Origin of the sequence: Rhizocola hellebori, from assembly GCF_016862955.1 — a bacterium.
Classification (GTDB): Bacteria; Actinomycetota; Actinomycetes; order Mycobacteriales; family Micromonosporaceae; genus Rhizocola; species Rhizocola hellebori.
The window spans coordinates 1-57,671 of sequence record NZ_BONY01000029.1 but is presented as its reverse complement, the minus strand read 5'-3'; the positions used below and the strand labels follow the sequence as shown (position 1 = coordinate 57,671).

At 62.8% G+C, this 57,671-nt stretch carries 51 protein-coding genes, 1 tRNA gene and 2 pseudogenes (1 of these 54 running past the window's edge); 29 read left to right on the top strand and 25 right to left on the bottom strand.

Features of this window, described 5'->3' with window-relative positions:
• From Rhe02_RS23530 to Rhe02_RS23520, 3 genes are all read left to right on the top strand, one after another.
• On the top strand, window positions 1-985 hold the 3' portion of the coding sequence (locus Rhe02_RS23530) for a FadD3 family acyl-CoA ligase (RefSeq protein WP_203910495.1). 617 nt of this gene lie to the left of the window's left edge; the window shows 985 of its 1,602 coding nt (coding positions 618-1,602); its start codon lies off the left edge, out of view; the stop codon is at window positions 983-985.
• Window positions 986-1,708 carry an SDR family NAD(P)-dependent oxidoreductase gene (locus Rhe02_RS23525; RefSeq protein WP_203910494.1) on the top strand — a complete coding sequence of 241 codons (723 nt, stop codon included), beginning with the start codon at window positions 986-988 and terminating at the stop codon, window positions 1,706-1,708.
• A 71-nt stretch (window positions 1,709-1,779) separates the two neighbouring features.
• The gene (locus tag Rhe02_RS23520) at window positions 1,780-2,256 is read left to right on the top strand and encodes a PASTA domain-containing protein (protein WP_203910493.1); all 477 of its coding nucleotides are present in this window, start codon (window positions 1,780-1,782) and stop codon (window positions 2,254-2,256) included.
• A 1-nt stretch (window position 2,257) separates the two neighbouring features.
• Here Rhe02_RS23520 and Rhe02_RS23515 read toward each other — a convergent pair whose 3' ends face one another.
• Both Rhe02_RS23515 and Rhe02_RS23510 read right to left on the bottom strand, forming a co-directional pair.
• The gene (locus tag Rhe02_RS23515; RefSeq protein WP_203910492.1) at window positions 2,258-2,641 is read right to left on the bottom strand and encodes a hypothetical protein; all 384 of its coding nucleotides are present in this window, start codon (window positions 2,639-2,641) and stop codon (window positions 2,258-2,260) included.
• A gap of 337 nt (window positions 2,642-2,978) precedes the next feature.
• On the bottom strand, window positions 2,979-5,399 hold the full coding sequence (locus Rhe02_RS23510) for an endo-1,4-beta-xylanase (RefSeq protein ID WP_203910491.1): 2,421 nt from the start codon (window positions 5,397-5,399) through the stop codon (window positions 2,979-2,981).
• Window positions 5,400-5,856: 457 nt separating this feature from the next.
• On the opposite strand from Rhe02_RS23510, the gene Rhe02_RS23505 reads away from it, so the two are divergent.
• On the top strand, window positions 5,857-6,468 hold the full coding sequence (locus Rhe02_RS23505) for a hypothetical protein (RefSeq protein WP_203910490.1): 612 nt from the start codon (window positions 5,857-5,859) through the stop codon (window positions 6,466-6,468).
• Window positions 6,469-6,490: 22 nt separating this feature from the next.
• Here Rhe02_RS23505 and Rhe02_RS23500 read toward each other — a convergent pair whose 3' ends face one another.
• The 6 genes from Rhe02_RS23500 to Rhe02_RS23475 form a co-directional block, all read right to left on the bottom strand.
• Entirely contained in the window at window positions 6,491-8,044 is a 1,554-nt protein-coding gene (locus tag Rhe02_RS23500; protein WP_203910489.1) for a glycosyltransferase 87 family protein, read from the bottom strand.
• Window positions 8,045-8,360: 316 nt separating this feature from the next.
• Window positions 8,361-9,581, bottom strand: a complete 1,221-nt coding sequence (locus Rhe02_RS23495) for a type II toxin-antitoxin system HipA family toxin (protein WP_203910488.1) — start codon at window positions 9,579-9,581, stop codon at window positions 8,361-8,363.
• Between the two features lie 295 nt (window positions 9,582-9,876).
• Complete coding sequence (locus Rhe02_RS23490; protein ID WP_203910487.1) at window positions 9,877-10,638, bottom strand: ABC transporter permease; 762 nt, start codon at window positions 10,636-10,638, stop codon at window positions 9,877-9,879.
• Window positions 10,635-11,393 carry an ABC transporter ATP-binding protein gene (locus Rhe02_RS23485; RefSeq protein ID WP_203910486.1) on the bottom strand — a complete coding sequence of 253 codons (759 nt, stop codon included), beginning with the start codon at window positions 11,391-11,393 and terminating at the stop codon, window positions 10,635-10,637. Before Rhe02_RS23485 ends, Rhe02_RS23490 begins: the two co-directional genes overlap by 4 nt.
• A gap of 15 nt (window positions 11,394-11,408) precedes the next feature.
• Window positions 11,409-12,050, bottom strand: a complete 642-nt coding sequence (locus Rhe02_RS23480) for a pentapeptide repeat-containing protein (protein WP_203910485.1) — start codon at window positions 12,048-12,050, stop codon at window positions 11,409-11,411.
• The gene (locus Rhe02_RS23475) at window positions 12,047-12,628 is read right to left on the bottom strand and encodes a hemerythrin domain-containing protein (protein WP_203910484.1); all 582 of its coding nucleotides are present in this window, start codon (window positions 12,626-12,628) and stop codon (window positions 12,047-12,049) included. Before Rhe02_RS23475 ends, Rhe02_RS23480 begins: the two co-directional genes overlap by 4 nt.
• A gap of 191 nt (window positions 12,629-12,819) precedes the next feature.
• Between Rhe02_RS23475 and Rhe02_RS23470 the strand changes: the two genes are divergently transcribed.
• Window positions 12,820-13,725, top strand: a complete 906-nt coding sequence (locus Rhe02_RS23470) for a LysR family transcriptional regulator (protein ID WP_203910483.1) — start codon at window positions 12,820-12,822, stop codon at window positions 13,723-13,725.
• A gap of 20 nt (window positions 13,726-13,745) precedes the next feature.
• On the opposite strand, the gene Rhe02_RS23465 is transcribed toward Rhe02_RS23470, so the two are convergent.
• Window positions 13,746-14,384 (bottom strand): response regulator, encoded by a 639-nt coding sequence (locus tag Rhe02_RS23465; RefSeq protein WP_203910482.1) that lies wholly within the window; start codon window positions 14,382-14,384, stop codon window positions 13,746-13,748.
• Entirely contained in the window at window positions 14,372-15,607 is a 1,236-nt protein-coding gene (locus tag Rhe02_RS23460; protein WP_203910481.1) for a sensor histidine kinase, read from the bottom strand. Before Rhe02_RS23460 ends, Rhe02_RS23465 begins: the two co-directional genes overlap by 13 nt.
• Window positions 15,608-15,831: 224 nt before the next feature.
• On the opposite strand from Rhe02_RS23460, the gene Rhe02_RS23455 reads away from it, so the two are divergent.
• The 3 genes from Rhe02_RS23455 (at window position 15,832) to Rhe02_RS23445 (ending at window position 19,281) form a co-directional block, all read left to right on the top strand.
• Window positions 15,832-17,103, top strand: a complete 1,272-nt coding sequence (locus Rhe02_RS23455) for an alpha/beta hydrolase family protein (protein ID WP_203910480.1) — start codon at window positions 15,832-15,834, stop codon at window positions 17,101-17,103.
• A gap of 89 nt (window positions 17,104-17,192) precedes the next feature.
• Complete coding sequence (locus tag Rhe02_RS23450; protein WP_203910479.1) at window positions 17,193-17,801, top strand: type 1 glutamine amidotransferase family protein; 609 nt, start codon at window positions 17,193-17,195, stop codon at window positions 17,799-17,801.
• 241 nt (window positions 17,802-18,042) lie between these two features.
• Window positions 18,043-19,281, top strand: coding sequence for a S8 family peptidase (locus Rhe02_RS23445; protein ID WP_203910478.1), 1,239 nt, complete (start codon window positions 18,043-18,045; stop codon window positions 19,279-19,281).
• A 169-nt stretch (window positions 19,282-19,450) separates the two neighbouring features.
• On the opposite strand, the gene Rhe02_RS23440 is transcribed toward Rhe02_RS23445, so the two are convergent.
• The 10 genes and pseudogenes from Rhe02_RS23440 to Rhe02_RS23395 form a co-directional block, all read right to left on the bottom strand.
• Window positions 19,451-19,978 (bottom strand): NUDIX domain-containing protein, encoded by a 528-nt coding sequence (locus Rhe02_RS23440; protein ID WP_203910477.1) that lies wholly within the window; start codon window positions 19,976-19,978, stop codon window positions 19,451-19,453.
• A gap of 30 nt (window positions 19,979-20,008) precedes the next feature.
• On the bottom strand, window positions 20,009-21,193 hold the full coding sequence (locus Rhe02_RS23435) for a helix-turn-helix domain-containing protein (RefSeq protein WP_203910476.1): 1,185 nt from the start codon (window positions 21,191-21,193) through the stop codon (window positions 20,009-20,011).
• A gap of 1,607 nt (window positions 21,194-22,800) precedes the next feature.
• Window positions 22,801-23,169 carry a transposase gene (locus Rhe02_RS50985; RefSeq protein WP_373320685.1) on the bottom strand — a complete coding sequence of 123 codons (369 nt, stop codon included), beginning with the start codon at window positions 23,167-23,169 and terminating at the stop codon, window positions 22,801-22,803.
• A gap of 59 nt (window positions 23,170-23,228) precedes the next feature.
• Window positions 23,229-23,372 (bottom strand): annotated as a pseudogene (locus Rhe02_RS23425) (NUDIX domain-containing protein); the annotation flags it as partial.
• Window positions 23,373-23,631: 259 nt separating this feature from the next.
• A complete protein-coding gene (gene fxsT / locus Rhe02_RS23420; protein WP_203910473.1) occupies window positions 23,632-25,998 on the bottom strand; it encodes an FxSxx-COOH system tetratricopeptide repeat protein in 2,367 nt (788 codons plus the stop codon).
• 877 nt (window positions 25,999-26,875) lie between these two features.
• On the bottom strand, window positions 26,876-28,237 hold the full coding sequence (locus tag Rhe02_RS23415; RefSeq protein WP_203910472.1) for a HEPN domain-containing protein: 1,362 nt from the start codon (window positions 28,235-28,237) through the stop codon (window positions 26,876-26,878).
• A gap of 23 nt (window positions 28,238-28,260) precedes the next feature.
• Window positions 28,261-30,219, bottom strand: coding sequence for an AAA family ATPase (locus Rhe02_RS23410; protein WP_203910471.1), 1,959 nt, complete (start codon window positions 30,217-30,219; stop codon window positions 28,261-28,263).
• 295 nt (window positions 30,220-30,514) lie between these two features.
• A complete protein-coding gene (locus Rhe02_RS23405; protein ID WP_203910470.1) occupies window positions 30,515-32,554 on the bottom strand; it encodes an FG-GAP-like repeat-containing protein in 2,040 nt (679 codons plus the stop codon).
• Window positions 32,555-33,446: 892 nt separating this feature from the next.
• Window positions 33,447-33,653, bottom strand: coding sequence for a hypothetical protein (locus Rhe02_RS23400; protein WP_203910469.1), 207 nt, complete (start codon window positions 33,651-33,653; stop codon window positions 33,447-33,449).
• An 86-nt stretch (window positions 33,654-33,739) separates the two neighbouring features.
• Window positions 33,740-33,964, bottom strand: coding sequence for a hypothetical protein (locus tag Rhe02_RS23395; protein ID WP_203910468.1), 225 nt, complete (start codon window positions 33,962-33,964; stop codon window positions 33,740-33,742).
• Window positions 33,965-34,262: 298 nt separating this feature from the next.
• Between Rhe02_RS23395 and Rhe02_RS23390 the strand changes: the two genes are divergently transcribed.
• From Rhe02_RS23390 to Rhe02_RS23380, 3 genes are all read left to right on the top strand, one after another.
• On the top strand, window positions 34,263-35,411 hold the full coding sequence (locus Rhe02_RS23390; RefSeq protein ID WP_203910467.1) for a helix-turn-helix domain-containing protein: 1,149 nt from the start codon (window positions 34,263-34,265) through the stop codon (window positions 35,409-35,411).
• Window positions 35,408-36,328 (top strand): S-4TM family putative pore-forming effector, encoded by a 921-nt coding sequence (locus Rhe02_RS23385; RefSeq protein ID WP_203910466.1) that lies wholly within the window; start codon window positions 35,408-35,410, stop codon window positions 36,326-36,328. Before Rhe02_RS23390 ends, Rhe02_RS23385 begins: the two co-directional genes overlap by 4 nt.
• Before the next feature lie 110 nt (window positions 36,329-36,438).
• On the top strand, window positions 36,439-37,308 hold the full coding sequence (locus Rhe02_RS23380) for an SMODS domain-containing nucleotidyltransferase (RefSeq protein ID WP_203910465.1): 870 nt from the start codon (window positions 36,439-36,441) through the stop codon (window positions 37,306-37,308).
• Window positions 37,309-37,602: 294 nt separating this feature from the next.
• Here Rhe02_RS23380 and Rhe02_RS23375 read toward each other — a convergent pair whose 3' ends face one another.
• A complete protein-coding gene (locus tag Rhe02_RS23375; RefSeq protein ID WP_203910464.1) occupies window positions 37,603-39,420 on the bottom strand; it encodes a P-loop NTPase family protein in 1,818 nt (605 codons plus the stop codon).
• 138 nt (window positions 39,421-39,558) lie between these two features.
• Between Rhe02_RS23375 and Rhe02_RS23370 the strand changes: the two genes are divergently transcribed.
• From Rhe02_RS23370 to Rhe02_RS50975, 12 genes and pseudogenes are all read left to right on the top strand, one after another.
• The gene (locus Rhe02_RS23370) at window positions 39,559-39,909 is read left to right on the top strand and encodes a hypothetical protein (RefSeq protein ID WP_203910463.1); all 351 of its coding nucleotides are present in this window, start codon (window positions 39,559-39,561) and stop codon (window positions 39,907-39,909) included.
• Window positions 39,910-40,176: 267 nt separating this feature from the next.
• Window positions 40,177-40,542 (top strand): hypothetical protein, encoded by a 366-nt coding sequence (locus tag Rhe02_RS23365; RefSeq protein WP_203910462.1) that lies wholly within the window; start codon window positions 40,177-40,179, stop codon window positions 40,540-40,542.
• Between the two features lie 2 nt (window positions 40,543-40,544).
• On the top strand, window positions 40,545-40,805 hold the full coding sequence (locus Rhe02_RS23360; RefSeq protein ID WP_203910461.1) for a hypothetical protein: 261 nt from the start codon (window positions 40,545-40,547) through the stop codon (window positions 40,803-40,805).
• Window positions 40,802-41,083: a hypothetical protein gene (locus Rhe02_RS23355; RefSeq protein ID WP_203910460.1), complete on the top strand. Its 282-nt coding sequence runs from the start codon at window positions 40,802-40,804 to the stop codon at window positions 41,081-41,083. Before Rhe02_RS23360 ends, Rhe02_RS23355 begins: the two co-directional genes overlap by 4 nt.
• Window positions 41,084-41,146: 63 nt before the next feature.
• Window positions 41,147-41,323, top strand: a complete 177-nt coding sequence (locus Rhe02_RS23350; protein ID WP_203910459.1) for a hypothetical protein — start codon at window positions 41,147-41,149, stop codon at window positions 41,321-41,323.
• Window positions 41,324-41,369: 46 nt separating this feature from the next.
• Window positions 41,370-42,017: a DUF2637 domain-containing protein gene (locus Rhe02_RS50980; protein ID WP_203910458.1), complete on the top strand. Its 648-nt coding sequence runs from the start codon at window positions 41,370-41,372 to the stop codon at window positions 42,015-42,017.
• Window positions 42,018-42,284: 267 nt separating this feature from the next.
• The gene (locus Rhe02_RS23340) at window positions 42,285-42,440 is read left to right on the top strand and encodes a hypothetical protein (protein ID WP_203910457.1); all 156 of its coding nucleotides are present in this window, start codon (window positions 42,285-42,287) and stop codon (window positions 42,438-42,440) included.
• Window positions 42,433-44,694, top strand: coding sequence for a type IV secretory system conjugative DNA transfer family protein (locus tag Rhe02_RS23335; protein ID WP_203910456.1), 2,262 nt, complete (start codon window positions 42,433-42,435; stop codon window positions 44,692-44,694). Before Rhe02_RS23340 ends, Rhe02_RS23335 begins: the two co-directional genes overlap by 8 nt.
• Window positions 44,695-44,818: 124 nt before the next feature.
• Window positions 44,819-45,610: a replication-relaxation family protein gene (locus Rhe02_RS23330; protein WP_203910455.1), complete on the top strand. Its 792-nt coding sequence runs from the start codon at window positions 44,819-44,821 to the stop codon at window positions 45,608-45,610.
• Window positions 45,607-46,578 carry a DNA-methyltransferase gene (locus Rhe02_RS23325; protein WP_203910454.1) on the top strand — a complete coding sequence of 324 codons (972 nt, stop codon included), beginning with the start codon at window positions 45,607-45,609 and terminating at the stop codon, window positions 46,576-46,578. Before Rhe02_RS23330 ends, Rhe02_RS23325 begins: the two co-directional genes overlap by 4 nt.
• A gap of 90 nt (window positions 46,579-46,668) precedes the next feature.
• Window positions 46,669-47,001 (top strand): YlcI/YnfO family protein, encoded by a 333-nt coding sequence (locus Rhe02_RS23320; RefSeq protein ID WP_203910453.1) that lies wholly within the window; start codon window positions 46,669-46,671, stop codon window positions 46,999-47,001.
• A gap of 211 nt (window positions 47,002-47,212) precedes the next feature.
• A pseudogene (locus tag Rhe02_RS50975) lies at window positions 47,213-48,265 on the top strand (recombinase family protein); the annotation flags it as partial.
• A gap of 553 nt (window positions 48,266-48,818) precedes the next feature.
• On the opposite strand, the gene Rhe02_RS23305 reads toward Rhe02_RS50975, so the two are convergent.
• Window positions 48,819-48,893: transfer RNA gene (locus Rhe02_RS23305), tRNA-Arg, on the bottom strand.
• Between the two features lie 144 nt (window positions 48,894-49,037).
• Here Rhe02_RS23305 and Rhe02_RS23300 point away from each other — a divergent pair.
• Entirely contained in the window at window positions 49,038-49,700 is a 663-nt protein-coding gene (locus Rhe02_RS23300; RefSeq protein WP_203910452.1) for an LPXTG cell wall anchor domain-containing protein, read from the top strand.
• A 54-nt stretch (window positions 49,701-49,754) separates the two neighbouring features.
• On the opposite strand, the gene Rhe02_RS23295 is transcribed toward Rhe02_RS23300, so the two are convergent.
• Window positions 49,755-50,366: a DUF305 domain-containing protein gene (locus tag Rhe02_RS23295; RefSeq protein ID WP_203910451.1), complete on the bottom strand. Its 612-nt coding sequence runs from the start codon at window positions 50,364-50,366 to the stop codon at window positions 49,755-49,757.
• 27 nt (window positions 50,367-50,393) lie between these two features.
• Window positions 50,394-51,179, bottom strand: a complete 786-nt coding sequence (locus Rhe02_RS23290; RefSeq protein ID WP_203910450.1) for a thioredoxin-like domain-containing protein — start codon at window positions 51,177-51,179, stop codon at window positions 50,394-50,396.
• A gap of 155 nt (window positions 51,180-51,334) precedes the next feature.
• Here Rhe02_RS23290 and argS point away from each other — a divergent pair, with 155 nt between their 5' ends.
• The 4 genes from argS to thrC are packed head-to-tail and all read left to right on the top strand — an operon-like array spanning window position 51,335 to window position 56,684.
• A complete protein-coding gene (argS, locus tag Rhe02_RS23285; protein WP_203910449.1) occupies window positions 51,335-52,978 on the top strand; it encodes an arginine--tRNA ligase in 1,644 nt (547 codons plus the stop codon).
• A 6-nt stretch (window positions 52,979-52,984) separates the two neighbouring features.
• Window positions 52,985-54,364, top strand: a complete 1,380-nt coding sequence (gene lysA, locus Rhe02_RS23280; RefSeq protein ID WP_203910448.1) for a diaminopimelate decarboxylase — start codon at window positions 52,985-52,987, stop codon at window positions 54,362-54,364.
• Window positions 54,365-54,367: 3 nt separating this feature from the next.
• A complete protein-coding gene (locus Rhe02_RS23275; RefSeq protein WP_203910447.1) occupies window positions 54,368-55,651 on the top strand; it encodes a homoserine dehydrogenase in 1,284 nt (427 codons plus the stop codon).
• 1 nt (window position 55,652) lies between these two features.
• Window positions 55,653-56,684: a threonine synthase gene (gene thrC / locus Rhe02_RS23270; protein WP_203910446.1), complete on the top strand. Its 1,032-nt coding sequence runs from the start codon at window positions 55,653-55,655 to the stop codon at window positions 56,682-56,684.
• Here the strand turns inward: thrC and Rhe02_RS23265 are convergent.
• Entirely contained in the window at window positions 56,652-57,152 is a 501-nt protein-coding gene (locus Rhe02_RS23265; protein WP_203910445.1) for a DUF6082 family protein, read from the bottom strand. The genes thrC and Rhe02_RS23265 overlap by 33 nt on opposite strands.
• A gap of 236 nt (window positions 57,153-57,388) precedes the next feature.
• Here Rhe02_RS23265 and Rhe02_RS23260 point away from each other — a divergent pair, with 236 nt between their 5' ends.
• Entirely contained in the window at window positions 57,389-57,610 is a 222-nt protein-coding gene (locus tag Rhe02_RS23260; RefSeq protein WP_203910444.1) for a DUF397 domain-containing protein, read from the top strand.
• The last annotated feature ends 61 nt before the right edge of the window (window positions 57,611-57,671 follow it).

The following is a 57,671-nucleotide window of genomic DNA, read 5'->3' as shown; positions in this document are numbered from 1 at the left end:
GTTGTATGTCGGGTGGAGTGAGCTGGCGGATCTGCGTGAAGGCGACCGCTACCTACTGGTCAACCCGTTCTTCAACACGTTTGGCTACAAGGCGGGCATTGTCTCCTGCCTGCTGCGCGGGGCGACCATCGTGCCGCAGCCCGTGTTCGATGTGGAGACTACGCTGCGCCTGATCGCGCAGGAGCGCATCACCGTGCTGCCGGGGCCACCCACCCTCTACACCTCGATCCTGGACCACCCCGAGCGCTCTCATCATGATCTGAGCAGTCTGCGGGTCGCGGTCACTGGTGCCACAACGGTTCCGGTCGTCCTCATCGAGCGGATGCGCGATGAGCTCAAATTGCAGACCGTCCTCACCGCCTACGGATTGACCGAGTCGTGCGGGACAGCCACGATGTGCCGTCCGGCCGACGACTCAGGAACCATTGCCACCACCTCAGGCCGTGCGCTGGACGGAGTCGAGGTACAAATCGTCGACGCCAACGGCGAATCCTTGCCCCCTGGAAATGCGGGTGAAGTATTCATCCGCGGCTTCAACGTGATGGTCGGCTACTTCGAAGACGAGGCCGCGACCCGAGAGACGATAAGCCCCGATGGCTGGCTGCGCACCGGCGATGTGGGCGTGATGGACGAGGCGGGGAACCTGCGGATCACCGACCGGGTGAAGGACATGTTCATCGTTGGTGGGTTCAACGTCTACCCGGCCGAGATCGAGCAGGTCCTGGCGCGCCACGACGCCATCGCTGAGGTTGCCGTCGTTGGCGTTCCCGACGAGCGCCTGGGCGAGGTGGGTTGCGCCTTCGTGGTGCCGCGGCAGCAAGCCTCCGTGTCGCTGGCGGAAGTCACCGACTATTGCCGCGACAGATTGGCCAACTACAAGGTTCCGCGCCACATCCGGTTCGTCGACTCGCTTCCCCGCAATGCCACGGGGAAGGTTCTCAAGACTGTTCTTCGTCAATCTGGTACAGACAAACGGGAGGCCTAAATGGACTTCGGCTTCACTCGCGGCGACACCATCGTGGTCACCGGCGCCGGCAGCGGAATCGGCAAAGCCATCGCGCTGATGGCGGCGCGGGCAGGCCTACGCGTGTCGGCCTGGGACCTCGCTGAGGCCGCCATCCTAGCCACGGTCGCCGAAATCCAAGCCGACGGCGGTGATGCTGTTGCCGCCGTGGCCGACATCGGCGACCCCGCCGCCGTGGCACGAGCTCTCTCCGAGGCCGGCCCCGTCCGATATCTCGTGAACAACGCCGGCCCGGCCAGCTCCCGCGAGCTGGACTTCAACGACGCTCTGGCCGCCACCGTCGGCACCGTGCAAGCGGTCACCGATGCCTGGCTGCGCACAGGCCCCGCGGAAGGCTCGGCGGTGGTGAACATCGCTTCTGTCGCAGGCAACTATGTGGGTACCGATTCCGCCTGGTACTCGGCCGGCAAGGCCGCAATCGCGGGCTACACCCGCCATCTCGCCACGCGGCGCGCCCCCGCGATCCGGGCCAACGCGATCGCGCCCGGCTTCATCGCCACGCCAAGGATGACCGGCTTCGCCGCCTCCGAGCTGGGCCAGTCGCTCGTCGAGCGCAATCCGATGCGGCGTGCGGGCCACGCCGACGACGTCGCGGGTGCGGTGCTTTTCCTGCTCTCACCGCTCGCCGCATACATCAACGGGGTTCTGCTTCCCGTCGACGGTGGCTGGGTGGTCACGCAGTAGCGACCGTATTGCAGCAGTCTTGCTCGCCGAGCCTATGACCAGCGATATTGTGGGTCGTGGGGGGTGCCACGATGACTGTGGATGAGGAACTGTTCGTTATCCCTGACGTGGTCGGGTTGGAGGTTCCGCGGGCGAGAGAAATCCTCGCCGAGGACTTCAGTCCCGTGGACAACCTCACTTTCCAGTCGTCCGAAGTCGTTTCCGCCGGCATAGTCCTCGGGACCTTCCCGTCCCCCGGAGAGCTGGCTGCTCGGGGAACGATGGTTTTCCTGACTGTCTCGGCGGGCCATGAGCCGACCGGGATTGTTCCGGCGGTGGCAGGCCAAAGAGCGGACCTTGCTCAGGCGGACCTGGAACATGAGCAGTATGTGGTGATCCGGCAAGACCAGGAGTCTGCCACTATCGAATCCGAAGTCGCCATCGGGACCATCCCTAGGGCAGGCACGGCACTTGAGCCTGGCCGAAACGTGACACTCGTTGTTTCGATAGGATTGCTACCGTTGGGGCCGATCGTGCCGGTCGAGAATGTGCCGCTCACCGAGCAGTGAGCTAGCCGAGCACATCGACGGAACGCAGGTCGCGGTTGGCGTAGTGGACTTCGGTGATTTCGGCGAGGGCACTGCGGTCGAGCGCCCGGTAGGCGCCGGTCAGCAGGGTCAGCGCTGCCTCGTGATAGTCGGCGTTGTCGAACCAGTGCAGCTCTCGTCCCAGTACCAAGGCATAGGCAGGCTTATCCCCGGCCAGCTCGGCCAGCGCTTGCGCTATCCAGTCACGCACCTGCGGCGCACGGGCACGGTAGCCGGCGCGGCGTTCGCTGACCCGCTCGTGGCCACCACGCTGGTCGCCCGCGTGAGCGGGAATGGCCGGTCCAAGCCCTCCCAGCACCTCGCGGCGTGGGGCTTCCGCCCACCGGCGCAGCCCATCGTCGGCCACGGCCTGCCGGTCGGCCTCCTCGAAAGCATTCCATCGCGCCCGGTCAGCGCCAGCCCTTCCGGCTCGAAGTAGCGCGTGATCCCGCCGGAACGCACCCCCGCACTCTCGCTCAGCGCTCGCTCTCCCACGCTGCCGATGCTGTCGAGAAACGCGGCGAAGACCGCCATGTGACGCGGCAGAATCAACCCGTAGACGTCCTGCACACGCTGAGCCACCGCCTCGAACCTCGCCTGGGCGGCCTCAAGCGCGGGCGCCACTCGTTCCGGCTCAAAGAAAAACTCAGCCACGGTCATGCCCTCCCATAGACGGTGATGTCACTTCCTGCTGCCCGGTCGAGCTATGCGAGCGCGCCTACCTCCGCAGCCGTCAAGGCGCGCTGGAAGACCTGTACGCGGTCGAGTGCGCCATCGAACTTGCTGGACGAGGAGGTGCCCAGGTGCATCGAGCCCGTCGGCGACGAGGGCCACGACGTAGTCGCTGTCCCCGTTGCCTCAAGAATGCCGTCGACATACAACTTGGGCAATCTGGTGACACCATCCCATACCGCGGTCAGGTTGACCCAATTGGTCTGCGCGACACTGGTGGAAGCGATCTCCAGATAGGTGGAGCTGTTGGCGCTCGATGCCGGGAGTCCAAAGGCCCATTTGGAGTCCGACGCCCGATACTTGAGGACGAACGCATACTGGCCATTGCCGTCCTGGACCAAAATGATCTGATTGGACTGGCCCGCCGCGGTGAGTTTCACCAACGCGGAGACGGTGTAAGACCGTTCGGTATAGAGGAGTTGCGTCCCGCGAATGTCAATGTAATCCGACGCGCTCACCCGCAGTGCCCCCACTGTCGTATTGCCTTGCCCCACCGTCCACGTAGCCGCGGCGTCGTTGCGAACCGAACCGTCGCGGAAAAACCACGAGGCGTCGGCCAGGCTGCCGTTGAGCTGCCAGCGACCCACACTCGGATCCGCGTACCCGGCGCTCTCGCCGGCCGAGGCCGCATGCCGGTAAACGCGAACATCGCTGATTGCGCCGCTGAACGCCTTCCCGGACATCGAACGGCCGATCCGAAGCCTCCCGGCAGAAGCCCACGTGGCCCCGCGGTTTTCAGATGCAGCCGGGAACGTATTGTTCCAGCTGCCGTTGACATAGATTTGCATGCGGCCCCAGCCGTTGTTCCAGACCGCGGTCAGGTGTGCCCACTCACCGACCACGGGAGCGGACTTCGACTCGACGGATTGGACAGAGGCACCCGTGCTGTCGGCGACGGGAATGCTGAAGACCCACCGGTCTTTAGTCTTGCCATATCCGAGCGTGAACGCGCTGACGGTGGAGCCGTCCTGGCTGACGATCACCTGATCAGCGGACTTACTGTCAAGACGTACCCACGCCGACACGGTGTAGGACGCGTTCGTGGCGACCACCGCAGATGCGGTCTCGGCGCCCGTGCTGGCACCGTCGCCACGGAAGGCGGATCCCGACGGGGTGCGGCCTTCGGCGCCCAGCCCGCCCGTGACGGTAGCGGCATGGTCCAATCCGGAGGCGTCGCTGGCCGTCGTCGCCGACCAGTCGTCCAATCGCCATGCGCCAACCAGATCGGCGTTGACACTTGACGGCCGCTCCGTGGTGGCAAGCGTGGCGAGCATGGCGTTGTATGCCGGCTTCTTCACATACGAGGCGTCAAGCAGAGTTGCTTCACCCCAGCCTGCGTACTTGGGGTCGGGATTGTTTGTCATCCACGAATACTTATCGGTGAAACCCCAAGTGGTAATCGACACGCACCGCGGAACCGATAGACACGCCTTGACCGCCGTGGCAAACGCCGTGGCCTGCTGTGCCAGCTGCTCCCCGGTGGCGGGAACCCCCGGAATGCGCACATCAAGCTCGGTGATCGCGACATCAAGGCCCAAGTCGGCGAATTGGCGCATCACGTTGCTCAGGCCGGAAAGGCGCTCCGCGCCGAGCATCTGGTGAGTCTGAAAACCCACACCGTCGATGGGGACACCCAGCGCACGCAAGCCCCGGACCAGCTCATAGAGCGATCGTGCCTTTGCCGAGTCCATCTCGATGCCGTACTCGTTGAGGTAAAGCTTCGCACCCGGGTCAGCTTCATGCGCCCAGCGGAACGAATTGGCGATGTAATCGTCACCCAACCGCCGCTGCCACATGGAGTTCGACCTGCGTGTCCCATCATCGGCGAGAGGCTCGTTCACCACATCCCACACCTTCACCCGACCGGCATAATGCCCGACGACGGTCCTGATGTGTTGCTCGAGGATCGCGTTGAGCGCCAGCCGATTGGCCTCGCCGGGAACGTCGTAGGCCTTCACCCAGTCCGGCAGCGCGTTGTGCCACACGAGCGTGTGCCCTCGCACGTCCAACTGATTCGCCTGTCCGAAGTCGACGATCGTGTCAGCCGCGCCATAGGTGAACGTGCCTTGCGCAGGCTCAACCGCGTCCCACTTCAGCTCGTTCTCCGTCGTGACCGAATCCAGCTCGTCGCGGACGAACTGAGCGTAAGCGGGCTCGGCCGCATTGGCGAGCACGCTCGCCCTTACCGCAGAGCCGATGCGCACCTTGCCCTGGGCAGCCTGCTTCAGGTGTAGCGCTTCCGCAGCCGCAGCCGCAGCCTGCTCCGACTCCGCACTCTCCATACGCAGCAGCGCATTCTGCTCGTCCTCCGGGTCAGCCTGCGGCTCGCCCGCCTGGTCGAACGCGTCTTGCTCCTGTGGATCAAGCACCCGCTGCAGATGATTCGAACTCACCGTGGTCTCCTCACTCGACCCCAGGTCGCACACAATTTGACGCGGAGGGTCGAGGTAGTCGACCGTCCACACCAGACTCTACAACGATCCATCTAAAGATCGAGATTCACTGCGCTAATGGGTCACCGTCCACTGACGACGATCCGCCCGTGACGCACAGACACCCAACCACCACAGCGCGAGACCGTGCCCCTGCGGCTCAATGCACGTCGTAGTCGCCTCGCCAAGCGCAGGCGCGACGGCGAGGCTGCGCCGATGTTGGAGCGTCGACGGCCGTGCTCGCGGTCACCATCGGGCTGGCCGGCGGGCGCTGGCTCGCCAATAGCGGGTAAGCGCTTATTCGACCTCGATCTGGAAGGTGGACGTGCCGCCGTCGGCTGTGGTGAGGGTGACCGGGCCGAAGGTGATTATCCCGGTCGAAGAGGCGCCTGGCCCGCGGTAGAACCCGGTCGCTTTGGTGATCCGGACAGCCAGCGCGGCGAGCGATCAGTCCGCGAAGAAGGTCCAGATTCCGTCGATCCATGACACGTGTGACCATCCACTTCCAATTGAGATCTTTCGGATTCCTACTGGTCTGGGTGCCGAGTGGCTGGCGACGGTGACCAACGTAGATGGCATAGCAGGTGTCGCATGGAGCAGCCCTGCCGCCGCCGGCGTCATCGACCAAGGCCGGTTCTCGTGCAGAACCGTGTTCCCGATAGTCCGCGGCAGGCTCTCGACGTGGCCGTCAGCGTTGGGTAGCAAGCTTGCTGAAGAAGGGCTCAGCGCCAGCCTGATAGAGCACAATAACTGCGAACAGAGCGGCGACACGAAGCTGCCGGTTTTGCCGCAGGCGGGTTGCTCTATTTCGCCGGATCAGCCGCCACCAGTGGGGTACGAGGCAACGATAGATATCACCAGGATCACGCTATCTTCCGCGCAGATTTGGAGCGCGTTTTGCTGGAGAAGGTGGCAACCGGTTTCAGCGATGTCGGTGGTTCACTTCACCGAAGAAACTGGATTGTCCGGAAACAGGGTTACTTCCATCGGCATCGATAATCTGGGATCCGAGCCCTGCACCACTAGTTGAGGCCTCGAATAAAGCGGACGTGCTATTTCCACAGGTCACGCGGCGGGTTCTCGATCAGCCGCCCGTCGGCGTCGTAGGCTAGGAACTGGGCGTAATACAGGTTGGTGCCGGTGAAGCTGAACACCCGCCGCCCATCACCAAGTTCCATGATCGGCACGAAATGTACTGGGGCACCCGGCGCTGTCCGCATCGCCAGCCGGGTCACCTTCGCATTCACGTAACCCTCCACTGTGGACCGTTGCCCATTCGAGCCGACACTGTAGTTGAGCAGGAACAGCCCGCCTTGTGTCCCATCGTGGCTGCACACGCCGTTTTGGCAGTAGGTGACGGTCGTGTGCGAGAACACTTCCCGTGTCTCGGCCAGATCGTTGAAATGCAAGCCCGGGTCCACGCTGGGCGGCAACGGCAGCAGCGCGAACATCGCCACTCCGGCGGCTATGGTGGTCAGCCCCCTCGCCCACATGGATCGGGCCGAACGGGCGAGACCGGCGTCCTGGCTGAGGTTTCGTGCCGTCAGCGCACCGCCGAAACCGGCGCAGCACAACACCACCACACTCAACCCGCGGGCGTTGGCGAACAGGAACTGCAGACCGGGCGAAGTCCATGACTCTACGGCCACGTTGCTCAGCGACAGGGCCATGGCCACCAGCAGAAACGCACCAGCGGCGCGGCGGGCCGACCCGCCCGCGGCAACCAGGAGCATGCCGGCCAGCACGGTCCACACCTGGTGATGAGTCCACGACACCGGCGACGCGGCGATCGTGGCACAGCCCACCAGCACCGCGGCATGCGCCCGCTGCCCCTCTATGGCGAGCATCCGTGCCCGCCACAACGCCAGCCCGCAGATGATCGCCACCAGCCCCGCCCACACCAGCGGACGCTGCGCCTGGTCTATCCCCGCCCGAGCCAGAATCGCATGCAGGGACTGGTTTCCCAGCGACGCCATGTCACCGATCCGCGAGGTGGTGAACATCGTCTTCGTCCAGAACTGCCAACTATCGCGCGGAAGCAACGCGGCAGCCACGACCGCTGCACCAAGAAATGTCAGCACCGCGCGCACGGCATCGCTGCGGCGGGCCACAATCACCAAGAACACCACGAACATCAGCGGCGTCAGCTTGATCGCGGCCGCCACGCCGATAAGCACGCCACGCCACCGGGCTGGGGTTATCTCCAGCGCATCAAGCAACGCCAAAGCCACGATGAATATGCTGACCTGCCCAAGCCGCACATCGGATTGCACTGGAGCAGAAGCGATCAAGATGCACGCCAAGACAGCTGCGAATAGACCCCGCTGCTGGAGGCGATCCCACCGCAACGCCACAGCTACCGCAATCACCACTACGGTCAGGCTCACCGCCACCAGCCACACCAACCTGACCACCGGCTCGGACAACCACGCGATCGGCCACAGCACGAGCGCCGCGAACGGCGGATAGGTGAAAGGGTCACCGTTTTCGGCCGCATACCCGTAAAGGGGATGCCCGGCCTGCGCGAACCGCACCGCACCGTAATACACATGCAGATCGGCCAGCCGATCAAACTCGGGCCGCCTTACCGCCCAAAAGCTAGACACCGATGCGATAGCACCGAAGACGAGCCATAGAACCCGAGTCCGCCAGCCGTGGAGCATCGACGCAGGATAATTCAAATCCGTCAAGGGCGCTGTCCCAAGCCTCAGAAGCTGGGAAGAACCGGTCACACCAGCTGACGGGGGCATCCCGCGTTCAATACCGAGATCTACAAGCAGCGCAACGCCATCGAGCGTGGCATCAGCCGCCTCCAACGAAACCGGGCCAGGCAACCAGGTACGACAAACTCGCCGTCCGTTACGAAGTCACCGTGCACATCACCGCCATCAACGAATGGCTACACATACTCTGAGACACTGTCTAGTGCCGCAAGCGCGTTCGGCTGGCCGCGGCCGCGGCCGCGATCCGCTCGGTGAGGCGTTCCGGCAGTTTGCTCTTGAGGCTCCTGATCGTCTCATCTTCGGCCACCGTCCCGAATGCGTCGGGTACTCGTTCGACGAGGTGATCGATGCGAGCGATGGTCTCATCGGGGTCGAGTCCGTTCATAGCAGCGAAGGTTCGCCAATGGCGGCCGCTGGTGGCTTCGACGCGATACCCGTCGCCGATCTTCATAGCCATCCGGAGTTTCGGAGGGTACATGTCGTCGTAGGCAAGCGCACTGGCTACGTCGTACAGCGGGGCGAGGCGCACTTGCGATCCGCTGAGAAGAAGGGAGTAGTTTTTGGCGTGGCCGTCGGTGCCATAAATGATCCAGTTGAAAGCCAGAGCATCGACGAAGCTGTTGACGGCCGCGGCGGCCAACTGTGCTGGAAAGACGCTTCGTCGAAGCAGTTCGATGATCTGCTCCGGAGTTGGGCCTCCCTCATTCTGGTACTTGGTGGTGGGCGAGACGCTGAGCGCCTGGCACATGTCTTCCTGATGAATCCGCGTGATGGTGCCGTCCGCCATCTGATGGCGGTCGTAGCGTTGCACCACGATGGCACGCTCGTCGGCAAACTGGCCGACGTGAGTGGACGCGACGGGCAGTCCAAGAAGCCTTGCGGCGGCAAGACAGAGGTGTTCGTTCAGGTCGTGGTCGTCCAGCCCGGTCACTGCCGGTTTGAGGATATGCGTTGTGGGTACCGACCCCCGTGGTTCTCCCCATCGTCCGGCGCCTGGGTCGCGGTGGAGTGCAATCTTGGCCTGCGCACCGGCCAGACTGAACTGGCCACTGTTGCGGACATGCCACGCGGTCGGGTCTCGTCGCAAGATCCTCAGGCGCTCAGCGACATCGGTATCGGTCAGCCACTGAACGTCTCCCTCGCCTGCGATGAGCTTATCCACCCGCTCCGGTCTGACGAACTGAGCTGCTCCCGCACAATCCTCGCCGACATGACGGAGCAGGGCGAAGGGATTGCCCGACGAGACCTGGTAGTCCTGGGCCCAGCGATCGAGAACCCGCTCGTTGTCGGGAAGCAAGCCCCACAGAAACGCACGGACTGGTGTATCGCCGTGTTCCCGCTGCGCGAGCGGCATCGACAGGGACAGCGGCGTGGCGGTCCTGGTTTCGCGCCAGGCTTCGTCGCGTGCACGTACGCGCACAGTCTATAGCATGCGCACGTACGCGCACATATTGCGTGACGTGCGCGTACGTGCACATTGCCTCGGGGTGGGTCCGTCAATGATCAATGTTGTGATTCGAAGGGGTGCGGCACTCGGAACCAGATCGTGTGGGGAAGAAGAACCTCGCAAGATCGGAAAGCGCCCCGGCCGGATGCGCCCGAGACTGCCCGCCCTCCGAGCGCCTCGTGATCGCGGTCGACGTACCAGTCCGCTGACAAGAATGCCGCGCGGTCACCGGCCGCCCAAGCTTGTGGGCGGCCGGATTCCTTGGCGGTCAGGCGATTTTGCGGCGGTAGGCCCGCATGGCGAAGAGGTATCCGACGACGAGGACGCCGGCGCACCAGGCGAGGGCGATCCAGATGTCGTTGCCCACCGGCTGCTCCGCGAACAGCGCCCGGACGGAGTTGACGATCGAGGTGACCGGCTGGTTTTCCGCGAAGGCGCGCACCGGCCCCGGCATCGTCTGGGTGGGGACGAAGGCCGAGCTGATGAACGGCAGGAAGATCAGCGGGTAGGAAAAGGCCGATGCCCCGTCCGGCGTGGAGGCCAGCAAGCCCGGGATCACCGCGACCCAGGTGAGGGCGAGGGTGAAGAAGCCCAGGATACCGGCGACGGCAAGCCAGGCCAGGATTCCGGCCGACGTGCGAAAGCCCATGATCAGCCCAACGCCGATGATGATGAGCAGCGACAGGGCGTTGGACACAAGTGAAGTGAGCACATGTCCCCATAGGACAGACGACCGCGCGATCGGCATCGAGTGGAACCGTTCGAAGATGCCGCTTTGCATGTCGGTGTACAACCGGTAGGCCGTATAGGCTATGCCGCTCGCGATGGCAATGAGCAGAATGCCTGGCATCAAATAATTTACATAATTACCGGTACCTGTTTGGATGGCGCCCCCGAACACATAGCGGAACAACAGCAGCAAAGCGATCGGGGTGATCGTGACCGTGATGATGGTGTCGATGCTGCGGGTCACGTGCCGCACGGACCGGCCAAGCATCACACTGGTGTTGCTGAACACGTTCGCGCTCATACCAGCGCCTCCTTGTTTCCGATAACCGCCAGGAAGATCTCCTCCAGGGTGGGCTGGCGTTCCACGAGCTCCGCCTTCGCGGGTGGGAGAAGGTTACGCAGTTCGGCCAGGGTGCCGGACACGATGATGGTGCCCTGGTGCAGGATCGCTATCCGGTCGGCCAGTTTCTCGGCCTCGTCGAGGTACTGGGTGGTCAAAAGGACTGTCGTGCCGCTGTTGGCCAAGCCCTGGATTTCGTTCCAGACTTCGATGCGGGCCTCCGGGTCGAGGCCGGTGGTCGGCTCGTCGAGGAAGATGACTCGCGGCTCGCCGACGAGGCTCATGGCGATGTCGAGCCGCCGGCGCATGCCACCGGAGTAGGTCGCCGCCCGGCGGTTCCCCGCTTCGACAAGGCTGAATCGTTTGAGCAGATCGTCGGCGACCTGACCGGGATTCTTCACCTGCCGGAGCTTGGCAACCATGATGAGGTTCTCGCGGCCGGTGAGGATGCCGTCGACCGCGGCGAACTGGCCGGTCAGGCTGATCGCCTCCCGAACCTGCTCGGGCTGCGCGACCACGTCGAACCCGCTGACGTTTGCCTTGCCCGAATCCGGTTTGAGCAGTGTGCTCAGGATGCGCACGAGCGTGGTCTTTCCCGCGCCGTTGGAACCGAGCAGCGCGAAGATGCTTCCGCTGGCCACGGAAAGGTCCACACCTTTGAGGACCTCCAGTTTGCCGTACGACTTTCGCAGTCCGCTTACCTTGATAGCTTCCATTGGGGGTGAGTCTCCTTATTCGACAGTCACGTTGGACGGTTCAACTCCGAAGCCCTTGAGCCCGGCGTAGGTCAGCTTGTCCATGCGCGCGCCGTCGAAGTTCACGGTGGCAAGGGCTTTGTAGTACTTCTTGGTCGAGGCGCGGAAGGAACAGTCGCGCAGGATCGCTCCCCGCATCGAGACCCCCTCAAGCGCGGCTTCGTCGAACTTCACACTGGTGAGGGCTACGCCGTCGAAGGTGAGGCCGCGCAGATCGGAGTGGGAGAAGTCGACGCCGGTGAAAGCGCAGCGGTCGAGCACCGTACGCGTCAAATCGGTCTTTCGAAACACGACGTCGGTGAGATTTGCATCGGAGAACTGGGTGTTGGTCAGCCCAGACATGCTGAAGTCGGTGCGCACCAAGCGGGTTCCGCGGAAGCTGGCACCCGAAAGCTCGGCCGTGGTGAAATTTGCGTCGGTCAGGTTCGCGCCGTCGAAGTTCGCCTCCGTCAGATCGCTGCTCTTGAACTTGCCGCCGATGATTTCGGCGTTCGAGAAGTTGGCGCCGCGCAGCGCGCTCGCCTCGAACCTGCCGTCTCGCACCGTGACGCCCGCGAAGTCGCTGCCGCTCAGGCTGCTCGCGTGGAACTGCGTCACCATGTGTCGTTGGTTGCTCATCGCTGTTTTCCTTCCTCGGGATTTTCTTCGTTGCTAAGACATTCGCTGCCCGTCCAGTCACGGCGCTGACGCGGACCTGTCATGGCGGCTGGGCTCCACCCGTCGGGAGCGGACAGCGTGTCAGCGGTCAGTTCGCTGTGCACCTTCTCGAAAGCGGCCCACTGGCCGGCCGTAAGCGCCTGCTGGAGCAGCGGAATCACCGCCTCCTCCTCGTGGGCCAGGTGGCCTTTCAGGCCCGTGACGAGGGAGTCGATGAGGTCGCCCAGGTGCACCAGGCAGCCTTGCGGACCGCTCGCCGCCTCATCGATCGTCGCGATCAGCTGGCCGATGGCCGCGTGTTCGGCTTCCATCGCCTCCAGCACCACCAGGTTGCCCGGCTGGTCGGTGAGCCGTAGGCGCAAGGCCGGCCACAGCACCTCGTCCTCCGCACAGTGATGGCCCCACACTGCTTGTTTGAACCGCCGCCAGCCCGCAGTCCGAAACACCAGCCTCGGATCGTCATCGACCCGGGCGAGATGCTCCAGCTCTCGGCGCAAGGCGTCGTGCATGGTGAACATCGCGGTCAGGTCCAAAGGCATGACTCAAACCTTGGCGGGGGTACGCATGTCGATCAACGCTGACTTCGGCCGCTCCGTGATAACGCGTCGGTTATCACACCCGCTCTGACCTGGTAGTTCGTGATGCCGAGGGTCCTCTGGGGTGACATGTCACGATCATCTTTCGTATGCTGTCGACCTTGGGCTGACTCGACCGCGGATCGGAGGCGCACGTGGAGATACGAGACGTCGAGATCTTTCTGACACTCGCCGATGAGCTCCACTTTGGACGGACCGCCGAGCGGCTGCACGTCTCGCAAGCCCGGATCAGTCAGGCGATCAACCAACAGGAGCGCCGCATCGGCGGTGCGCTCTTCGACCGGTCCAATCGCCGCCAGATCCGCCTGACGCCCCTTGGCTGCCAGCTGCGTGACGACCTGCGGCCGGTCTACGAAGGCTTGCGGGCCAGTCTCGAGCGGGCTCAACTTGCCGCCCAGGGCATCACGCACGTGCTGAGGGTGGGCATGCTTTCTATCAACGGCTACGACCTGCGGCCGGTCTGGGAGACGTTCCGGGCCCGCCACCCGCGATGGAAGCTGCGCCTTCAGAATGCGTCCTTTGTGGACCCCTTCGCCGGACTGCGCAGTGGTGAGATTGATGCCCTGCTGGTCTGGCTACCGGTCGACGAACCAGACCTCACTGTCGGCCCAATAGTCTTTGCCGAGACTCGCGTCCTCGGTGTGGCGTCCGACCACGAACTGGCCCGCCGCAAGTCCATCTCCGTGGAAGACATCGGCGACTTCCAGCACCCAAACGTGCCTTCCTCCAGCCCCGACTACTGGCTCGACGGGTACATACCGTCCCGCACCCCCAAGGGCCGTGCCATCGATCGCGGCCCGATCGTGCGAAGCCATGAGGATTACCTGACGCTGATCAGCTCCGGGGAGATCGTTACCCTCTTCCCCGGGCACGTGACCCGCTACTGGTCCCGGCCAGACATCGACTTCGTCCCTGTCCGCGACATGAGCGCCCTGCCCTACGCCCTGGTGTGGCACACCGAGTCGGAGAACAGTCTCACCCGCGCCCTCGCCCAGGTCGTCCGGGACCTCGGCCCGGTCAACATCCCCTGCGGGACCTGATCGCTCGGAAAGCCTTGGTTCTAGGCGTGGTCGAGGTAGCTCAGGACGGCTAGGACGCGCCGGTGGTGGTCGGCCGAGGGGGGCAGGCCGAGCTTGGCGAACAGTGAGTTGATGAGGTTGCTGACCGACTTCTCGGTGACGGCGATCCGGGCGGCGATGGCGGCATTGGAGTGGCCTTCGGCCATGAGGCGCAGCACGTCGCCTTCCCGGGTGGTGAGGGTGGCCAGGGTGTCGGGCCGGTGCAGCAGGCGCGCGATGACGTCGGGATCCATGACGGTGGCGCCCGCCGCGACCCGGCCAACCGCGTCGATGAACTGGCGCACGTCGGCGACGCGATCCTTGAGCAGGTACCCGACCGCACTGGCACCGTCGGCGAGCAGCTCCCGTGCATACAGCCGCTCGACATACTGCGAGAGCACCAGTATCGGCAGGCCGGGGACGGCGCGGCGGGCGGCCACAGCGGCGCGGAGTCCTTCGTCGGTGAAAGTCGGTGGCAGCCGGACGTCGACGACCGCGATATCCGGTTGCTGGGCAACGATTCGCTCGGCCAGGCCGGTGCCGTCGGCTGGGGTGGTCGCCACGTCCATGCCGTATGCGGTCAGCATCCGGGTCAGCCCGTCGCGTAGCAGGGCCTGGTCCTCGACGATCAGGACGCGCACGGCAGCCGCATGTCGAGTGTGGTGGGGCCGCCCGATGGGCTGCTGATGCGCAGGGTGCCGTCGAAGGCTGACAGCCGCCGTTGGATGCCGAGCAGGCCGGTGCCGCGTGACGGATCGGCGCCGCCGCGGCCGTCGTACACGGTGATATGTAAGGTTTTTTCGGTGTCGACGAGCGTGACATTGACCTGCCTGCCGCCGCTGTGGCGGATCGCGTTGGTGACCGCTTCGGCGATGGCGAAGTAGGCGGCGGCTTCCACGGGCGCGGCCAGCCGCCGGTGCAGCCGCAGGTCCAGCCCGACCCGGAACGCACTGTTGAGGGCGAGGGCCTCGACCGCTGCGGCCAGCCCCCGGTCGGCCAGAACCGGCGGGTGGATGCCGCGCACCAGGTCGCGCAGCTCGGTCAGCGCGACACCGGCACCGGCGCGGGCCTCGACCAGCAATGCCTTGGCGCCGGCCGGATCGGTGTCGATGACGTCCTCGGCGACCCCGAGGTTCATAGCCAGCGCGACCAGCCGCGCCTGCGCGCCGTCGTGCAGATCGCGCTCGATGCGGCGCAGCTCGGAGGCAGACGCGTCCACGGCCGCCGTGCGGGTGGCGGTCAGCCCGTCGACGCGGGCGGACAGGCGGGCCGCGGTGGTAGGCCCGAGCAAGATCGCGGCCAGCCGGGCCTGACCGCGCACCAGGTGCCGGGGCAACAGGTAGGCCAATGCCGCCAACCCAATTCCTACCGGAACCAGGATCCAAGTCAGCGGTCCGGAGCGGCCGGTCCATTCCAGCACCGCCGGGTCGAACCCGGTCGGTTCGGGCAGCAGCACCCGCAGAACCGGGGCGGTGACGCACTGGGCCGCGCCCAGCCACAGCCCGACACACAGCACGAGGCTGCCCAGGCCCACGATGAACTGGCAGGCCAGCCAGGCCAGATCGCGCCAGGTTCCGGGATCGCCGAGGACCGTCCGCAGCCGGGCCCACGACCCAGAGGGCGGCTGCCGGTAGGGCGAGGGCACTGGGCAGCCCAGGACAGCCGCCGCGCGCCGTCGTTGGACACCGGCGAGCCGACGGCACATCCATACCACCCCGGCGAAGACCGCCAGCCCAAAGCCGCCGGCGAGGCTGGCAGGCAGGGCCAATGCGACCAGCGCCAGCAACAGGGGCGCGGGCCCGCCGATGGCGGCGCCTGTCGCGAGCCATCCCAGCTCGCGCAACCGGTCATGCCTTCTCGCCATGCCGAGACGTTAGCCGCATCCCCGTCGGCGGCGACAGGGTGCCAGCACCCCGAGCGCGCCAGGTGTGCTCGCCCTTGGCCAACGGCCGCTCATCGGCGAGCGTGGCAGGCGCCGTACCCGCCGAAGGGAGAGTCGCAATGCGACAGTGCAGAAAGCTATTGGTAGTCATAACAATGGCGACGTTGGGGTTGCCGGCATCGCCTTCGAGTGCGGCACCGTCGGGCGTGACTGCAACGGAGGTGTCGTTTGCCGGCAACGATGGTGTCGTGCTGCACGGCACGATCCTCGCCCCGGCCGGGTCGCAGCCGAAACCCGGCATCGTCATGCTCGAAGGCGCCGGCAACCGCGGCCGGCAATACCTGATGCCTGAAGCCGAAGCCTATGCCCGGCAAGGAATAGTGACGCTCGTCTATGACAAACGCAGGGTTGGGTACTCTCTGCTGCACCGCGACTATTCCGTCCTGGCCGACGACGCGTTGGCCGGCGTGCGGCTGCTGCGCGCCCGGTCCGATGTGGACCCAGACCGGCTCGGGCTGTGGGCGCTGTCAGAAGGTGCCTTCGTGGCACCGATCGCGGCGAACCGCTCGACCGACATCAGATATCTGATCACCGTCGGCGCGGTCGGCACCACCACGGCCGTGCAGACCGCCTGGGCCTACGGAACCTACCTCGAGCACGCCGGTGTCAGCGGATCGCTGCCCCGCACTCTGCAAACCACTGCCGTGCGTGCGGCAATCGGCGCGGGCATCTTCCCCGAGGCGGACTTTGACCCGATGCCGCACTGGCAACAGGTGCGCCAGCCCGTCCTCGCCCAGTGGGGCCAACTCGACCGCGACAGCCTGCCCGCGTTCAGCAGCCGCCGGTTGCGTTCCGCGCTCGAAAGCGGTGGCAATGCCTGCCACGCCATCCGCATCGTCGCGGGAGTCAACCACAACCTTCACCTGACCGCCGACGATGGCTTCGACCGCCTGCCTACCCTTCCCAATGATTATTCCGGGTACGAGGCCGCCTGGATCAACGATCCATGCCGCACCGCCGCCGGCCCGGGCGTGACGCTCGCGGCCGAACCCGCCCCACCCACCATCCCCAGGCCTGGCTGGTCCGACAGCCGCTGGGCGTGGCTGGCCATGCTGGCGATCCTGTTCGCCGCATACGCCGCCTACGCCATAATCCCGGCGACAATACCGATACCGCGCCCGGCCGCATGGGCGGCCATCCTCGCCCCCGTCACCGTCGCCGGTTCGCTTGTCTACCTTGTATTCCTCCTGGCCACCGCTGCCAAGGTCACCGGACCTCTGGTTCTCGGCCGCCCCCTACCCTGGCTGGTCCTCCAACTGCTCGCCGTCGCCACGACCGCCGCCACCATCGCGGTCGTCGCCACCTGGCGCCATGCCCGGAAACTGGCCGCCGCCAATCGGATCCGGCTCGGTCTGCTTACTTTCGGCGCTGTGCTGACCACCCTATGGACGCTTCAGTGGAACCTCCTCGTCCCCTGAACTGGGTCTCGGATGGTTGCCCGGCGTAAGAGCCACGAGCTGACAATTGGCTCTAGCTAAGCGGTATACCTTTCGCCACAGTAGGTCTCATGCAGGTCGCGGTGGTCACCTTCGACGGGTTCAACGAACTGGACAGCTTCATTGCCTCCGCGCTGATCAATCGATGCCGCAAGCGTGGCCTGGAAGCCTTCATCACCACACCAACGCCGACGGTCACCTCGATGAACGGTGTCGAGGTGACCGGACAACGCCCGATGGAGTTCGCGATCGAGGCGGACGTGGTGCTGATCGGCAGCGGCGTAAAGACGCGCGACGTAGTGGCCGATGACCACCTGATCTCCCGCCTGACACTGGACCCGTCGCGACAATTGATCGGCGCGCAATGCTCCGGAGCACTGGTGCTGGCACGTCTGGGATTGCTCGCTGACATGCCGGCGTGTACCGACATGATCAGTCGCCCATTCGTCGAAGCCTGCGGCGTGACCGTGCTAGACGCGCCCTTCCACGCCGAGGGCTCCATCGCCACCGCGGGCGGCTGCCTGGCCTCGCAGTACCTGGCGGCATGGGTGATGTTGCGCATGCTCGGAGAAGACGCCGTCCACGACGTCATCGGTTACGTCGCACCTGTCGGCGAAAACGCCGCCACCATCCAACGAGCCCTGCGCGCCGTGCGGGCGGACGAAGCCGCTCTACGCTGACGCAGCCGCTTGCTGTTCGACGTGAACGGTCAGCGGGACGGTCTCGTGTCGCGCTGGTGAATCACTAACCATGTGCGCCTCCGCACGGGCATCCGCGATTCCCAGACCTTGGCTGAGGCCCGCCAATTGGAAGATCCTTCGTGAGTGGCCAGCCCTCAATTTCATGTCATGTCATGGCCATATGCGCATGATAGTGATGTCGATACATTCCCATGTATCGAATCAATAGAGGGAGGACAATGTGATCAGCAAACCGTCCCGCAAACTGACCATCGCTGCCGTCCTGGCCACCTTCGTCGGCGGACTCGCCGGTGCCCCCTCCGCTTCCTCGGCCCCACCCGCGCAACAGGCGGGCGCTCCCGACATCATCAGGTACGCCGACACGGAAGAGGCCGTGCCGAACAGCTATATCGTTGTCTTGCATCCAAACACCTCGCCCGACGCCACCCCGGTCATCGCCGATGACATCACCAAGCGCACCAACACCAAGAAGTCCTGGGTCTACGCCTCGGCTTTGCAGGGGTTCGCGGTCGAGGCCACCGAGACTCAAGCGCTGGAGATCTCCCGAGACACCCGGGTCGCTTACGTGGCGCAGGACCAGATTTACACGACGCAGGCGCTGACCGTCCAGCCCAGCCCGCCGTCGTGGGGGCTTGACCGTATCGACGAGCGTTCGCTGCCGCTGGATGCCAAGTACCACTACCCGAACAATGGAAGCTCGGTGGTCGCCTACGTGATCGACACCGGGATCCTGTTGACACACAACGAGTTCGGCGGCCGGGCGTTTTGCGGCTTCGACCCGTGGGGGATGGGCTGTGCGCCTTGCAACCAGGGACACGGCACGCATGTGGCCGGTACCATCGGCGGGGCGACGGTCGGCGTGGCCAAGGGCGTGCGGATCATTTCCGTCCGGGTTTTCCAGTGCTCCGGCAGCACCACGTCCGCCATCGTGATCGCGGGCATCAACTACGTGGCGTTCGCTCAGTCGATCAACCCGGCTCAGCGCAGCGTCGCCAACATGAGCCTCGGCGGCGGCGCTTTCGCGCCAATGGACACCGCGGTGACGAACGCGATCGCAGGCAACGTGCACTTCTCCGTGGCGGCCGGCAATTCCAACGCCGACGCCTGCCTGTTCTCCCCGGCTCGGGTGCCGAGGGCGACCACAGTCGGCTCGACCCGGATCAACGACAACCGTTCCGCGTTCTCGAACTACGGCGCCTGCCTCGACCTATTCGCTCCTGGCGAATTGATTTACTCCGCCTGGTACACGGCGAACAATGCCTATGCGACCTTGAGCGGCACCTCGATGGCCTCACCACACGCCGCCGGCACGGCGGCCATGTGGCGACACAAGTTCCCGGCCGACAACGCCGATCAAACCGCGACGGCCCTCGCCGCCAACGCCACCCCCGGCGTAGTAATCAACCCCGGCCCGCTCTCGCCGAACCTGCTCCTTTTCATGGGCATGATTCCGGTCTAACAAACTAAACACCGAGGGGCCGCACGCTCAGCCGCGCGGCCCCTCGCCCATGCGCAGAAACAGCTGTCTTACCGGATCTGGCGGCGCTGCCCACGTAGGTCTCCGGTGATGATCCCAGCGAAGACAGCGTGCCGACAAGCATCGCTCCGACCGCGGCGTGAGGCTGAACTCAATGTTCTCGATGAATACCATTATGTAGATATCCAATCGAATGACTAGCTAAGTGGCTTATCGCCCTTTCCACCCGTGCCCACACATAGGACCTCAGCAAACCCTTGGCTTCTTCGTCCGTCACGAATCGCGCTTCCCTCAGCTCCCCGCCTTCCTCCAGCCGGATCGCCGCCTGGTCCTCGGCGCTCAGCACTCCGCCATCGAATACGAACATCAGGGAGTCGTCCCAAGGCCCATGCGGGGCAACCCAATCCACGACTAGCAGGCGGCCGCCGTGGTACTCCAGCCCCAACTCCTCGCGCAACTCGCGGATGGCGGTCTCCAGCGGCGGCTCATTGGCCTCCGCCATGCCGCCGGGAAGGTCCCAGTCCGGCTTGTAGCTCGGGTCGACCAGCAGGATGCGCCCGGCCTTGTCGCGGAACAGCACGTCAGCGCCGACCCGCTTGCGCGGCTGGGTGCGATTGCCGTTCGCGAGGTGGGCTTGCCATGCTTCTGGGTCGCGTTCGTAGAGCGGTGGTTCGGTCACAGGTCAGCCAAGCCGTCCATCTTTGGGGGGCTATGAGCTGGGTACCCATTGCAGCGAGCGACGGTGAGCCAGCTCCTCTCGGAGCAATCCTAAGAAGACGGCGACCTCGGGTTTGAGGCGGTGCCCGAGGAGCGCGCGGCCAAGTGCCTCGAGCTGCTGAAGCACAAGATACGAGCTGACTGTGCGGGTAGCATCGAGCACCTCGCGTGCCACCGAACAGGCTTCGTCAATCTTTCGCTGAGCGATTAGGACGGACACCAGCATCAGTTGGGCGAAGGCGCGGCTGCGGGGTCGGTCAGCAGGTCGCAATGCGACTATCTGTTCGGTCCAGCGCTTTGCGCTGTCGAGCTGGCCAAGAGCAAGGAAGCAGCGCGCCGCTTCCGCTGCCAGCGCCGCATGGTCGAAGTGACTGACCCAAGGTGAGCTGATCTCTGCTTGTTCGCCCTCGAGCGCGCGCTCGGCGAGAAGCAGCCGCTCAGTGCAATGCTCCTCCTCCCGGAGGATGGCGCAGCCGCGGGCCTCCATGGCGAACAGCCGAGACTGAACCCCTGAGTGTGATTGACCGACAGCCAGGCGCTCACGCCCGCTCTGGGCAAGGCGGACGGCTTGTTCTGGCTGTCGCCGATAGTGCGACAAATGACTCAGGCTGGCAAAGATATGCGCACCGAGTTGAGCGTCGTTGCCTGCCGACGCCAGACGGAGGGCTCGGTGAAAATGCTGCTCGGCTGCGTCGTCACGGCCGGCGTCGTGAGCCATCCATCCAGCCATCTCGGTCAGCCCGGCCGCCGCAGCGAAGAGTCCGTCGTTGTCCACGGACACATTGACCCCAAACAGGCGGGGCGCGATCGTGTGCTGAAGATAGCCAGTTACCGCATTGTAAAGATGAGTGCCGCCCACCTGGCGATCGGCCAGACGGAATGACCGCATCGCAGAAAGATCGTCGGCCGGATCGGCGGCATTTGGGAACGGCGCCATGATGGGTCGCCAGACATCCTCTGGCCCGACCGCGAGCAGAGCGCCCAACTCTTCAACAGATACCTTGAGCGCCACGGCTAAATTCGGCCGCTGCCATGGTTGGGGCTCAGTCTCTCCGCGTTCCCACCTGATAACGGTCGTGCGATCCACGCCTAGCTGCTCGGCCAACTTCTCCTGGCTCAAGCCAACGAGCCGTCGACGCTTGGCAAAGCGGACTCTTTTCATGATGACCTTTCGCACCAGCCGATCAGATGCTCTTTGTTCCATTGATGCAGATGACGCCCGATCTGGCAATCTGCGTGCAACGTATCTGCGACATGCGAGGCCATCGGGACGGCACGTTTATGCGATGGAGGTCGTTACGGAGTATCCCGGCGCTCCAACGAGATCACCGCGATCGTCCGACTTGATGGCCAAGAGAACCCCTTCCATCACTATATGGGCGGCCATCTGGATGACCCGAACGCGGAAATGGCAGTGGTGGTGTGCGGCCAAGCCGCAGCGGCTAAAGAAATCCACAAGCGCAGCTTCAATGTGCTCACCGAACGGTGGCCGCGTGGCACTCTCCTACACCTTGCGACTATTGGTGCGGCGCAACGGCGATCTATTCCCGTTGCGAGCCAAAGGCCGACGCTCCAGCCTAGTCTGAATCTGATCTCTGCTCACATTCCCGCCGCACAACCGTTGCCCGACCAACGTATGCGGCCCTTGTGCAGCGTCAACGCGCTGTTTGGCGCGGACCCATTCCACGAGAGTTGGTCGTGACGGCGAGGTGGAATGTCAGGGGTTTCAAACCGCGTGCTACTGACCGACTATCTCGCCGTCACCCGCAGGGTCGCCGGCTGGGAACCGGGACGGTCATCCCCAGGCTCGCAACTGGCGACTGTCGTTTCCGGACGGTGACCTTGCTTCCAACAGGCCTGGGTCGTAGGCGACAAGGGTCCGTGCGGCTTGGTGCAGTGGGAACTTGAACGAACGACCAACCCAAGGAGGTGATGTGGATGGACTGCTACTTCGCGGCGCCAGAGCTCGACAACGGGACGGAAACCGATGTCGAGGCCGAAGGAAGTGAAGCGGCCAACGATGGTGACGACTTCGAGTGACATAACCCAGCCAATCCCCGAGAGGTAAGGAAAAGGCCGAGGCTCCGGGCGTAGCCGTCGGGCCTCGGCCTTCGATTGGAGTGTTGTTATGGGAGGAAGACATCGCTACGCGCGTGGGATGTGGCTGCGAGGTGAGCCAGAACGTCGGGACGATGACGCGAAGGAAGCTGTCGGCGCGGAAGCACGGCCGACCGAGGTGGTCAAGCCTTCGCCATCGTGGAACGACTCCACAATGTGCATACAGATGCTGAGGGATGCGCTGGTAGCCCGGGGATGGGGCGAGGGGGAGGTGCCGGAGATTCCGATGGCAGAGACGGTCGAGAACGACTTACCGGAGCGGCCACTAGGTCTCGGAATTGCCTGGTGGAAGTGAGGCTAAGCGCCAAACCTTGGGATGTTCTAACCAGTGCTCGTTCCTCGTTGAGGCTAGGGGTGTGTCTTAATTGGAGGGTCGTTGATCTGTGGCAGCATGTCTGATCTGTGATCGACGATATGGTGCGGACCTGGGCTCCGGATGATTGTGGCAAGTCGCGGAGCCTTTTGATCCCGGCAGGCGTCTCGCGCAGGCAGGGCGGCGGCAGGCGCCGTGCCGATGACCGGGCGGTGCTCACGGCGATCGTGTACCTAATCCAGGCGGGCTACTCGTGGTGGAGCTGCCCGCGGCAATGTTCGGCGTCCGCCACGCCACCGCGCACCGCGGGTTCACCCAGTGGACCGAGGCCGGGTCGTGGCCCAGATCCATCTTCAGGTGTTGCATCGTCTGGGTGAGGCCGGGCAGATCGCCTGGGCGCGTGCGGTGGTCGATTCGATCTCAGTGCGGGCTGAAAAGGGGCGCTGAAACCGGTCCGAGCCCTGTTGCCGTGGAAACCGGGGAAGCAAGCTACACGTACTGTGTGACGAGCAAGATCTTCCGCTGCGGTGCTCATCTCGGCCGCCAATGTCAACGACGAGCAGCCCGAACATCGCCGCGGGCAGTACCCGCCAGGAGCAGCCGGTCCGGACCATGTACACCATCACTGCCGCGAGCACCGCCCGGTCGTCGGTCCTTCTTCGGCCACCACGCTGCCGACGTCGTGCCGGCACCAATAACAGCGGCTGCACGATCTCCCACATGTCATCAGGCGCCCACGTACGCACCGTGCCATCGATCACAGATCAGACATGCTGCCACATCAGGCGACTCTCCAATTGAGACACTTTTTAAGCCCTTCCTCAATAGTCTCGGCTAGTTCGAGAATGCCGCCGGGGATTTGCCACTGGCCGTTGTCACGACGTTGGATCACTAGGACGTGGCCACCGTCTTTGGTCACCACTGCTGCGACACTAACGGAGACGTTGACACGTACGGATTAGTTAGCGCTTCGGGATTTGGTGTCACGCCCACCTGGGGCGTTCTTTGTGTCCGCCCAGCGGAATGGCCGGGCGGCGCTTTATCCCGTTGGGCGGACATGTGCAGCCCGTTAGGGTCTCCTTGAAAGAGGTACAGGAATCTGTCACCGAGCTGAGACCTCACATGCAGTCGCGCATCACTTGTCACACCAATTCACGCCCACTCAGCCCGCCGAGTACGAGACCTCACAAGGTACGGCGGCTGGTACCACCCAGCTGCTGTTCGACGATGCCGAGGCTAGTCAGGGTTGTAGCGACATTGGGATGGTCAGGCCCAAATACCGCCTCCTTGATGGCCAGTGCTCGTGTGAGGGCGGCCTTGGCGGCCGCCAGATTACCCAGCTGCCGTTCGACGTTGCCGAGGTTGGTCAGAGTGATAGCGACCTCGAGGTGGTCTTCGCCGTGTACCGCCTCCTTGATGGCCAGCGCTCGCGTGAGGGCGGCCTTGGCGGCCGCCAGATTACCCAGCTGCCGTTCGACGATGCCGAGGTTGGTCAAAGTGATGGCGACATTCGGGTGGTTTACCCCGTGCGCCTTTTCGTCGATGGCCAGTGCTCGTGTGAGGGCGGCCTTCGCGGCCGCCAGATTGCCCAGCTGCCGTTCGACGTTGCCGAGGTTGGTCAGAGTGATGGCGACCTGAGGGCGGTCTTCGCCGTGTACCGCCTCCTTGATGGCCAGTGCTCGTGTGAGGGCGGCCTTGGCGGCCGCCAGATTGCCCAGCTGCCGTTCGACGATGCCGAGGTTGGTCAGGGTGATGGCGACATTCGGGTCGTCTGGCCCATACACCGCCTCCTTGATGGCCAGCGCTCGCGTGAAGGTGACCTTGGCGGCTGCGGAGTCGCCTAGTTGCTGTTCGACGATGCCGAGGTTGGTCATGGCGATGGCGACCTCAGGGTGGTCTTCGCCGTGCACGGCCTTTTTGATGGCCAGCGCACGCGCAAGGACTGTTTTGGCGTTGACAAACTCGGCCCGTACCTGCAAGTAAAGGCCAAGCTGGGCGAGTGCGATAGCGGTGTTCGGGTCGTTGGGTGCGTGATCCGCCGCGATGGTGATATGCGGTGCTAGCTGGGCGCAGACCGGCCAGGTAGGAGGCTCCCATGGCTGATCAGGCATCAACTTGGCGAGCAGGTTGATGGTGTGCTGTGCCCAGGCAGCGTGATCTTGATCGTGGGCGGATAGCTGATGGCGAGTGACGAAGGAGACCAACCGGTGGACACGCACGTGCTCATCGTCCAACCGGGACAGCAGTGACGCCTCTACAAGGGCAGTTACAGCCTCTATTCGCTGCAGTTCGTCGGCCTCGGCGAGATTTGCGGTCAATTCGTCGGCCAGCAAGTCCGGCTGCGACAGCAGCACGTCAAGGTTGATTTCGTCGGGGTCCAGGAAGGCGCACAGCTGCAGCAATTCTGCGGCTGCCGGTTGGTGCGCGGCGAGCCACTGGAAGTGGATTAGCCAGGTGGTGGCGACACTGTCTGGGTAGCCGTCGCCTGCGCCAGCCGCCAACAGCCGACCTGCTTGCTGGCGGTCGCGGAACAAGTTCAGGTATGCGGTGGTTGATAGACCGCCTGCCCGGCGCATGTAGGCCACTGCTTGCGCCAGCGCCAGCGGCAAATCCCCTAGCAGCTCGGCTAGCTCGTCCAGTTGCGGGCCGGTCTCGCCGGTGCCGTGGGCTAGGAACGCTACCGACTCGCCACGCAGGAATTCGGTGACACCGACCGGGTTGCCCAGCCCTGCCCACTGCCGCGACCGAGAAGTGATCACGACATGGCCGCGTCCTGGTGGGATCGACTTGCGTACCGCCTCGGCGTTAGGTGCGTTGTCGAACACCAATAGCCAATCGGCGCGGTCTTGTAACACCGCATACACGGCGGTGGTCATCTGCTCCTGGTCGGCGACGACGGGCACACCGAGGCCTGGCCCGAGGGAGGTCAGGTCTTCGGTCAGCGTCAGGGCGGACTCTGCGCGTATCCACCACGCCACCCGATACGTGCTGCGAGCTAACGCCTGGTGCGCGAATTCTAGCGCCAGCTGCGATTTGCCAATCCCGCCCAGGCCGTGCATGGCGGTCACCGCCACAGGCCCGGCGGCCAGACCGGATTTGAGCTCGTCAAGCAGATTGGCGCGGCCGGTGAAGTCCGGGTTACGCGGGGGAAGGTTGGTAACTCGGCTCGGCAGCACCACCGCCGCCCGTTCGTGGTGGTGAATTTCGTTGCCCATCACCACCTTGTCGATCTGTTGTGAGGTGATGACCCGGGCGTGGTCGCCAAGCAGCGGTCCGGGTGCAGAGGTATCGATGCCGGTAGTGTCATCGGCCAGCTCCTGCCGCGCCTGCCACCACGTCCACAGCAGAGCCACCAGCACCGTGGCGGCGGTAAGCGCAGCGGCCCACCGGAACGGGTGGTCGCGCAAGGTCAGCAGCGCGGTAGGCCAGTTCTCGCGGCCCACGTCGCTGGCCGCGTTGACCGCTAGCGCAGAGGCGGTACTCACAATCGCCGTGGCACCAGCCCAGATCAACGCGCCGAGCTTGAGGCGGAAACTTTTGCCAGCCTTCACGGACCATCCCAAGAGGTGAGGTAGCGCCGCCATCATTGGAGCTGTTCAATGCGACCGACAGTATCGACCAACCAGCGGACCCCACAGCGGCTCAACGTTCGAAACGGTGCAGGCCAACACGACGAAGTATGACAGCTGTTCCCGGCCGGAGTTCCTGCCAGCCGGAGGCTGGTCTTGCAGATCTGGGATGGCGACGCTTCGGCTGGGCGGGTGTGGCGTTGCGTTGGCCGGGGGCAGGTTTGCCGAGGTCTGGGGCGGGTAGCCTCGGCCGCCTGAGGCCCACGGCAATCTACAGGGCGCGGATTTTGATCGATCCGGCGACGGTGGCGATGTGGGCCGGGCACTCGATCGAGATCCTGTTCCGCATCGACGCGGCCTGGCTGGCGAACAAGATCGATGAGGGTTTCGGGCGGTGAAACTTGGGCGCGAATGGGGCGTGATCTACCGACGACAGCCGCGAAAGCCCAGGAACAGGCCGGACACGGCCGGATGGGCAGGCATCGACAAGGATGCTGGTCAGAAGGAGGATTCGGCTGGTCAAGCCCCAAGATCAGATTGTGCGCTTCGTGGAGCTGATTTCAAACGCATTATTTATAGCAGATCTGAACAAATTTGTCGATATGGTAGATCAGCTGCCGCAAGCCGTCCCGGAAGCTGAAGCCCGTACGTGCCTATGCGGTTGTGGAGGCAGAGTCAGCGCAGGTAGGAAGTTCGTGAATCTGGCTCACTACAATAGCGCTCGCACCATCTCGCGGACCCAGACGGACAGCCTTGTCGCCGAGTTCCGGCAAGGGATCCCACAACGACAGCTTGCTGACCAGTACGGCATGAGTCTCAGTGCCGTTAAGCGGCTGCTGAGGCGGAATCGAAATGCAGGTTAGTTCAAGCCCATGGCTGTCCGAAGGTCGTCCCGCTGCCGCCCATCCTGCAGAGCCGCATCGAGCTGCTCCGTAAAGAACTTGCCGCTGTAACTGTGGGAGGACGACGTTGCAAGGCAAAGGAAGCCGACGATGATCCGACGTACGTGGTCACGCAGTACCGAGTAGTTCTTCAGGCAGGCCTGATGTTTGGGCTTCAGCGGCGCGCCGTGGACGACCTTGCTCCGTGTGTCATAGAACGCCTTCATGTCGCCAAAGATTGCCGTTCGCTCGGCGTCGCTCGAAGCAAGCAGGCCAGCCATGCGAAACGACAATCTGAAAATGATCTCGTTTTCAGTTCCCAGTAGCGCCTCTGCGGCGGTAACAAGGTCCACCATGCGGGTGTCTGCCATAGCCGGGATTCGGTCGTAGCTTGAATGAAAGGACCGTAGGGCCAGGTCGAGGTTGTAGGGCGTTCGGCCCTGCATGGCCCCGATTACGGTCAGCTGGTCATAGAGCGTCGTCACACGAGCGATGTCCGAAGTGGATATAGAGAACGGTGGGCCGGGCCAGCGCGGTGAGGTGCCATGGGTGGAAGAGCCGCCATTTGGCGTAAACCCGCTTCCGGCTGGACGATTCGTGAGCATCCGTCCAATCACGGAGTCGCCACCGATATGGACATCTCCCTCCTTCGCGAGACGAAGGGCGCGGATCATTCGATGGGACTTCATGATCGGCTCGGTGGTGCCGCCCAAGATGAGGTTGGTGGGGGCCTTTGGCACCAGCTCTTCGGCCAGGAGGATGAAGTTGCTCGCGTAGTTCCAATCGCTGTAGAGCGTCTTGACCTGGAAGTCGCTCCACCCATGCTCCTCGAACCCATATGTGGTGCGGTCATGGATGGAGATGCCGTCACCGAGATCGAGAAACTGAGCATCACTCACAAAGTTCTCAAGCTGACAGACCGAAAGGAAGCGCCAGTACGGCGTGGTCAGCTCCTCGACGAATGATGCCCAGGTCTGATCAAATGCCGTTGTGTCGAACTCGGGAGCGTGGTGGCGCTCAAGGCAGTCATAGGTGAACTGCAATACGACGCGACCAACTTCTGAAGGATCTGCAATGTCCGTAAAGCCCGTGACGAGCAAAAGCGCCTCAGTAGACGGGGCGAACGATCCCAGACCGGTGACCTCGCGATCGCCGGCGTCGCTGTACAACGCAGTCCTATGTACGCCGAGCTTGAGCTGGCTACTGTCATCCCTCGCTCTGACTAAGACCTCTTGCGCCAGCTTGTGGAGGCAGCTTTTGAGCGTATCCATTCGGCTCGCCGGCTCGCCTTCGTTTCCAGTCGGCTCGCGGTCTTCGTCGCCTACAACGTCAGTCGTCATTGCCCACTCTCGTGCCCCAGCCTCTAGACGATCACGGTTGAGTTCAGAATTTCAAACAATTTTTCGAACCTCGCAATCGTTACCGCGTTTACGGTAGCGAAGAACTCAACGCGTCGCTGGGTCAGCTGATGTGCAACAAGAGCATGATCGAATTTTCCGCGTAGCAGTTCCAACTTCCTCAGGATGGGCTCGCCAGTCGCGGCTAGATCGCTTTCGGCGAGATTTGTATCGAAGGTCCAGTTGTAGAGGCGTAGGTAGTCTTCGATGGCGAACATGTCTTCGACGTCGGCGTTGGCAGGAACACCATCGACCTGTGAGCACGCGACGATTGAGGTTTCCGGTACGCCGTTGCTCTTTGCTGCCGCTTTTACTCGATCGATCTTGCTACCCGTTCTTGCGCCATCAATCAATGCGGATACCTTGAGCCGTCTCCCTAGCAGCGCGACGAATGCCGGCATATTGTCCGCTCCACCAACTGGGATCATCGCCAGACGAGGATCAAGACCCATCTTTTGCTTAAGGGAAAAGTGTTCGGTCAGGCGTTGGAGGTAAACGAAGTCGCTGCTTCCTTCAAGAGCGAGGTGCTGCCCGGCGCCGAGAAAGAGGTGTTGGCTAATCGAATAGCCGAGAGCCGATTCCACGGGGAGGACTGTTTCCCTATCGGCAGATAGGTTGATGCGAGTGATCATGACGCCCAGGTTCGGATCCTTTCGCGTGGCACGGTCGTGAACCGCTCGGAGTTTCTCGTAACGCGATGGATCGATCATGAACTGTGAATGAGTGGTATAGACGGTCTGCTTTGATGCGCCCAGCTCCTCAAAGACGAAGCGTACGAAGTCCTTTTGAGCTTCACCATGCAGGCTGGTTCCAGGCTCGTCGAGCAAGACGATTATGGGATCGTCAGATGACTGGTACTCGCTGAAAGCAGCGAAGAACGAAAAGAACCACTGGAAACCTGTCGATCTAGTGGCGAAGTTGGTTTGAACACCACCGTGTCGTCCATCACGGATCTCAATTTTCAGGATGCGATGGACGATGTCACCCCCGTTGTCGTGTTTGCCGACCACGAGATTGTCGGTATCGAAGATCACTTCCAGATCGGGGTTTTGTTTCCAATACTCAAACACGTGCTCGCTGAGGTCTACGCTCGCCGCCTGAAGTTCGGCCTTGCGGCTGTCATAGTCGGCGTCCATAAAGTCTTCTGGCTCTTCGCCAGCATGTGCCAGGAGCGCGACAACCGTTCGCTCTCGATCATTCAGCGCTTTTGAAGCCTTGATCTTCTTCACGAGCTCAGTAAGATCACATTCACCAGGTAGAAGGCCATAGGAGGAAAAATAGAAGGACTTGGGCACTATTTCAATGAGCACATCGCGGGCGTCTTGTGCGAGAGCGTGGCTCCGCAGATAGCTGAAGTTGGCGACACCCGTTGCAAATGCTGCTAATGCCTTAGCGCGAAGAGGTTCCGCTTCCTTGATCTGCTTCACGCGTTCTCTCGCGAAGGCTTTGGCAGCATCAATTGAGTCTGACCCAAGAAGTTCTTCTCGATCCTCCTCAGCAACCGAAGCCTCGTCGGCCGCCGCTTCGAGGGTTTTTGCGAGGCTAAGATCAAGCCAAATGGTTAGTTGGTTAGCGTAATCACGGGCCGCATAGCATGTTGTTCCGGCTGGCGGATGAGCCGATAGGTGCTGACTTATCTCCTCAACATCGGCAGCCTCAAGCTCAAACTCGGCCACGATAGGCTGGACCTTGTCCAAATCCTCAGAACGGCGGTCGCGAGCCAGACGCCATCGTGGGTACTCTGTCACTACATCGAACTTCAGATCGAGGCCGTTGGCTGGGTTGAGCCGATGAAAAGCTTTGAGAACCGTGGTCTTGCCGGACTCGTTCTTGCCAACAATGCCCGTGACATCATCTTCGATCTCAATCCGTTGCGGATTGACGATGTTCTTGAACCGTTGAACTGTGATAGCCCGGAGTCTCAAGCTTTCCTCACATAATGACTAGTAGTGTGCCGATAGATTACAAAACAGTCAAGCAGGCATGATCGAATCGACCTCAACCCGTAGACGTTACAGCTAGATCACGGGATCCTGCCGGATTGACACGGCGAGAAGTTGCCTGACGCTGAGTGGTCGACGCCGAGTGTTGATCCGCCAAGGTGGGCGCGATCCGTCACATGAAACGAGAAAACCCCCGGCGCGAGGCCAGAGGCCTTCCCGCTAGGGGTTAGTTGGATATTCGTGATCGGAGCTTCGAAGGACTCCAGGCCGCACACGACTAGCGGCGAGCGACCTTGATGCCGGAGTAGCCCCAGCCCTCGCCGTTCCACCAGACCTGAGGAGTCAGGAGGGTGGTGTTGGTGGAGCGCAAGACCCATGCGCCGGTACCGCCCGGCGATGGGGTGGTGAAGCCGTAGTCGTCGTTGCCATCGCCGTTGACGTTGCCGACGAAGGGCGTCATCCAGTCCCAGCTGGTGTAGGGGTCGTACCACCAGAGTTGGACCCAGAATCCGGACAGCGTTGACCTGCCGATGTGCAGCGAGGTGCTGCCGTCCGGCTCCCGGTAGGTCAATACGAGGTCGTTCGCGCCGTTACCATCGATGTCACCCAGGTTGGCCTTAATGCGGGAATAGACCCAACCGGAGCCATCCCACCAGACCTGGGGTTGTGCGAGCCCAGCGTAGGTGGATTTGAGCATCCAGGCTTTGACGCCCGTCGGAGATGGCGTGGTGAAGGTGTAGTCCGCCACCTTGTCACCCGTCACGTCACCGATGAGCGGGGTCATGTTGGTCCAGTCGGTATAGATGTCGAACCACCAAAGAGTCTGGGTAGCGAAACCGGTGCGAGTGGACAGAGCGACGTTGACAGCGGTGCCGCCGGTTGGTTCGTTGGTAGTGAGAACGAGGTCTTCGGCGCCATCACCGTTCATATCACCGAGTGACGGCTTGATACCCGCGTAGCCCCAGCCATTGCCGGTCCACCAGCGTTCTGCAGGACTGAAGGCTGTGCCGGTCGACCTGGCCACCCAGACTTCGCTGCCAGTAGTAGTTGCCAGGAGATAGATGTAATCTGCCTTGCCATCGCCGCTGACGTCGCCTGCAAGCGGCGTGGCGTTGACGAACGGTGTGTACGAATCGGCCCACCATTGCTGCATCCAGTAGCCGGAGCCGGTGGACTTGCCGACATTGACGGCTACGCCACTACCCGATGCCGGCTGCGCGAGCAGCACGAGATCGTCATGGTTGTTGCCGTCGAAGTCGGCGTTGTTGCGGGCCGGGACCGGGCGCAGTACCGTACGGCAGCTCGGTAGCTGCGGGTTAGCACTACCCGCGCCGGTGTTAATGGCGTAAGAGCAGACTTGATGCGCGCCATACCCGACAGCGTATTCGGCGTAGTAGCCGTGATTGTTGCCAAAGCTAGGATAGGCCGCTCCGATATCCGGTCGCGACGTGTTGGCCGTCGTGGCCCCAACGTGGTTGCCATCCACGTACGTATGGATGGTGATAGAACCGGTCGTGTCGGGGTCGATGGCCCAGCCGCGGACGTAGAGCTTGTCAGCGACGATCCCGGCCGCATCAAGGTATCCAAACGGATTACCAGCTGCTGGAGGAGGCTGAGCGTTGAACTCGTTCGCCTTCGCACGTGCCGCTGTAGCAATAACCGGAGCCGAATCGGGTATCCACGTATTCGTGTAGATGCCGCTAGCGTGAGTGCCGGGAACCATCAGGATGTTGTGCGAGCAGATGCCGTCGCCTGTCGCGCACCAGCTCCCCGTCTTGCCCTCGAACCCTGATCGTGCATAGGGATAGCGCGGTTGTAGAGGTGCTCCGTCGCTGGTGCACCCAGCGTCGCCCTTGACCCATTGAGGGATCTGAACCAGACATCCGAAGAACGAACCTGTGTTGTGCCTTGGGTCGCCGTAGGTTGCCATATAGGCGATATGGCTGAGCGCTTCGAGGTGCAGGCGCGGATCTTGAAGGGCTGTACCGACCACATCTGCACCCTGCGAATAGCCACCTAGAACGATGGCTTCGCGCTGACATCCCGGTCGTGTCACCCGATCGTTCAGGTAGTTGATTAGCTCAGTTACGCCCCAGTCCACACTGCCGGAGTAGGTCGGGAACATAACCCAACCAAAACCGTAGAGTGCCGGGTATTCACCCAGGCCAACAACGCCGTTGTTGTCCAGGTCGCCAACTTCAGCGATGCTGCTGCTAAGACCAACTGCGGTGAGCTGAGTGCGCGCCGTATCAAAGAACTTGAGTGCCTCGGGAGAGCCGAGGCCGGCACCTGAGCCGCGTGCAAACACTAAGTGCACGCCCCCGTCTTGACATGGGACGTCGGCGCGTGCGGCATCTGCAATGCTTATGACGGATCCTGTACTGGCAAGGAGGCAGGTTGCGGCTAGCAGTCCTGCGCTTCGTCGCCAGCTTCGGTTGCTGGGCATTCTTTTGCACCACCTCTGGTAGGCACGGAATGTGAATTGCTCCGCCTAAATCGATCGACAGAGCTCGATATAAGATAGCATTAATACAAATAACTTCAAATAGACGAGGCTGACGCCAATCAGTAACTACGAATGCAATTAGGCTGTGTGTATAATGAATCCATTAAGAGGTAGCGGTAACGAATGCAGCCAACGAGTCCAATGAGGAAGCGCGGTATAAGCGATACCAGAGCCCATGTCGTAATGGCTCTGCTGGCTGGAGTCTTGGCGCTCGCGTTAGTAGTTGGCCCTGTGGCATGGTATCGGCACGCATCGGTACCCAACCTCAAAGGATTTGACAAGACAAACAGCGAAATGGAAAGAGTTCGCCGTGAGGTAATGGTGCCTTCTGAGGCGGTGGAGCGAGTCGAGGCGGCGGTTTCGAGGCGCGATAATTTCCTCGACCCCATCGACTGCATCGACGAGGTTTGCCCATACGTTCAACGATCGTGGTTTGTCCCAGTGGCTACGGGTACAGAAAGGCAATTCCTAGATGTATTAACAAATCGTCTGGGGTACAAGATCACATACGAGAGTTTGAGTTCCGACTGTGTGCCTACGTTTGTGTATCCGTGCCACATCGAAGCCACACGAGCTGACCTACACCTCCTGGCTAGCTCGCGCTCTCTAGGTTCGATCAAGCCGCCAGCTAGGGATGTGGCTCCAAAACAATGGCAATACGTTGTGATTAGAATAGAGAAGCGGTAAAAGTTTAGCCCGCAAGCTATGGCGACACGATCGTCATGCCGTCGAAGAGCTTTGCCAGCGGCCCGAACAACCCGGAGGCGTATTGGGCGGTGGCGTCAACGGTTACCTGCCCGTCGTCGTCCGACTCCGTGAAGATGGCTCTGGCCATGTCGGGCGACAGGTTGACGGCAAACACCGCGCGCTCGCCATCAAAGCCGGTGATCAGCAGTTCGGTGATGTTCATAGATGTGTCCTTCGCACCTGAGGGTTGGGGCGTGCACTAGAGAGTCAGGGCGCCTCAGCCGAAGCGTGCGCCAAAGCGTTGAGCTGTCACATATCCATCGGGTCAACCTTGATGCGGAGCTGACCGTTCTCGACTTCATCAATGGCACCGAGTAACCAGGCGCGGGCTACAGCGAGCGCGGCCGACCAGTTACCCAGTGGGTGGTCGGAGAACGCGGCGATCCTCCACCGCCAGTCCTCGGTCTTCTCCCATTTGGTAACCCGCCAGGTGACTGAGCGCGGTGATCGGGAATCCGTGTCGTGCGTTGCCATGAGGGATCGCACCCTTCAGCGCGGTGGTGGCGAGGCACCCGACCGGGCGGAAGCGAGGTTCGCGACCGGCCGGGGCATCCAAAAGACAATCGAGGCGGTCGGGCCAGGGATGACCTGCGGCGCGAACCGGAGTTTCTGGCATCCCGCCCCGAATGTCTCGCGATCACCCTGGCAGCCGCTCCCCGGTCCCCCACAGAATCGCAACCGGACAGAAACCGTGCATCGCCGTTGCGTCGGCCGTCCTGATCTGCGTCAATGTGTCTAAACGCATGACACCACGGCGTGGACGGATGAACCTGTGAAACGGATTCGGTTAGCCGAGCGGCGCAAAGCCGTGGGACTCAGCCAAGAACGCTTGGCCGAACTGCTTGGTGTTGATCCCGTGACGGTGCGCCGGTGGGAGCGTGCCGATACCAATCCCCAGCCGTGGCACCGACCGAGACTTGCTAAGGCGCTCCGGATAAGCATCGACGAGCTGGCGATCCTGCTCGTCGACGTGCAAGGCCCAGGCGCACCAACGGTCGCGCACGAGGCCGACCGAGTGGAGCAGGTTCTGGAAGGTCACACCCGCGTCGACCAGACGGTTGTGGATCATTTCGTCAGCTTGCTGAACCAGCAGCGCAGGCTGGAGGACACCATTGGCGGACAACCGCTCTTGCCCGTGGTCATGCGGCAGATGGAGACGGTGCAGAGCCTGCGCTTTGCCGCCAGGGGTCAGCTGTTTGATCAGGTGCTGGCATTAGCCGCGAGTCACGCTCAGTTCATCGCCTGGATGTGCCAGGACGGCGGCAACTCACCACAGGCAGTGGAGTACTACTCCTTGGCTCATGACCTAGCCGTTGAGGCCGGCGACGCCGACATGGTGGCGACAACCCTGTCCATGAAAGCTCACGTGGCGTGGTCATCGGCAGAGCCGCTGAGGTGTCAGCGCTTTGGTGAAGCGGCCGCGGCCACACCCGGAGCCTCGCCCATGGTCCGAGGCATGGCGGTGCAGATGAGCGCTCGGGGTCTGGCCATGCAATCGGATCAGCAGGCCAGGCACGTTCTCGATGACGCCGCCGCGTTGCTCGGGTCGGTCGTCGACATGCCGGACTGGATGTACTTCTACGGCGACGTCTGGCTGACGCTGCAAGCAGGCATGATCGAGTCGCATCTGCACAGCTGGGCGCGCGCCACCGCCTTCTACCGCGACGGCCTGGACCGCCTGCCGGAACACTTCACCCGCGACCGCGCCTGGTATCTGTCGTGTCTGGCCATGGCGCAGGCTGAGAACGGCGACGCCGAGGCAGCGCTCGATGTGGCCAGAGCCGCGCTTCCCAAGGCTCGCGAGGTCCGCAACCGGCACGGCATTAAACAGATCGAACGGGCTGCGAACAGGCTAAACGCGATGGGTGCCCGCCAGGGACGTGAGCTTGACGAGCTGTTGGTGCAGACTAGTGCTTCGTGACCGCCGAAGCCGCGAAGCTGCCGGTGCCTGAAGGGGCGTCGGCCCGGATTACTGAGCGTCAGGACCAGCCCGAGCACCTGCAGCGCCTGAAAGCCTATAGCCGCTACTACCAGCTGGCCCACCGGTGGCGTCGGGCGCGCGCTATCGGCACCTTCGGCCTGGCTGCCATTGGTCCGCTGCTGTCGCTATTGGTTCCGTCCACAAGCGAACTGGTAGCCGCCGTCAGCGCTGGATGGCTGGTGGTCGGTCGCACCTGGCTTTCCTGGATGGAACAACGCCGGACGCTTGAGGCGGTGCGCGCACAGGAGCTATTTGATACCAAGCTGTTCTTGCTGCCCTGGAACGGTTCACTGGCCGGGCGTCCGCCCGCGCCGGACGACCTTGCTGCGGCCGCACGAGCTATCAAGAACGACGGTCCCTACAAGAACTGGTACAGCATTGATCTGAGTGGCACCCCTTGGCCGGCGGACGTGTTGCTATGCCAGCGTCAGAGCATGGTCTGGAGCCGCTCCGACCATAAGGCCTACGGCACCACGATCTTGGTCGCCGGAGTCGGGTGGTTCCTGATTGGCCTGGTCGTGGCGTTGGTGGCGGATCTGAGCCTGGCCGAGTACTTGGTCAAGATCTTCCTGCCAAGCGCGCCCGCCTTCCTCGATTCTCTCGATCTCTCACGGCTGCACTGGCAGCACGCCACGAGCCGTGAGCAGGTCCAGCACAAGATCCACGATCTTTGGCGGGACTACAAGGCCGGAACCACAGTCCTTAGCGCTGCCGATTGCCGCCAGATCCAAGACTCCGCCTACCTGCTGCGCCGTGATGGGCCACGGGTGCCCCAGCTCTTCTACCGGCTCCGGCGTAGCCGCGTGGACGAGAGCACCAGGGCAGGCACCATGGCGCTCCGCGCTGACGAGGACTAGCGAACGCGCGGTTCACGCCTCCGGGTGACGAGATCTGCGGAGGTTGTCGGGGTGGCCTCATACGCTCGTTTGGTCAACATTCCTCAAGCGAGTAGAGGCGATGAACCACCATGGCACGAACGGTGGAGCAAGGGTTTGAGCTGTTCCTCGACTGGATCATGCCAAGCCAGTCGGAGCGACTAACGCGCGTACGGCACCGAAGCAGGATTGAGACCTCGCTTCGCAGTCAGCTGGACGTGAGCTTGATTCGCGAGATTGGCTCGTTTACGCACGGCACTGGTGTCCATAGACACTGTGATGCCGACCTCCTGGTGAGCATCCGCGGCGGACGGCCAGGCTCATCTGACACAGCACTGAGCTGGGTGAAGGGTGCGCTGCAGAAGAGCTTTCCTTTCACCTCTGTCTATGTCAGTCGGCCGGCCGTGGTGGTCGCATTTGCAGGTGGCGACGAAACCTGGGAGATTACACCCGGCTTCCATAGCCACCGCACCGCTGACGATGACCACGTGTATGACATTCCCGGTGCTGCATCGGGCTGGCTGGAGTCGGCGCCACAAGCGCACCTCGACTACGTGACCGAAATTAACGGCATGGACAAAGTCGCTGGCGGTGCGAAGAAGCTCACTCGGCTAGCCAAAGCGTGGAAGTACTACAACAGCGTTCCGATCTCATCCTTCTACCTGGAGATGCGCGCGGCCCGCTACATGCAGGATGAGCCCAACTTCATACCGGTCCACGACATTTCCCGCCTGCTTAACAAGCTGGAGGATGACGGACTTGCCGCGATGAACGACCCGATGGGCATAGCCGGAAGGTTCTACGCCTGCTCAACGGACCCAAAAAAGCGAGATGCGCTGTCCAAGCTCTCGACTGCTGCGACGCGCGCTCGTAAGGCCGTCGAGGCGTATAAGAGCGGCGATCCCGCGACCGCCTTCTACTATCTGAATCTGCTGTTTGGTGGGGAGTTCCCGGCGCGGTGATGGGGATCGCTGGTACCTACGCCCTCACGGTGCTGACCGAGGCGGTTGGCCGTGGGATCCCGGTCGTTATTGTGCCATTCGTCAATAGCGGGCTTGCGGCGAGGAAGGCGTATGGGAGTCGATTGCCCTGCTGCGAGACGAAGGTCTTCGAATCTTTGCGGGCGGCCAAGGCGGATGGTTACCGCATTCATCGAGGGCTGGAGTCAAACAACTGCACCGGTTTCCATAGCGGAAATGCTGGATTTGAATTGAGGGTCAATTCAGATCGGTGAGACTGCTGCGCGATACCGCTGGCTAACGACGCGACGCAGTTCCTAGATCTGTCAGGTTTGGAGGAATAGGCTCACCCAAGAGCACGCCTAGCGTAAGACGAAGCAGCATTTTATGAACGTCCTCGTTTGGTGGACCCGCATTGGCCTCGGCTGACGCGAAGTCGATAGTCCAATGCGCTGCCTCAACGATAGCTGAACAGGCGGCATCAAAATCAATCTCCTCCTGACGTGTTCTCTTGAAGTTGGACGGATCTGGCGAGCCTTTGACACGTTGCATTATTCGGCCATACAGCACCTGTGCGTCCGCGACAATTCTTGGCATCTCCGGTATGAACTCGTCGCGCAACAACGCCGCCGTAAATGGGTGAATTAGAATTCGTTCACCGAGATCAGGATAGTCCCGACCAAAATCCTGAGCCAAGGTCACGAGCGAATAGTCTGCGAGCAACAGCAACCCTTGCATAATCCGAGTATCGGACAAGGTTGGCTCGGACGCTCTTACCATTGCGGCAACCCTCCCACGCCTTGCCATATAGCCCATATAGACGCTCAAAACCAACATTCGATATGCAAGTTTGTCTATCGCATTGACCTGCTGGACAACATGCCGAAGTGCCGCCAGCAGCGGTCGGCCTTCTACGGTCGTGATCTTTGAAGCATTCTCCAAGGGATCTGACGTGATATCACGGCATACTTCCGCAGCGGAAAGGTGTGTACGTGCAATGAATGCGCTCACGTAGTTAGTTGCGAGGGGATAGCCCATGAACGCAACGAGGATTTGTGTTACATCATCGGCCGAGAGCGATGGATTCCTACTGAGCGCCAACTTTCTTGCTTCGTCGGCACGCATCTTATCGATCCGTATGAAGGTGCAACGATCGGGTGGTGCAACCCCTTTAGCTCGGCAGGTGGCGACGACGACCGAGTCAAGGCGGCGCGGAACGTACTGGCGTAGCACGTCCGCGTTCTCCAAGTTGTCCAAAAGAACGAATGGAGGCGCTCCAACCCCATGCGTTAGAAGCGCAAGTTGAGACCTCAGGTCTGCTGGTTGGTCTTTTAGCGCAATGCCCCGGTCTTGAAGGGCCGTAATGATTTCATCTTGTTGGGTTTCGCCGTGACTATCGAAAAAAACTAGCGGTGCAGCGCCAGTGAGCGCCGTCGCGAGTGATGTCTTACCCATACCAGGCTGACCCCAAAAGACGATCAGCTTCGCGCCCTTATCAACGAGCCGACGGAACTTGGCTTCCTCGCCCTCACGCCGAACGTAACCTAAATGGCCAACGGCATCCGGCGTCTCCTGGCTCGGGACAAAGATATCGGTCGCACGTGAGGCCCTGAGGTTGACTTGCACGGCCTTCAACAGGGCTGGATACCAATGACGCCAAGCATTGCGTTCAGTGGTCCTATCACTAGTGAGTCTCACCCAGCACACTGCCCGGAGTTTGCGTCCTTCATATTCAGGTTTAGTGCCCACAACTTCTAGGAAATTTGACAAAGCGTTTTCGTTTTCGCCGAAAATTTGTGAGAACTGTCGGTCCTCGCCCAGGCCAAGCAGCTCGCAAGCGGCAGCGATTTGGCACGTCTCACTCTTACGGGTCAATCCGCCTGGCAATGCCAGAGCCGCTTTCCGTGCCTGGGCAGCAACGCTTTCGAACGCCTCGTGGAGAACATCGGCTTTACTCTTACCTACGGACCTCGCCTCTTGAGAGAGATCGCCGACGAGGCCGAGCAAGACCTCAAATTCCTCCAGTCGGATTCGCGTGAGCCCCTTCAAAGCCAACTTCTCCAGCGCGACCACACGAGAGTCACGCCCATCGGCGTCAATAGAGGCAGTAGCCATGACGATCTGTCTCCCTTCGGCTTCGGAGACGCATGTTAGCCGAAAGCAAAGATCGTTACGCTTGTCAAATAACGAAAACGGTTCATAATACGCGCTGATCCAAGATCAAGTTCCTCTCTCTTCGGAAGGTGGATCAGCATGAAGAAAGCGCTTGAGCTTGCGACGCAGTTCAGGGACTTCGTAAATCGGGTGGGCAGTCATTACGATCAAGAAGCACCCGGTCACCTACTCAGCTTCTTTGTCGATTTCGCCCAGGAACCTGAGACCCGGTTCATCTCGCAAACGCGAGGCGATCACGGAATGCTCATGGTCACATGGGCGGTGATCTCGGCCTGGTTCGCACAGCGGCCCGAGGACTTTGCGGGCATTCGTGATCTCGTCACGGCTACCGCCGACCTACGTCTGGATGATCTCGACCGCCTGCCATTCCCGTTCGACAAGGAGGAGTGGGACGACTGGGTGTTCGGGTATCTACACGGCGGCACCTGATTCCTCAGGTTGGCAATACAAGTCGCTACGGCCTGCATCCAACTCATAAGTGCCTGCTCTCCTCAAGGGAGCGGGCACTTGACGCATTTCCGTGCGTCAATGTCGCCACTCTGTCGCTGTATTGTCGCTGCGCTCTGACCAGCGACAATACAGCGACATCTCCCCCCAGCCTATTGATTGCCGTTCGCCGCCTTGCCTAATCTCGCTCCATCAAGGCCGCCGATTCTGGCGCGTCCACGCACTTCCCGATTGGAGCCATGAACACCCATGCGCGACTACGAAGAAGAACTCAGGCAACGAAACGAACGGGATACCAAAGCACGTAACTGGAGCCAGTCCGCACACCTAGAACATCGCGCTCCCTCTGGAATGGTGAGCCCACCGCCGCTAGATCCCATGTCTTGGGGCGTGGAACAGTACGAAGGAAACGCTGCCTACCGCATGGACGCTCGAATGCGCTACTCAGCCGTCATCGCTCAGCACGCGGTAGATGCAGTGGTGGATGTCCATGACTACATCAATCAGCGCTCACGGGATCGGCATCCGGCCCTTCAGGCACAGCTTCGCCGCATCGAGGCAGCAGTCGGTGATTGCTCCGCCCTCCTCATCGCTCGCTACATGGGTGGCCGGTAGGGATGTGGGCCTGTCTGTTTGTGTGCGCCGGGGCCGTAGCGATCTTCTGGGCCATTGACGCCAACCTCCGGCTAAATGAGACCAAGGAACGGCTCGACCGCGCTCGTCAGGAAGTGGCCGAGGTGCGACAGGAGCTGGTGACGCTTCGAGCAGACGACGCCCGTCTTGTGCTGGAGCTACGCAAGCAAGCCATGGGTGTCATGGGGTACGTGGCTGACCGCCACGACCATGAGCAGCTCCAGCACGAGGGGCTGATCGCGTGAGTGAGCACTCGAAGTCCAAGAACGCCTACACCATGCTGCTGGCCTTCCACCAATACGCTCACCACCTCGCTCGTTCGGCAACAACAGCCGAGCACTCCCTGAATCCAGCAGTCACCATCCTGCTGCGCCTGGCCGGTGTGTTCCTGCTGCTGGCCATCTGTGGCCCGCTTGCCCGGCATGCTCTCGGCTCCCTTTCCGCTGGCGTGATACTCGCGTTTCTGCTGCTGGTGGGCGTGCGTATCGGGATCTATTTCCTCCGGCGGCACCAGCAGCTCTAGCTGGAGTTGCCCACTACCTCGTCGATTCAGACACCACTTCTTAGAAAGGAGTCGCGATATGTCGTGCCCAGAAAGACCCGTAAAGAGCTGGTGGGCAAGCTGGAGGCCCGCGAAAGGGAGGAACGAGAGGAGGAGCTGCGGGAGCTAGCTCGTCAACTCCGCCGCGAGCAGTGGCTGGCTGGCCTTGACGTTCAGGTGGACCCCGAGGACGAACCGACGGGTGACCTAGACCGTGACTGAGCGGGCGGGGGCGGAGCGCCCACGGGACGTGTGGATCACTATCGGTATGACGGTTTCGGCTGTGTCGGCCGCAATCTCGTCGTTTGCGGGGTTGCGAGAGCTGGCCGTCGTGGCCGGCTGGCCCAAGCCATTGTCGTTTATGTTTCCGCTGACGATTGACGCGTTTGCTTTGACAGCTACTAGGGTCTGGCTCATCAAGGCGACGGGATCATCCAAGGCCCGGCGGTTTGCCCGGACCAATGCGATCCTGGCCATCCTGATGAGCTTGGCTGGTAACGCCTGCTGGCACCTCATAGCCGCTGGATTGCTGCGAACGTCCTGGCTCGTAGTGGTAGCAGTCGGGGCCGTCCCAGCCCTGGTATTGGGGCTGGTCAGCCACTTAGCCGTACTGAGGACGCAGGTTGACCCACCCGTCTCTAACGAGGCCGAGAGCCGGACTCCGTCCCCACCACCTGAACCGAAGGCGGTCCCCAGTCCGCCCCGACAGCGGGCGGGCCGACCCAGGCCGGTCGGCGGCCCGGACGAGTTGCTAGGCCTGGCACGCCAAGCAGATACAGCCTGGCGTGCCCAGCATGACGGCCGCCCGATATCCCGGGATGGCCTTCGGCAGGCATTGCGGATTGGGGGCACGCGGGCCTCGGCTCTTGCTCGTGCGCTGAAGTTGGAACGACAGGTGGGAGTACACACCGGGTGATGACATTGCGGTTGTGTCCGTCGCGCACGGTAGACCAAACCGGTTGCCTGGTGTTACTTCCAGGTGCTCTCCCTCGAGTGCTCGGTATTTGTTTGGAAAAACGCCTGCTGCATCAGGGTTTCAGCCTCCGTATAACTAGCTATGACACGACGGCGGATCGGCTGGCCAACAGCCGACCGTGGCGTGGTTCGTGTTGCCAAAACAGCCAGGGAGATCGTCTGAACGAACAACGAGTAAGGGGGTAGGACTATGGGCCGAAGAATCCGTGTGACCGCGCTACGTAACAAGGAGCAGAACCTGCGGCTGTATGTCCTGGCTCTTCTCGCTCTTGTCCGGCAGATGCAGGAGGCAGAACAGCAGCAAAAGGACGACGGCGCGCTACCGGCGGCGCCCGAGGGCAGCGAGGAGGTGGGGCATGACTGAGATGCTCACCGCTTTGACTCTGGCCGGCCTGGTCCTGATCGGCGGCTTGGTGCTCATTCGTCGACGAAACCAACGAACGTGGCAACAGGAACTGGTCGCCTATGTCCTCAAGTTTCCGCGCGGTATCGACCCGGCGGCAGTCGTGTCCTTCATCGGCGCGCTGTCCGGGCTCGTAGCGCCGCGCCTTGAGCGTCCGTTCGCGGTCCGCGCGGTAGTGCTCGAGGTATCAGCTAGGCCAGACGGCATCACGCACCATCTGCTTGTCCCGAAGTCCTTGGCGCACATCGTACTGTCAGCCTTGCGGGCAACGCTACCAAGCGTTAGCGCCCAGATCGACGGCCAGCACCAGACGATGCAACCGGCGCTATCGGCCGAGCTTGCGCTCAATGATCACGGTCGCAGCCTGGCGACAGATCGTGCGGCGACCGTTGCGACCGCGGTCCTGGCAAGCCTTCAGCCGCTGGAACCAGGCGAGCAAGTCCTGACTCAGTGGACGCTCATGCCCGTCGGCCCGGTGTCACACTCGTCAGCTGGCCGTACAGGGTTCCAATCGGTGATCGATGCGCTCGCAGGTACTGGCGGCCACCGGCCAGTCGATGCCGAGACACTCAAGGCCTTGCGCATCAAGCAGCAGGCACCCTTGTTTGCCGCGACCTGCCGGATCGGCGTCCGCGCCGGCCATCTCCGATCGAGGTCGCTGCTGTCGAGAGTTATCGCCAGCTTCCACGCCGCTAATGCACCCGGTGCCCATCTGCGTAGGAAACATCATCTTGTGACCGACCTCGGCCGCGCCATAACTGAGCACCGGTTGCCGCTCGCATCCTGGCCCTGCTCGCTCAACGCTGGCGAACTGGCAGGCCTGGTCGCCTTTCCTATGGGGACCGTGACGCTTCCAGGGCTCCAGCTCGGCGGTGCCCGTCAGCTTGCTCCGGCTTCAGATATCCCCAGTCGCGGCCGGGTCATTGCTCAGGCCACCTTCCCGGGAGCCGAGCGGCCGCTTGCACTTTCCATGGCCGACTCATTCCGCCACCTGCACGTCATTGGTCCGACCGGCGTCGGCAAGTCGACCATGCTGCTCGGGCTCATTGCTCAGGACATGGCGGCAGGTCACGGCGTGGTGGTGATCGAGCCGTCGGGGGATCTCGTAAGCGACGTTCTCGACCGGGTGCCACCACATCGCCTCAGCGATGTGGTGGTGCTCGATCCAGCCGACGAAGAGCGACCCGTTGGGCTCAACATTCTCTCCACCGGCCAGACTGCGCCCGACTTGGTTGTTGAACAGGTGCTCGGCATCTTCCATCAGCTCTATAAAGCGTCGTGGGGCCCTCGCACCGATGACATCCTCAGGGCCGCCTTGCTCACCTTGGTTGATGTGCCGGGCATGACCCTGTGCGAGGTGCCGCTGCTACTGACCGACGATGGCTTCCGGCGTCAACTCATCGGACGCATCGACGATCCCGTGGGGCTGGGGCCGTTCTGGGGTTGGTATGAAGGGCTCTCGACCAATGAGCGTACGCAGGCGATTGGGCCGGTCCTCAATAAGATGCGGGCCTTCCTCATGCGTCGTCGACTGCGCAACGTGCTCGGGCAAGCTACGCCAGCCTTCGACCTGGATCAGGCTCTAGCGGATCGGCGCATCATCTTGGTACCACTGGTTAAAGGAACCCTAGGTGAGGAAGCTGCTCAGCTGCTCGGATCGCTCCTGGTGGCGCGTCTGTGGCAAGCCGTCCAGCGCCGGGTTGAGCTCGCCCCGGACGAGCGCCCGCCAACATTCGGCTACATCGACGAATTCCAGAATTACGTCAACCTGCCGACAAGCGTCGCCGACATCTTGGCCGAAGCCCGCAAGCTCAAGCTGGGCCTGACCTTGGCTCATCAACATCTCGGACAGCTCAGTACGCCACTCAAGGAGGCGGTGCTCGCCAACGCCCGCAGTAGGGTCATCTTCCAACTCGCCGCCGGTGACGCCAAGACCCTGGCTCAGGAGATCGCGCCACATCTCGAAGCTCACGATCTGCGCGGGCTTGGCGCCTATGAGGTAGCCGTAATGCTCTCGACGGGCACGCGGGTCGCACCTCCCGCCACCGGGGTGACCCTGCCACCACCGAGACCTACCGGGTTCAGCCAGACAGCTCGTGAGCGGTCCAGGCTTCGCTATGGCGCTGACCGCGCTGAGATCGAAGCCGCCATCCGTGCTCGCCATGACGGACGCGTGGGTCCGGGCGGTGTCGGCAGAAAGGAGCGGCGCTCATGATCCATCTTGCGCCGCAGATCGCTCTTCCGTTCGCGTCAACGAGCCTCGCCCATTTCTGCTGGCAGGCCTGTGCTCAAAGTCCAGATCAGCAGACGACTCCTAACCCTAACTGGAGGACACATGAATGAGCCGTACGTATGTCACTGCACGAAAGCTTATCGAGCTTGAACGTTCCCTCTCGCCTCGGGAAACCAACGTCCTTAGCACCCTCGCACGTGTTCGCCTCGCAACGAGCACACAGCTTGAACGCCTGCACTTCACAGACATAACCCCACGGCAGGCTCGTCAGATCCTTACGCAGATGGTGGCCCGTCGTCTGGTCCTACGCCTCCCACGAACCGTTGGAGGCGTCCGCGCCGGATCGAGCGGATTCGTCTACGCCATGGATACCGCCGGAGCGCGTCTCGCGATGCCTCAGTATCCCTGGCAGCGCAGGCCTTGGAGCGTCGGATTGCCGTTTCTGGCGCACAGCCTCGGGGTCACGGAGTTGTTCGTGCGTCTGGCCGAAGCCGAACGGCTGAGAACGCTGGTCATGCAGAGCTTCGTCGGCGAACCAGCTTGCTGGCGATCGTTCGCCGGTCTTGGAGGAGCACGCACCACCCTCAAGCCTGACGCCTTCCTCGTGACGCTCCTGCCGGGATTCGAGGACCGATGGTTCATCGAATTGGACCGAGCCACTGAGTCGCCAGCAACAGTCGCTCGTAAATGCGACCTGTACCGCCGCTACTGGCAAAGCGGCACAGAACAAGCCCGCAGCGACATCTTTCCGCGCGTGCTCTGGCTAGTGCCAGACGATAGCCGTCGCGGCGCCCTGGTCGATGTGCTTGGTCGACAGCCAGCGGAAGCTTGGCCATTGTTCGCCGTCTCGGTCTTTAGCGAAGGGGTCAACCGCATTGCGCAGGGGGCTCAGGTATGACACAGCTCCCACGCAACACCATCCTGATAGGAGACGCTCTCACCCGGCTGCGGGAGCTACCATCGTCCAGCGTTGATATGGCTATTACTAGCCCGCCGTATTTCCAGCTCAGGGACTACGCTCAGGCCGGTCAGCTTGGTTTGGAACCGACCGTGCACGAGTGGACGCAGAACCTTCGTCAGGTTTGCCACGAGATAGGCCGCGTGCTCCTGCCAACTGGGTCGCTCTGGCTTAACCTCGGTGACTCGTTCAGCAGACACCCCAAATACGGTGCCCCCGCCAAGAGCTTGCTCCTTGCCCCGGAGCGACTCCTATTGGCGTTAAGTGACGACGGCTGGCTGGTGCGAACCAAAGTAATATGGCACAAGCCAAATGCCATGCCATCGAGTGTCACCGACCGGCTGACGCTGACCTACGAGGTCATCTACCACCTGGTGCGGCAACGCACCTACTTCTTCGACCTTGACGCCATCCGTGAGCCGCATCGTTCTGGACCCAGCAAGCAGGCCAGGACACCACAGCACCACGCGCCCAACTTCTCTGGACCGCTTGCAGCGAGCCGCGGGGGATTGCACCACCTACGCAGAGAGGGCCTACCTGGTCACCCGCGAGGTAAGAATCCTGGCGACTGCTGGAGCATTGCTACCCGTGGTTTCCGTGGCAGCCACTTCGCCACCTATCCGGCTGAACTGGTCCGTCGACCGATCCTCGCGACTTGTCCAGCTGTCGTCTGCACGGCTTGTGGCGCAGGCCAAAAGGTCAGCACCGGAGCGCTTCCCTGTGACTGCCATGCTCCGGCGCGGGCCGGCATCGCGCTCGATGCGTTTTTCGGCACGGGAACCACCGGACTCGTTGCCCGGCAACTTGGCCGAGACTGGTTGGGCATTGAGCTCAACCCAGACTATGCCGCTATGGCCTACGAACGACTTAGCCCAAGAAGCGACCATCGGGGAGTTCCGGTGGTGTGAGCATGGACGACCTCGTCGGTGCCATGCAGCCGCTTTTAGCAATCCCACCAGGGGATAGGTGGCTGCAAGCACCGAGGAGGTGTGCGTCACATGACCGATGTTCCTTCAGCAAACGGACCGTCCGGTGGGTTCAAGACCATCGGGGTCAAGCTGCCCGACGAGGTTCACGCTCAACTCGTTCTGATCGCGTCGCTCGATGGGTTGAGTCTGACCGATGCCATCCGGCAGGCGATTGACGGTCACCTCGATCGCAAGCGTAGCGACGGCGCACTGGCGGCCCGAGCAGCCGAAGCCGCAGCCGAGATTGAACGAGAAGCGGCCCTGCGGCGCGACGCGTTGCAAGCGCTGTTTGGGCCACAAAGCTCGACGCCCGATGAAACCACTACGTCCAAGCGCCGCACCAAGGAACAGACGTCGCCGTAAGACAGACGTCAAGCAAGGGGGAAGGGGCGATCAGCCGCCCTTTCCCCACTTCCGCCTGTGTAAAGCGCCTGAATTCTGGCTCCACAGAGGCAAAGTACCTGTCACTTTCCACCTTGGAATCCGGGCGGGAATCCAATTAGGATGAATTGATAGACGCGAATATTACGAGGACAGGCTCACCTTACGCAAGTCATCTCAAAAGGAGGCACCCATGCAAACACCGACACTGACCGAAAGCTACCCGAGCAAACGAGCCGTTATCTACCTGCGGGTGTCGACCGCCAAACAGGCAGACAAGGACAACGACCCGGACGGCTACTCCCTGCCCGCACAGCGCGAAGCCTGCGAACGCAAAGCCGAAGCCCTTGACGCTGAAGTGGTCGAAATCTTCATCGACCGAGGCGAAAGCGCCAAGACCATAGACCGGCGAGAGTTTCAACGGATGCTTGCCTTCATTAAAGGTCACGGCGATATCGATTATGTCATCCTCGATAAGGTCGACCGCTTCGCTCGCAATCGCCGGGATGACGCCAATCTCCAGTTTGAGCTTCGCTCATATGGCGCGCAGCTGGTCTCGGTCAAGGAGAACATTGACGAGACTCCGGGCGGTCAGTTGCTGCATGCCGTCATGGCAGGGATCGCCGAGTTCTACAGCCGAAACCTCGCCACCGAAGCCCTCAAAGGCATGACCCAAAAGGCCAAAGTCGGTGGCACGCCCGGCCGAGCACCCGTGGGCTACCTCAACACCCGCGAGAACATCGAGGGGCGCGAAGTACGGACCATCGCCATTGACCCGAACCGTGCGCCACACATTGTGTGGGCCTTCGAGGCCTACGCCACGGGCAACTGGACCATCCGCACTCTCGCTAACGAGCTCGCTGCTCGTGGACTATGCGCCAGGCCGCAAGGACGGCGAGCACCGATGCCCATGAGTCTCTCGCTCGTCAATCTCATGCTGCGCAACCGCTACTACATCGGACGAGTCACCTTCAAAGGCATCGAGTACGAGGGCCGTCACGCCGCCATCATCTCGAAAGCGCTCTTCGAACGGGTACAGGAGGTTCTCGCCATGAACCAGGCCGGTGAGAAGCAGCGAGTACACCGGCACTACCTCCGTTCCACCATCCATTGTGGCGAGTGTGGCTCAAGGCTCTGTATCACCAACGCCCGAGGTCAGTATTTCTACTTCTTCTGTGTCGGTCGCCATCAGAGGCGGACCACCTGTCAGCTCCCGTATCTACCCGCCGCTGAGGTGGAGCAAGCCATCGAGCGCTACTACACCACCATCCGGGTACCCGAGGGCTTGCAGGAACAAATCCGGGAGGCCCTCAGAGCCGAGCTCGACCGCCAACGCCTCCAAGCCGAACCCGAGATTGCTCGTGCCGCAGGCCGCGTAACCGAGCTGGAACAAGAACGTAAGCGGCTCGCGCGAGGCGTCGTCACCGGTTCCATCCCCGAAGACCTAGCAACTGAGGAGCAAGCCCGCATCACCAAGGAGCTGACTCATGCCAAGCGCACCCTCACGGCCTCACAAGTCATCTTCGAGAAGATCGAGGAGACGCTCAACCGGGCGCTGGCGCTCATTGGCCGGTGCGATGAGGTGTACCGCCAGGGTGGACCAGAGGTCAGGCGCTTGTTCAATCGCTTCTTCTTTGAAAAACTACTCATATCGGTCGAAGATGACAGTCCCGTCGTCTCCGGTGCGATGCTGAACGAGCCTTGGGGCACGCTGCTCACATTCGCAGCGGTTGCCTCGTCCAGCCAAAACGAAAACCCCGGCCAAGATCCTTGGGTCCGAGGTTCGAAAGATGATTCCTTGGTGCCCCCGGCAGGATTCGAACCTGCGCCCCCGCCTCCGGAGGGCGGTGCTCTATCCCCTGAGCTACGGGGGCTCAGCGACCGACAAAGACTACCAGGTGGAAAGCCTGACCTTGAAACGGTATCCAGCTGGCCCATTGGATGATGTTTGGCCTGGTAGGAGGCGTGCAGGATGTGGTCTTGCACTTTCCCCAAACCGGAGGACAACTATGCGCACTATGCGGATCGCCCTTGGCGCCGCTGTGGCCGCGCTCACGTCGCTAGCGCTGGCCACCCCTGCTTCTGCCGTTCCCGTGACGATCAATATCAAGACCGCTCACCTGAACAAGACTGCCGACGAGTTCGACGGAGATACCTGTACTGGCCCGTTCAAGGGGCTGGCGGCCAACAAGGATGGCTGGCACTTCGTGCTGCCGGCGTCGAGTGGGTCGGGTTTTGTGAGCCTTTCGCTTACGTTCAGCAGCCCGGGCGGCGACGTTCCGGTGACCATCACCGGGACCGAGGCGGCTCCGAGTACGGGGTCGGGCTGGTCGGGGTTCATTGACAACGCTGGCGCCGCGGACAAGCACGCCTACGTGATTACGAACGCCGGCTGGACGCTCAAGGCCGGCAGCGCGTCGGCGGAGGGGGCGGATCAGGAGGACGATTTCAACCTGAGCCACACCTGTGCCGGTGACCCGGAGGAGACCCCGGACCCGGAGGAGACCCCGGAACCGGACCCAAGCACTAGCGTCAGCGCGACTCCGTCGACGCCGGGCGGCGACCTGCCGCGCACGGGCACGTCGGTGACCGGGTTTGTGACGGCGGGTGTCGTGATGCTGGCGATCGGCGCGGCTCTGCTGCTGGTACGCCGTAGGCGGGACATCGCTGACGGAGCCTGATCAAGGCTGAGAAATGGGGCTCCTCTGGTGCGCAGGGAGCCCCATTTTCTATGTCTAGCCGAGCTGTTTTTGCAGGTTCTGCAGGGCGGTTACCTCGCCCTGCTGGCCGGACTTGATGGCGTCGGCGAGCCAGGTCACGTCGCCGTTGTGGGTCTGGCTGAGGACGCCGTCGACCATGTGGATGCCGCCGAGATGATGCTTGATCATCATCTGGACGAAGAGGCGGTCGAAAGCGGGGCCGGAGGCGGCGGCGAGCGCGTCCATCTCGGCCTGGGTGGCCATGCCGGGCATGAGGCCGTTGTCGAGCTGGTTCATGCCGTCGGGCATCCAGGACATGGGGGCGGCTTCGGTGTTGGGGTTGACGCCCCAATCGCGCAGCCACTGGTCCATCATGCCGATCTGGGCCTGCTGGGTCAGCGCGATGTCGCTGCCGAAGCCGCGCACCTCCACCTTGTTTCCCTTGCTCTGGGCAAGCATGCCCATGGCTACGGCCTGGGCGTGGTGGGCGGACATGTCGCGGGCGAAGCCCGCCTCGGGTGAGGTGTCACCGGGGCTGCTGGAGTGCGGCGTGAGAAAGCCCGCCGCGTACCCGAGCAGGAGTCCGATCACCAACATCACGGCGAGACCGGCGGTGCTGAACAGGGTGAAGCGACGGGCTGTACTCATGATCGAATAGGTCCTTAGGGTATGTGCTTACTGCCCGCCGTTGAGGCGCGCGGCCTGCTCCTCGGTGAGCGGCGTGGTGCCGACGGCGGTGGTGCCCTGCGAGCAGGTGGCGCCGGGCTCGACCGAGGCGTTCTTGGCCAGCGCGGCGATGAAGTCGGCGATCCGGCCGTCGTTGACGTTGTCGAGCTTGAGCTGCCAACCCCACGCCTGCAATGAGACGTTCTTGTCCAGGCCTTCGACCGGGCTGATCATCGTGTACGGCTTGCCCTTGATCTTACCCTCGAGGATCTTGACCTGATCGGCCGGAAGCCCGGCCTTGTAGGTCAGCCAGACAGCGCCATGCTCGAGGCTGTGCACGGCCTGCTCGTTGGGGATCTGCTCGGTGTAGATGTTGCCCATGCACTGCTGCCACGCCTGCGGGGGAATGTGGTCACCACCGACCGGCGGAGTGTGGTTGTACTTGATCGGGCCCCAGGCGTGGTTACGGGTCAGGTTCTCCCCGCGGTAATCCTGGATGCCAGAGATCGACGAGGCACGCCCCTCCCAGCCGTAGCCGGCGCCACCCGGACGGAACGCGGCCCACGCGCCCCAGCCGATGATGCCGGCGGCCAGCAGGCCAACGGCGGTGAACAGAGCGATCGGCCCCCAGTTGCGGCCCTGGTTGACCTTGATGGGCGTGATCGGCTTGCGGGGGCCGGCACCCTTACCCTTGCCACTGACGGCGGGCTTGGCTCCCGGCTTGGCAGAGGGCTTTCCGGTGACCTTCACAGAGCCCGGGCTCTTCTGTTCGCCGCTTGGCGTGCTGATGCTCATCGTTGTTGTCCGTCACGTCGAGGGGTAGGGCGCGCCAAGTAAGTTAGCCGGGCGCAGAGCCAAGAGTCTACCCCCGATCCCATCCCGCCCGGCGGCCCGCCAATACCACAGAGCCGCCAACAGGGGTGCCCAGGCCGTGCCGATAGCATTGCTGGGTGACTCCGGAGAATCTCGCCGACGCCGTTCTGTCCGCTGCCCGCGCGGTCTTTGAAAGCCGCGGGCTCGACCCGGAGGCCTTGCCGGACACGGCGACCGTGGAGCGTCCGCGCAATCCGGAGCACGGAGACTATGCGACGAACCTCGCGCTTCAGGTCGGTAAGAAGGTCGGCGCGAACCCGCGTGAGCTAGCTTCAGCGCTCGCCGAAGAACTCAGCAAAGTCACAGGTATAGCTTCCGTGGAAGTGGCCGGGCCGGGCTTCCTGAACATACGGGTCGACGCGGCCGCTGCCAGTGAGCTGGCTCGCAGCGTGGTCAACGCGGGCGCGAGCTACGGCCACACCAGCTCCCAGCAGGGGCAGCGGTTCAACCTGGAGTTCGTCTCGGCGAACCCGACCGGGCCGATCCATCTGGGTGGTGTGCGCTGGGCGGCCGTCGGTGACGCGCTGGCGAGGCTGCTGAAGGCAACCGGGGCCCACGTCACCAACGAGTACTACTTCAACGACGCCGGCGCACAGATCGATCGTTTTGCCCGGTCGCTGCTGGCCTCGGCGAAGGGCGAGCCGGCGCCCGAAGACGGTTACGGCGGGGCGTATATAGCGGAGATCGCGGCAGCGATCAAGGCGAAGCACCCGGACGCCGACGACGAGCAGACCTTCCGGGTCGAGGGCGTCGAGCTGATGTTCCAGCAGATCAAGTCGTCGCTGACCGAGTTCGGCACCCATTTCGACGTGTACTTCAACGAGAAGGACCTGCACGACAAGGGCGAGCTGGAATTGGCCCTGGCCCGGCTGCGCGAGCAGGGGCACGTGGAGGAAAAAGACGGCGCGGTCTGGCTGCGCACCACCGACTTCGGCGACGACAAGGATCGGGTGCTGCGCAAGAGCGACGGCGACTGGACCTACTTCGCGGCCGACTGTGCCTATTACCTCGACAAGCGCAGCCGCGGTTTCGACAAGGTGATCATCATGCTGGGCGCGGACCATCACGGTTATGTGGGCCGGATGCGCGCGCTGGTGGCCTGTTTCGGCGACGACCCCGACTACAACCTTGAGATCCTCATCGGCCAGATGGTGAACCTGGTCAAGGACGGCCAGCCGGTGCGGATGAGCAAGCGCGCGGGCACGGTCGTGACGATGGAGGACCTGGTCGAGGCGATTGGCGTGGACGCGAGCCGCTACGCGCTGGCCCGGTTCAGCAGCGACTCACCGATCGATATCGACATCGAGCTGTGGACGCGGGCGAGCAAGGACAACCCCATCTATTACGTGCAATACGTGGCGGCGCGCACCGCGGGTGTCGCTCGCAACGCGGCCGACCTGGGCCTGACCCGGGACGTCGGCGAGTTCGACCCCACGCTGCTGACCCATCCCAAGGAACTTGACCTGCTCAAGCGGCTCGGCGACTACCCGTCGATCGTGTCCGGAGCGGCTGAGCTGCGCGAGCCCCACCGGGTGGCGCGTTACCTCGAAGACCTGTCCGGCGATTATCACCGGTTCTACGAGAACTGCCGGGTGCTCCCCCTCGGCGACGAGGAGATCTCAAACTTGCACGTCGCGCGACTGTGGCTCAATGACGCCACGAGGACAGTGATGGTCAATGGCCTTGGGCTCCTTGGCGTCTCAGCCCCAGAACGGATGTAAGAAGGAATGTCAGGACGGGCCCATGAGGCCGGCGCGATCCACGGCGACTTTGGGCATCGCGGGCCGGCGTGGCTGCGTACCCCGATAGATGTCAATGCTTTAATGCAGCCGCTTTGGCCACAGACTGTCCACAAAGGAGCGGATGGGGTGCTGCAGATCGGAGGGCTCAGCGTCACCGAGCTGGCGCAGCGCTTCGGCACGCCCGCCTATCTCTTCGACGAAGAGGACTTCCGCGCGAGATGTCGTGCCTTCAAGGCGGCCTTCGGCGATGCCGAGGTCTACTACGCCGGAAAAGCGTTCCTGTGTAAGGCGGTGGTGCGCATCCTCAGCGAAGAAGGGCTGAGCCTGGACGTGTGCTCCGGGGGCGAGCTGGCGACCGCGCTCGCGGCGGGGATGGATCCGGCGCGAATCGGCTTTCACGGCAACAACAAATCGATGCGTGAGCTGACCGAGGCCGTCGACCGGGGCGTGGGCCGCATCATCGTGGACTCGTTCGACGAGATCGACAGGTTGAGCAGCCTCAAAAAGCCGGTCAAGGTGATGATCCGGGTCACCGTCGGCGTGGAGGCGCACACCCACGAGTTCATCGCGACCGCCCATGAGGACCAGAAGTTCGGCTTCGCGCTGGCTGGCGGCTCCGCCTTCGAAGCCGCGCGGCGCATCCTCGCCGAGGGCGTGCTCGACCTGCGAGGCTTCCATTCCCACATCGGCTCGCAGATCTTCGATGCCTCCGGTTTCGAGGTGAGCGCGCGCCGGGTGCTCGCGCTGCAGAAGCGGGTGCTCGACGAGCTCGGTGTTGAGCTGCCCGAGCTGGACCTCGGCGGCGGCTTCGGCATCGCTTACACGAGCCAGGACGACCCGTCCGAGGCTAGCGATCTGGCCGATCGGATGGCGAAAATCGTTGCGGATGAGTGTGCCGCGTTGCAGCTGAACCTGCCGCACCTGTCGGTCGAGCCGGGCCGGGCCATCGTTGGGCCGTCCACCTTCACCCTCTACGAGGTGGGAACAGTCAAGCCGCTCGATGGCCTGCGCACCTACGTGAGCGTGGACGGCGGGATGAGCGACAACATCCGCACCGCCCTCTACGACGCCTCCTACTCGGCCACCCTGGCGTCACGTCGGTCACAGGCCGAGCCCATACTCGCCCGGGTAGTGGGAAAACATTGTGAGTCCGGGGACGTGGTGGTTAAGGATGAATTCCTGCCCGCGGACATAAAAACAGGAGATCTTCTCGCGGTACCGGGAACCGGCGCCTATTGCCGGAGCATGGCCAGCAACTACAACCACGTGCCCAGGCCGCCCGTGGTCGCGGTGCGGGACGGGCAGGCGCGGGTGATCGTGCGCAGGGAGACCGAAGAGGATCTCCTTGCCCTGGATATGGGGTAGGCGATGGCTGAGTCGGTAAGGGTGGCGTTGCTCGGGTGCGGCACAGTCGGCACGGAGGTGGTGCGGCTGCTGCACGAGCAGGCCCACGATCTGCGGGCGCGGGTGGGTGCGCCGATCGAGCTGGTGGGCATCGCCGTGCGCAGGCCCAACCGGGTCCGTGAGGGCGTGCCCCAGGAGCTGATCACGACCGACGCGCTCGGGCTGGTCAAGCGCGACGACGTCGACGTCGTGATCGAGGTGGTCGGCGGCATCGAGCCCGCGCGCACCTGGCTGGTCGAAGCGCTCCGCTCGGGCAAGAGTGTCATCACCGGCAACAAGGCCCTCCTCGCCGAAGACGGAGGTTCGCTCCACGACGCGGCCGCCGAAGGCGGAGCCGACCTCTATTACGAGGCCGCGGTAGCCGGCGCCATCCCGTTGCTGCGCCCGCTGCGCGAGTCGCTGCACGGTGACCGCCTGACGCAGGTGACCGGAATCGTCAACGGCACCACCAACTTCATTCTGTCCGCAATGGACAGTACGGGGGCCGGTTACAGCGAGGCGCTGGACGAGGCCACCGCTTTGGGCTATGCCGAGCCCGACCCGACCGCCGACGTCGAGGGTTTCGACGCCGCAGCCAAGGCCGCGATCCTCGCCAGTCTCGCCTTCCACACCCGGGTGCGGGCCGCGGACGTCTATCGCGAGGGCATCACCGAGGTGTCAGCTGCCGATGTGGCCAGCGCCAAGGCGATGGGCTGCATCATCAAGCTGCTCTGCATCGCGTCGCGCACCAAGGACGGCGGCGTTTCGGTGCGGGTGCATCCGGCGATGATCCCGCGCAGCCATCCGCTGGCCAGCGTGGGCGACGCCTTCAACGCGGTCTTCATCGAAGCCGAGGCGGCCGGGCAGCTCATGTTCTACGGCCGCGGCGCAGGCGGTGCCCCGAGCGCGAGCGCCGTGCTCGGCGATCTGGTGGCGGTGGCCCGCAACCGGCTCACCGGCGCGCGCTCGTCCAGCGAGTCCGCCTACGCTGACCTCCCGGTCAGGCCGATGGGTGAAGTCTGGACTCGTTACCACGTCTCGCTGGACGTCGCCGACAAGGCAGGTGTGCTCGCCTCCGTCGCCGGAGTCTTTGCGCGGCATGATGTTTCGATCGCGACAGTCAACCAGTCCGGGCGTGGCGACGATGCCAGCCTGGTCATTGTGACGCACGCGGCCAAGGATGCCGATCTTGCGGCAACCGTGGCAGAGTTGCGTTCGCTCGATTTTGTTCGGTCAATCGCAAGTGTTCTCCGGGTAGAAGGAGACTGAAATGTGGCGTGGGCTGATTGAGGAATTCCGGGACAGGTTGCCGGTCAACGAGAACACGCCAGTGATCACGTTGCACGAGGGGAACACACCGCTCGTGCCGGCGCCCGCCCTGTCCGACCGCACCGGTTGCGAGGTCTACCTCAAGGTAGAGGGCGCCAACCCGACCGGTTCGTTCAAGGACCGCGGCATGACCGTGGCCGTCTCCAAAGCGGTGGAAAACGGCGCCAAGGCGATCATCTGCGCCTCCACCGGCAACACCTCGGCCAGCGCCGCCGCCTACGCCGCCCGGGCCGGCATCACCTGCGCAGTGCTTGTGCCGCAAGGGAAAATCGCGCTCGGCAAGCTCGCCCAGGCTCTCGTTCATGGGGCCAAACTGCTTCAGGTGAGCGGAAACTTCGACGACTGCCTGAACCTTGCCGGAAAGCTTTCCCAGGACTATCCCGTGGCTCTGGTCAACTCCGTCAACGTCGACCGCCTCCACGGCCAGAAGACCGCCTCCTTCGAAATCGTTGCCGCCCTTGGCGATGCCCCCGACATCCACTGCCTGCCGGTCGGCAACGCCGGCAACATCGCCGCGTACTGGATGGGCTACCAAGAGGAGGGCAAGTCTCCTCGCATGTTCGGCTTCCAAGCCTCCGGCTCGGCCCCCATCGTCACCGGCAAAGTCGTCACCGAGCCGTCCACCATCGCCACCGCCATCCGCATCGGCAACCCCGCCTCCTGGACCAAGGCCCTCGACGCGCGCAACGAGTCCGGCGGCATCATCGAAGCCGTCACCGACCGCGAAATCCTTGCCGCATACCGACTCCTGGCCCGCGAGGTAGGCGTCTTCGTCGAGCTCGGCTCCGCCGCCAGCGTCGCCGGCCTCCTTCAAAGCGCCGCCGCCGGCAAAATCCCCCGCGACTCCCGCATCGTCTGCACAGTCACCGGCCACGGCCTCAAGGACCCCGAGTGGGCCATCTCCACCGCCCCGGCCCCCCAAACCATCGCCCTAGACCCCCTAGCCGCCGCCAAAGCCCTCCACCTCGCCTGACCCCGACGCCGTCGCCCGCTCCCACTCCTCCTCCACCAGGACGTAGAAACGCCGCTGCGCCTTGGTAAGCGCGTCTGCCTTGTAGAAGGGGCGAGCTGCCCGCCACCAGTCCTGCGCCTCCGGCGACCTCAGCAGCGATCGCACCTGAAGCCTGACACCGTCGTCCGAGATCGTCTCCAGGATGTAGAGGGTCTGGAAATACATGAAGACAATGTTTCGATAGACGTTCCTGACCCATTGCTCAGTTTCGACCGGCGCGGAAACCGGGCCCCACACCGGGCGGAACAGGGGATTTTCCAGATGGAGCCGCATTACCTCAATATGCAAGCCGTGCAGCGTATGCCGCTGGCTTATCCGGGTCTGCCGAACCTGGAGCCGAAGCGCAAACGCGATGCCGACCAAGGCCAACGCCGACACCATCGCGGACACCGCACCGATGGCAATGGTGATCCGATCGACAGTGTTCATTCTCCCATTGTTGGGGGAGTGTCACGCGTCCAATGAATACGCACAACGACACAAAACCGGAAAACTTGTGTTGCTCTTGCGCCCGGCGTTTCGCTACTATGCTCAGTCGGCGGAGCGAGTTTCGAAGCGCGGCAATAGCCCTGCGGCATGAGACCTCGGCTATCAATCGGCAATTTGGGACGAGGTCAAGGTTTGCGCACACCTGTTCGTGAATTTCGATCACTCACGAATTTGGCATGCGTGCCAAGGCATGCGATAGGGGAGCAGTGGACGAGTCGACACGATCCAGCTGGCGGCGTGGCTCGAAATGTGAGAGTCACGGATGTGTCGAGGTGTCGATAAGACCCGACGCCGTCTCAATCCGAGACTCGAAGATCACAAATGGGCCTGAGCTCGCCTATAGCCACACGGCTTGGGCTGCCTTTATAGGCGCCGTGAAGATCGGCGAATTCGACTAGCACTTGTTGGGAGTGCTAGTAAACGCTGTTGCTATATGGCATTTTGCATTGCGCTGACTTT

What these genes read in the sequence shown, in the direction of transcription:
- Rhe02_RS23525 (WP_203910494.1), top strand. Translation starts at nt 986, where the DNA reads ATGGACTTCGGCTTCACTCGCGGCGACACCATCGTGGTCACCGGCGCC.
- Rhe02_RS23265 (WP_203910445.1), bottom strand. Translation starts at nt 57,152, where the DNA reads ATGAACACTGTCGATCGGATCACCATTGCCATCGGTGCGGTGTCCGCG.
- Rhe02_RS23330 (WP_203910455.1), top strand. Translation starts at nt 44,819, where the DNA reads ATGAGCCGTACGTATGTCACTGCACGAAAGCTTATCGAGCTTGAACGT.
- Rhe02_RS23365 (WP_203910462.1), top strand. Translation starts at nt 40,177, where the DNA reads ATGCGCGACTACGAAGAAGAACTCAGGCAACGAAACGAACGGGATACC.
- Rhe02_RS23335 (WP_203910456.1), top strand. Translation starts at nt 42,433, where the DNA reads ATGACTGAGATGCTCACCGCTTTGACTCTGGCCGGCCTGGTCCTGATC.
- Rhe02_RS23290 (WP_203910450.1), bottom strand. Translation starts at nt 51,179, where the DNA reads ATGAGCATCAGCACGCCAAGCGGCGAACAGAAGAGCCCGGGCTCTGTG.
- Rhe02_RS23460 (WP_203910481.1), bottom strand. Translation starts at nt 15,607, where the DNA reads ATGGCGAGAAGGCATGACCGGTTGCGCGAGCTGGGATGGCTCGCGACA.
- Rhe02_RS23400 (WP_203910469.1), bottom strand. Translation starts at nt 33,653, where the DNA reads ATGAACATCACCGAACTGCTGATCACCGGCTTTGATGGCGAGCGCGCG.
- lysA (WP_203910448.1), top strand. Translation starts at nt 52,985, where the DNA reads ATGTCAGGACGGGCCCATGAGGCCGGCGCGATCCACGGCGACTTTGGG.
- Rhe02_RS23320 (WP_203910453.1), top strand. Translation starts at nt 46,669, where the DNA reads ATGACCGATGTTCCTTCAGCAAACGGACCGTCCGGTGGGTTCAAGACC.
- Rhe02_RS23325 (WP_203910454.1), top strand. Translation starts at nt 45,607, where the DNA reads ATGACACAGCTCCCACGCAACACCATCCTGATAGGAGACGCTCTCACC.
- Rhe02_RS23450 (WP_203910479.1), top strand. Translation starts at nt 17,193, where the DNA reads ATGCAGGTCGCGGTGGTCACCTTCGACGGGTTCAACGAACTGGACAGC.
- Rhe02_RS50985 (WP_373320685.1), bottom strand. Translation starts at nt 23,169, where the DNA reads ATGTGGGAGATCGTGCAGCCGCTGTTATTGGTGCCGGCACGACGTCGG.
- Rhe02_RS23415 (WP_203910472.1), bottom strand. Translation starts at nt 28,237, where the DNA reads ATGACGACTGACGTTGTAGGCGACGAAGACCGCGAGCCGACTGGAAAC.
- Rhe02_RS23295 (WP_203910451.1), bottom strand. Translation starts at nt 50,366, where the DNA reads ATGAGTACAGCCCGTCGCTTCACCCTGTTCAGCACCGCCGGTCTCGCC.
- Rhe02_RS23475 (WP_203910484.1), bottom strand. Translation starts at nt 12,628, where the DNA reads ATGCCTTTGGACCTGACCGCGATGTTCACCATGCACGACGCCTTGCGC.
- Rhe02_RS23275 (WP_203910447.1), top strand. Translation starts at nt 54,368, where the DNA reads ATGGCTGAGTCGGTAAGGGTGGCGTTGCTCGGGTGCGGCACAGTCGGC.
- Rhe02_RS23370 (WP_203910463.1), top strand. Translation starts at nt 39,559, where the DNA reads ATGAAGAAAGCGCTTGAGCTTGCGACGCAGTTCAGGGACTTCGTAAAT.
- thrC (WP_203910446.1), top strand. Translation starts at nt 55,653, where the DNA reads ATGTGGCGTGGGCTGATTGAGGAATTCCGGGACAGGTTGCCGGTCAAC.
- Rhe02_RS23490 (WP_203910487.1), bottom strand. Translation starts at nt 10,638, where the DNA reads ATGAGCGCGAACGTGTTCAGCAACACCAGTGTGATGCTTGGCCGGTCC.
- Rhe02_RS23380 (WP_203910465.1), top strand. Translation starts at nt 36,439, where the DNA reads ATGGCACGAACGGTGGAGCAAGGGTTTGAGCTGTTCCTCGACTGGATC.
- Rhe02_RS23375 (WP_203910464.1), bottom strand. Translation starts at nt 39,420, where the DNA reads ATGGCTACTGCCTCTATTGACGCCGATGGGCGTGACTCTCGTGTGGTC.
- Rhe02_RS23480 (WP_203910485.1), bottom strand. Translation starts at nt 12,050, where the DNA reads ATGAGCAACCAACGACACATGGTGACGCAGTTCCACGCGAGCAGCCTG.
- Rhe02_RS23260 (WP_203910444.1), top strand. Translation starts at nt 57,389, where the DNA reads ATGCGTGCCAAGGCATGCGATAGGGGAGCAGTGGACGAGTCGACACGA.
- Rhe02_RS23520 (WP_203910493.1), top strand. Translation starts at nt 1,780, where the DNA reads ATGACTGTGGATGAGGAACTGTTCGTTATCCCTGACGTGGTCGGGTTG.
- Rhe02_RS23300 (WP_203910452.1), top strand. Translation starts at nt 49,038, where the DNA reads ATGCGGATCGCCCTTGGCGCCGCTGTGGCCGCGCTCACGTCGCTAGCG.
- Rhe02_RS23360 (WP_203910461.1), top strand. Translation starts at nt 40,545, where the DNA reads ATGTGGGCCTGTCTGTTTGTGTGCGCCGGGGCCGTAGCGATCTTCTGG.
- Rhe02_RS50980 (WP_203910458.1), top strand. Translation starts at nt 41,370, where the DNA reads ATGACGGTTTCGGCTGTGTCGGCCGCAATCTCGTCGTTTGCGGGGTTG.
- Rhe02_RS23395 (WP_203910468.1), bottom strand. Translation starts at nt 33,964, where the DNA reads ATGGCAACGCACGACACGGATTCCCGATCACCGCGCTCAGTCACCTGG.
- Rhe02_RS23485 (WP_203910486.1), bottom strand. Translation starts at nt 11,393, where the DNA reads ATGGAAGCTATCAAGGTAAGCGGACTGCGAAAGTCGTACGGCAAACTG.